Here is a 57,671-nt window from a genome sequence, read left to right on the forward strand (position 1 = left end):
TCACCCGGATCTCGCTGAACGCTCGCTCCGACCTCTCCCCCAACTTCGTCGGGGGAGAGGTAACAGGCAAGAAACTGTCCACGAAAACGCTCCACAAAACCAAACTTGTCGCGGTCCAGGCTAACGCCAAAACGGCTCACATGGTTGTGCTCGATCGTTCTTGGCGAGCTGCTTTGTCGGGTCGGCAGTAGCCATTCGGTATTGGATCTGTTTTGGCAAACGCCACTGTCCTGACGGACAACCGGGGCTAACGCCCAAACGGCTCACAGGGTTGTGATTGATCGTTTCTGCCGAGTTGCTTGGGCCGAATCACGCGAGCAATTCTGGGAAGTTGCCGGTGGCTCCTGCGAAGCGATCGGTTTCCATTCCCAGTTGCTGCAACATCGTGACAAAGACGCGTGTTAGCGGTTGGTCTTCTTGCTTGATTTCTTTCGTGTACGGCTCGGGGCCGCCTCGCCAAGCACCGCTGATCGGATCGGCTCCGGCATAGTTCAGATACCGCCCGTGTTGGAACCCCAGGTTGCGACCTCCGGCGAGGACCAGCGGGTAATTGCGTGACAGGTGAAAGGCGCTCGACGCGGACCCGAACAAGAGCAACGAGTTGTCAAGCATGGATCCGGTGCCGGCTGGTTCGGGAGTTTCTTTCAGTCGGGTTGTGAACCGGGCAAACTCTTCATTGAGGAATCGGCAGTACTTCCCCAGGTTTTTCCAGCCACCGGGGTTCTTCGTGTCGTGTGTCAACTTGTGTGCGAGATTGAACCCAACCGCCCGCGCCAATCGATCGCTGACCCCCGCGCCGTTCTCACGTCCGATCTGATAGGTCGCGACGCGAGTCGAATCGGTTTTGAAGGCGAGATAGATCATGTCCAACATGGTCTGCACGTACATTCTCGGCGAATCAGGCGAGATATCCGCTTCGATTTTTGCGCGGTCAACGGTGGGCAGTGGTCGATTGACCCACTCCTTTGCTTTCCGAACGCGAATCTCTGCTTCACGTACCGAGTCCAGGTACTCGTCAAAGCGAAGCTTGTCATTGGACGACAGCATTCCACGCAGATCGCTTGCGTCTTCCAGCATTTCATCCAAAGCACTTTCATTCTTCGCCAACCGGCGAGCCGCGTCAGCGTTGCTTTTGACGAATAGCATGTCAAAGATGCGTTTCGGGCTTTGCTCCGCGGGAATCGCTCGACCAGTCCGACTGAATGAAAGAGTCTGAGCAGCTCGCGGCGTTCCGATTCCACCATCGGTCGACATCACAAGGGATGAAAAACGCGTTTGGTCTCCGATGTACTCGGCGTAAACCTGATCCAGAGAAATGGAGTTCTGGTACGCTCCCTCGCGGCGAATCTTCGCGGCAGTGAGGAATTGATCGGCATTGCGATGACCATGAACCTTGCGGGCTTCCGGGTGTGAAAACCCTGAGAGCACGGTCAGGTCGTCACGCAGCGGCTCGAAGACGTCGGTGCACTTGGTGAAAGTGAACTCCGTTCCTCCGCCATGCGGAAACCACGACCAGTCTTGGTAAGCGGGGTCTTCCCGCAGCGGCATCGGGACACCGTCGGGGAAATAGATGCAGGCGAGGCGTTTGGGATTCGTCTTGCCGTCTGAGTTCGCTGCCAAACGAGGCATGCTGGAACTCAACAGCGGGAGTGCCAACGCGGTCCCGGATCCTCGAAGGAACCGGCGACGATCAAGTTGATTGAGATTCAATGTCATCTGTCGTACTCCCTCGACGAATCGAAACGGAACGCAGTGAACCCTTCGCAGGATCCAATGCCCATCATCATTGTAACGCTTGACTATTTGGTTTGGAAAAGCTCGCTCGTCACCAAACACATCACCATCGTTTTGAGCCCATCACCGGATTCACGCACTCGCCCGGCAATTTGCCTGATTTCAGCCCGGTCGCCAAAATCCAGTTGTCGGCCCAAAGCGAACGACGCCATTTTCTCAACCGTTGCCTTAACAAATTGATCTTGGCGTTTCTGAAGGAGGTGTTGTTTAAGCCCCTGCATCCCATCGAGGCGATCCTCGTTGGGTAGGTCGCTTGTGGCATCAACGACCTTCCCGTTGATTTGATCACGCCAGCGTCCCAGGGCGTCGTAGTTCTCAAAGGCGATTCCCCACGGATCAATTTTTTGATGACACGACATGCACGCGGCTTGATTGCGATGGTCTTCAATCCGTTCTTTCAGAGTCATCTTTGCGATTTTGGGATCGGTGAGATCGATCTCCGGAACGGCTGGCGGAGGAGGCGGTGGCGGGTCATTGAGAAGATTCGTCAACAGCCAAACGCCACGCTTCACGGGGTGGGAATCTTCGCCATCGGAATTCATCGTGAGCAAACCGGCCTGGGTCAGCAGGCCGCCGCGATTTCGTCCAGCGGGCAAGTTCACGCGACAGAAATGATTGCCTTCGATTCCGGGGATTCCATAGTGCTTGCCAAGACGCTCGTTGACGACCAGGTAATCCGAGTCGATCAAATCCAGCACGCTTGAGTCTCGACGGAGCATGTCAGCAAACAGCTCGATGGGTTCCCGCTTCATCGATTCCAACAGTGCCAGATCCAGACCATCGTCACCTCGGGTGGGGTTCAGGTATTCCAGCGGCTGCATTCTCAGCCACTGCCCGACGAAGTGCTTGGCAAAACGTGCGGCTCGTGGATCGGCCAACATTCGTTCGGCCTGCCGACGCAGAACGTCGTGATCAGTGAGCTGGCCTGCCGAAGCGAGTTGCAGCAACGTTTCGTCGGGCAGGCTACACCAAAAAAAGAGCGATAGGCGAGTCGCCACTTCGTTTTGAGACAGTTGATCCGTCTGCGGATCTTGCGATGCATCCTGTTCACCAGGTAGCACATACAGGAACTTTGGCGAGGTGAGGATCGTTGCGAGAACCTCCACGATTGCTTCCTGAAAATCGTCGCTGCTGGACCGCAAGCGTTGGAACAAGTGCAGCTTGCGATCGATGTCACGCGTGGTGGGTGTTCGCCGCCAGGCACGCGACATGAAATCTGAAATGATCTCTCGCGCGTAGGTGGATTCGTCGTGCGAATTCTCGCTTTCAATGAACACGCTGCGATGGGACCGAGGTGGCCACTCATCGTAAACGGGTGCGACAATTTCCACGTGGTCGATCAGAATCGCGTCGCTCCCTGTCTCCCGTCCGTCCTGCCTGACGGTGCTGTTCGTGAACCGAATGTATTCCGACGGGTTCGGTTGAGCCCCGAGTTTAAACTCGCCGCGATAGGTGTTGCGGTGCTCAATCTCACTGAGGGGAATATCCCATTGGTAGATTTCCGGTTCCCCGAAGGGAGCTTTGATTGAAACATCCTGTTGACTCAACCGCTTGATCGATCGCCCTTGGTCGGTCGCTTGAAAGCCGAAGTGGAGCTGTAAGCTTGGAACTCGCTGGCCTGCATCCTCGGCGCGCGACGCTCGAATACGAACACGCATCGTCCCTTCGTCGGGCAACCGGTCACCAAGTTCAACGGTGAGTGCTTGGCGGCTCCCTGGCTGCACAACCGCGAAATGGGAACCAGGCTCTGGCATCGGCCTGTAGGTGTCGCTGTGCTTGAACGCATAAATTGCTTTGCGGTAGCTCCATTTGACCTCGGCTCTCAGTCCTGTCGAAAGATCCAGGTAATGTGACCTGTCCGCAGGAGACTGGAACTTCTCATTCAGACGTTCGATCTGCTCGGCCAATTTGTCTGGCATGTCCTCGAACTTCTTCTTGATCGATTCGACATCGCGGTCCAGTCGCTTCGTTTCTCTTTCAAAGGCTTCCTTCATCGGGATCGCCCAATGGATCTCTGGCGGTCGATCCCCTCGGACCGTGACTCGACGCAAGGCCTCCAGAGCAAGCTGGTGATAGGTCTCCACCTGCTTGACAGACATGTGCAGCGACTCGGCATTGTTTTCAAAGGCGTCGTCCTCACTGGCTTCCGCCGGGAGATCGCCCGCGAATGTCCAGGGCACACCCAGCAAGTCTTGAAGTGCGTGGTTGTACTCGTAACGTGTCAGCCGTCGAAACGAAGAGTGGTTGCCGCTGGCCCGACGCAGTTGTTCGGCCGTTTGAATCTCAGTGGAAAGCCAATCCACCATTAGCGTTCGCTGCGAGTCGGTGAGTTCACTGGATTCCGGTGGCGGCATCTCCCCCTTGCTGAGCGCGGAGTACACCTCCAGCCACCAAGCGATGTCTTCGCCGTCGACCAAGTCGGGGTCAAGTTGGTCCGCTCGAAAGTTGCCTTCGACGCTGTCCCCACTGTGGCAATCAAAACACGCCTGCTCCATAAGAGGCTTGATCGATTTCTCATAGCGTTGCAGGCTCGGTCGAGGGTTGGTGTTGCCTGCATCCGAAGTTCGTTCGATGGCACCGACTTCGTTTTCACCGCGTGCTTTTTCGTTCAACAGAACCTGCGAGCAGGCAGGCCGCTGCGCAACAAGGTTCAGCGTCAAAAGCACAATCACGCCAAGACACCAGGATCCTGGCCAGTGCTCTGCGAAGGATGGAGCGGCAAATCGATGTGGGAGCATGGTCGCTAGGGGAGGGAGCAGCGGCTACTTCGGGGGATCCCTCACTGTACCAAACCCAACTGACTCACGCCAAACAGATTCGCTTCTAGGGGTTCGGCCCCCTTTCAAATGCTTCCGGTCGTCGGCATGAACACAAAGGATGTTCGGCAGCTCGGCGAACGCTCCTGGTCCACCATTTCACCGTTGAATCAACGCCCCTTTGAATCAACCTCCCAAGTGCGCCGGAACCTGTTTGTGATCACAACGGGAATCCCATGCCGCATCCCGCCGTGGCCGAGTGCCACGGCGGGATGCGGAGTGTTTGGGGGTGTGCTCGTTTTCCGGTGGTGCGCTGCGTTGCAGCGACCACCGGCTACCGTCTGACATCCCACCCGGGATAAAAAAAGACAGAAGCCGGAAGAAAACTTGCATCCCTAATGGCAGCGCCAACACCAACCATTTCGCAGTCCAGGCGAACGCCCAAACGGCTCGCATGGTTCTGCCGGATCAATCCTGACGACCTACTCAGTCGACATGCTTGACGACCACGTAGTAGGCCCCCAGCTCACCTTCTTCGATCTCGAAAATCGGGGCGAGTCGGTACGAACCCTGCTTGAGTTCCGTGACAAAGCTGACTTCTTCGGCGTCTTCCGCCACTGGTTGACGATCAAGATCTTGATCGTCGATCCGGAGGACCGCGTGGGTCGCGCCGATCGCGTTGCCAGGCACATTGCGAAAGGCTCGCGCTGGGCCGGGCACATTTTCGCCAGCCGGAAGAGCGGCGTTGATCGCGACTCCAGATTCAGCCGGCCAGCGACGAAGCGACACCTGATATTTCCCGTCTTGGACGACTTTCACGGCCCAGTGCCCCAAGTGTTTCAGCTTGTCTCCTTGGGGCGTTTTGCGATCGGCCTCGCGGATCGATCCCTGATGCCAGGGAGGGTAGACCTCCTGGATCCAGTCGTGGGCAGTCAAGCTCACGACCGGGTGTTCAGGGTGCCCGAGAAAGATCTCGGTTGTTTGTGCGAAGGTCGGTTTCAGTTCGGCCCACCATTGTTCGTAGAACTCTCGCATCTCAGCGACGATCTCTGGATGCTTGTCGGCAATGTTGTGCTTCTGTCCGGGGTCGGAAGCAACGTTGTACAGTTCCTTCCGATTGACCAGACGATACTTGCCCGTCATCACCGACGAACCACGCCACTTGATCGGGTCGCGGACGCGCTGCGAATCGCTGATCACAAAGCGTTTGGGCCATTCCACTTGCTTGGTTGGGTCAAGCAAAGCGGCAAGCGAAACACCATCGAACTTCACTCCCTCTGGCTTCTTCACTCCCGTCATCTCAAGCAGCGTCGGGACAACATCCACCGCGTGCGTCAATTCAGCGACGTCATGTTGTTTCGTCAGGCCCCCATCCGGCCAATGCACAAAGAACGGGACGCGGTGCCCGCCTTCGTAAGGACTTCCTTTGCCAGCTTTCATGCCAGCGTTGTAGACTTTCGCGCCGCTGGCGGTTCCGTTGTCGGTGGTGAAAATAAAAATGGTGTTGTCTTCCACCCCGAGGTCTTTGAGCAATTGCCGAGTCTTGCCAACGTTGTCATCGATGTTGGTAATCATCCCATAGAAAGCAGCGATGTTCTCGGATTGCCCGTCGTACATCTCCAGATACTTTGGCGGGCAGTGCAGCGGTTTGTGCGGTGCGTTGGTCGAGATGTAGGCAAGAAACGGCAGCTCTTGTTTCGCACACTTGCTGATAAACCCATTGGCTTGCTCGAAAAAGACGTCCGTGCAGAAGCCTTTCGCGGGAACGATTTCACCGTTGTGAAAATAGGAACCGTCAAAGTAGGCGTTGTCCCAAAGGTCGGGTGTTTGGCCGATCCCGCCTCCACCGTGTCGATAGACCTCGGTGAAGCCACGATCTTCGGGACGATACGGGTAGTTGTCACCCAGGTGCCACTTGCCAAACATCCCCGTTTCGTAACCAGAGTCGGCGAACATTTGCCCCACGGTGACTTCGTTCTCACGCAGCATCGATCGGCCCATGATCGTGTGCCAGACACCAGTGCGATTGGTCCAGTGTCCGGTCAGAAACGAACATCGGGTGGGCGAACAAGTCGGCGCGACATGGTAGTCGCTCAGTCCGGAGCTTTCTGACGCCAGACGATCGATGTTGGGAGTCTTGATGATCGGATTTCCTGTGCAGCCAAGGTCGCCGTAGCCCTGATCGTCGGAAATGACAATGACCACATTGGGAGATTCAGCGGCGGCGGAGAGGGCGTTCGCTGCGATCACCATCGCGAGGAAGGCGAGGCAGGCGGAATGGATCTTTCTCATGAGTTGCTCGGTTTGGCTGGGGATTGCGTGTCAAACAGTGGGAGCAAGTTTATCCGAAGCAGGCCGGCAGGAGTCTTTCGGCATGGAACTGTTTTGCTAAGACGCTGTCGCTCCCACGTACAACCGGGGCGAACGCCCACCCAAGCCGAACACGACCACCGGAATCGTTCTCTACCTTGCAAGACGCCGGAATCGCGATGGGGCAACGCTGTCGGTGGAGAGGGGCGGGGTGCACGGCGGGTCCAGCTCAGGATCCATGAGTTTCAATCGGACAACGGTGGTGGTTGGCAGAGACGATCAAACAGGTTGCATGCCGAAAAAAACCGGAACCCCCGTCATCCGCGAATGACATGATTTATCGCATTCCTACGACCGTCAAAGATGTGCGAGTTCAAAGTAGGCGACCCTGGAACTTGGATCAACAATCAACAGGATTGGCTCAGCACCACCGCGGCCAAACCGCAGTGCATCAGCGGGTATTCCAGACGAATCGTACCAAGAAGGGATTCCTTCCAAACGCATTGGCTCGTCACGTTGTGTCAGTGAAAGTCCGTGAGACTTGACAATGGGTGTTAGGTCTTCAAAGTCTGAAAAACGAAATCGAAAGAAGTGAGAAAAATCGATGCCCTGCTGCGTGTAGTGCTGGATGCCCGTGAATGGTGAAGGATCGCTATCAACGACGGTTTTGAACCACCGCTCCGCCTCATCCGGTGCAGATTCGCCGGACTCCATCGCAAGCATGACCCAAAGGCCCCCGCAGGCAAGCAGACCGACGGCCGCACCGCCGAAAATCGCGGCGATGCAGTACCCGACCCACTGGCGTTCGCGGTCAATTCGGTCTCGGTTGAACAACCTCATGTCACCAAGTCGTTGATCACTCGGATTCACTTCGCGTTGCGGTGCCACTCACAAACGTGACCCACGTTCCGTCTTCGGCGAGCATTCGAGATTGGATAGAGAGTTCCTTTTCGGATTTGAACTCATAGATGTCTTCAAACTTGGTTGCCGTTCCATCCGACATGAAATTGGGCCCCTCCGCTTCCAACGTCAAGATCTTGCCCGTGGAGTCGACTTGACCTTCATAGTGCCACATCATGGAGGTGACCGAGTCGATCCAAGTGCCCACGTACTTCTGTTTGGTTTCATCGAAGCCGATTGTTTGGATGCCATGCATTGGCGTTCCCGCGTAGTCGCCTTCCATGGTGTTGGTCAGCCAAAAACCGCCGAGCATGCGGGATGTCATTTTGCCTTCGGATTGAACTGGCGGTTGGTCGGGTCCCATGCTTGATTCCGACTTGGTCGTCCAGACGCCTGAAAATTGCTGCAGCCATTGGTGCTCTTGCGTCGGTTTGGGCATCGCCGGTTGCTCTTGCGCAGCCGCGTCTCCAATGAACCACCAAGCGAATGCCAGCGTCAGCAGCGGAAGTGATTTTTGCATGTTTCGGTTCCTGGTCCGTGAAAGGTTTCGATGGCTGCGTTTCATTCTGATCGAAAGCGATGGTCAGAATCGACAAAACGCAGGGAATTCTGAATGTGGCTGGCACCTTGCGGTAGTGCCGTTGGTCGGTTCCGTTCCAACCAAGCGTACAGCTCCTTCCGCTTTTTCGCGATCGGCGTGACGCGTTTGGGAAGGCGTTACAGCCCGATCGATGGATCGCATTCCCGGTCATCGAGATCTGGCACGGACGACTTTCGTCGGGTCCACCTCAGCTGGAAGACAGCAACTTCCTCGGCCAGGAATGTCGCAACAGACTTTCGAGCGGAACCGTGGCGACCCCCGATCGATTCGGACGCGCACGAATCAGGGGGCCAGCCGAATCGGTTGGGTTCCAGTGCGGTTCTGGGCGATCAGGTGCCAGGCATCCGTTTTGTGGGTATGTTTCTATGGATCTGAAAATCGTTTCCCCATCTGATTCGCCTGACTTCATGACCATTCAGCTGATAGTGACTCACGCGGGCGGAGCCCACAAAGACGATTTCCTTGCCTGCAGCCTGCTGGCGCATTTGCATGGGGTTCCGATTCAGCGACGCGATCCAACCGAGGAAGACTTGGCCAATCCAGCGGTCTGTGTCGTTGATGTCGGTGGGGTGCATGATCCGCAACAGAAGAACTTTGACCATCACCAGTTCCCCCGCGATGCCCCGCCACTTTGTGCCCTGTCGCTGGTGCTCCAGGACATCGGGCTCTACGAAGACGCCCTGTCCTTTTGTGCTTGGCTTCGTCCAGCGGAATGGCTGGACACGTTGGGGCCCAACGAAACAGCCAAGTTGATGGAGATTCCGCGTGCGGCGTTGGGATCGCTCAATTCGCCGCTCGACATGACGCTGCTGAATCGATTTGCGAGCCACACGGAACTTGATTCAGAAAGTCCTGTCTACCAAGTCATGTGCATGGTGGGGGAGGACATTGTCAACTACTTGCGGACATTGCGTGAACGGCTGGACTACTTGAAGGAGCACGTTCAGTACTGGACGATTGAAACCGATGAGGAGCCGATCCAAGCCTTGTTCTTGGAACAAAGGGACGCGATTTCAGAGGACCCTTCGTTTGGAATATACGCGTTCATCGAGAGCGAAGGAAAGGAAAATGAGATCCAGGCAACGGTCTCCCCGGATCGGCGAGGCGATGGGTACGGACTGTCGCGTTACAACGACAGTCAACGCTTGGATTTTTCGCAAATTGAATCGCACGAAGACGTTCGCTTTGCGCACAAGCGAGGCTTTGTCGCCAAGGTCTCCACGAAGGACCCGGCGCAGCTCAAGGAACTGTTGAAACTCGCCGTGGTCAGAGTGGTCAGCTGAAAGTGTGATGCCCCCTCACCCTAACCCTCTCCCCCATGAAGCATGTGGGAGAGGGGACAAGAGCAACGCCTCCTGTCACCCTTTCAGGGCTTTGGTGCTGCTCGCGATTTCGAATCCACGGGCTCGCGCCCGTGGCGACAACCTGCCGTCCCGTTGGGACTGAGATAGCCACGAAGTGGCGACAGGTTGTAGCCGTCGGCGTGAGCCGAAGGAAATCGTTGTGATGCCCCCTGACCCTCGCCCTCTCCCCCATGAAGCATGTGGGAGAGGGGACAAGAGCGACGCCTCCTGTCACCCTTTCAGGGCTTTGGTGTTGCTCGCGATTTCGAATCCACGGGCTCGCGCCCGTGGCGACAACCTGCCGTCCCGTTGGGACTGAGATAGCCACGAAGTGGCGACAGGTTGTAGCCGTCGGCGTGAGCCGAAGGAAATCGTTGTGATGCCCCCTCACCCTCGCCCTCGCCCCAATGAAGCATGTGGGAGAGGGGACCTGCGCTTTCTCGGCTTCATTCCTTGTTCGCGTCGTCCTTGTTCGAGGGTGCGTCGTTGAGGCCCTCCGAATCAGCCGCTTCCTGTTTTCGGAACGCTTCGAACTCGTCTCGCATCTTTTCGGTCTCCTTGCGGAGTTCGGCGAGTGACTTTCGCAATTCGACGACCTCGGCCGGGGCGGCGGGCGCTGTCTCATTCAGGCTCTTGATCGCTCGATCGGCAGACTGTTTGATGCGGTCATTGGACGAACCAGCGTAGGAATCCAAGATCGCACTGGCACGTCGATCCCCTAGCGATCCCAACGCTCCGATCATGGCGGCTTGAACCGTGGTCTTGGGATGGTCCAGTTGCGACACGAGGTAGTCAAAGCACTCCGCTTCCATTTCAGTGCCCTTGCTGAGTTTCGCCAGGGTGCTGACGGCGCGAGACATCCCGCGTGAATTCATGTCGCCACCACGTGCCTGCATCATTTCCAGCAGCGGAGCCGCGTAATACGGATCGTTCTGGCGGCCCATTGCACTGATGGCGGCCAACGCCAATTCGTCTTGGAACGACTCGACGTTCAGTAGCTCGACCAACTTCGCTTGGGTCGTTTCGCCATGGAACTTTGCGAGGGCTGCGACCGCAGAGGCTTGGATCGCCGGGTTGGTTTCTGTTTCCAAAACCAACATCGCGGTTTCCAGCGTGCCGGGTTCAAAGGGCCGCAGCATGGCACCGACCACTTCCGAGCGAACGCGAGCATCGCTTTGATCTTTCCAGCTTGCTCGGAGAACCTCGTAGGCTTCGTCCGATTCATGGTCGGCCAACGCTTTCGCAGCCGCGATGCGAACTCCAAAGAACGCGTCTTCGTTCAGCCGCTTCGACAGCAGTTCGACCGAGGCCTTGGTCTTCCGCTTGGCCAGGGAAGCGACAGCCAGCAAACGTCCCATCATGTCGTCTTCGCGTTCGACCTGCGCGGCGATCAATTCATTGGATTTGTCGAACTCCACCTCCGCGAGCACGGTGTACTCCGGATCAAAGCGAACGATCGATGGCTGGGCAGGCAAGGCGACGTAGAAGTCTTCCTCCTCTTCCTGAACCAGAATTTCATGGTCGATGACTTGGTCGCCAACCACGAACCGCAGCTTGGTCGGGAATTGGTACAGCAACACATCGTCGCTGATCGGCTGGGTTTGACGAATCGTGACTTTCGCCAGTTTCTGCTGGGGCGTCCAGCGATAGGTGATTTTCAGGTCGGGGTGTCGAGGGTGATAGATCCACTGGTCGAAAAATCGATCCATCGGGCGACCGGATTGTTCCTCGATGACTTGCCGAAGATCATCCGACACGACGCTGGTCAGCCCATGCTTTTCCAAGTAGGTGCGGATGCACTGACGATACAGGTCTTCGCCGAGCTGGCTCCGCAACATGTGCAGCACCCAAGCACCCTTGGGGTAGGCCCGGTAATCAAACTGCTGCATCGGGTCGGTGTATTCCTTGTAGACAATCGGCTTGGTGTCCTTGTCGTTCGTCAAGATCCGACCGGTCGCATCGTTGTGCAAGCGATACAACATCGCGTCACGACCGAACTTGTGGCCTTCGTAGAGGTGCGTGTAGTAGGTTGCGAAGCCTTCGTTCAACCACAGATGGCTCCAATCCTTGCACGTCACGTAATCGCCAAACCACTGGTGGGCCATTTCGTGTGCGTCGAGGGAACGTGTCGACCGGATGTTTTCCGTCGCCTTGGAAAAGATGGTGCCGTCGGTCAGCGTCGTCATCGTCGTGTTTTCCATGCCTCCCGCGGTGAAGTCCGCGATGGTCACTTGATCGTATTTGACCCAAGGGAAAGGCATGCCGATCTCTTCTTCAAAGAACGCCATGATGTCAGGGGTGTCCACGAAACTGTTCGGGGCGTGTTCGGCCAAAGTGGGTTGGGTGTAGAAACCCAAGGGGACATTGCGATGTTGTTTTTCAAACTTGGTCAGATGCCCGGCGACCAAGCACATGAGGTAGTTGACATGCGGTTTCTCTTGCAGCCATCGAACCGCCTTCAACCCCGACGCATCGATTTGTTCGCCCATCCGTTTGCCATTGCTGAGCACGGTCATGTCGGCTGGAACGTGGCAGATGATTTCCGTTGACGATCGCTCGTTGGGGTAATCAAAACACGGGAACCAATGCCGGGCTTCGTGGGCTTCCCCCTGGGTCCAAATGTGAGCGTCCGACTCCGGATAGCCCATGTCAGCGGTCCGGAAATAAAGCCCCGCATTGGGCTGGGCGGAGTAATCGATCTCAACGCGAAACTCTTTGCCAACCGGCAACGGCGTTTCAAAAGCGATCTGCAGGCTATCGCGTGTGGAAACAAAGTCAGCCACCGTGCCGCCGTCACATCGAACTTCTTTGATCTGCAGGTCGATCGCATCCAACCGCAACACGGAGACAGGTTTGGCGATCGGTTTCGCTGTGATCGAGCTGGTCCCCGAGACCGTTTTGGCTTCCCAATCCGGCGTCACATCCAGTTTGATATGCAGCACGTCGACTTGTCGGACCGGTGCGTATTGGTACCGCCCCGTCAGCGTGAGCCCCAGCGGCAAACGAGCTTGTGCGTGAGCCTCGGCACAGTATCGGCAGATCACTTCTTCGGCATGGATCTGGCCAGCCCCGATCAGCAGCCCCAGAATAGTCAGCAGCGTTTTCATATCGTGATTTCAGTGAGATCAAGAGAAAGAATGGCAGGTTGTGCTTCTAGAGTAACCAACGGCGAGCAGGGCTTCATCACTCACTCGCGTCAATCGGATGAGGCGAATCATCGCGATCGAGTCAGCACTAGGCACCGGATTCCCCCACGGTGGTGTCGCAAGAGGATTGATGACGTGATGCAGCCGAAGCTCGGGAAAACTCTTTCCAACCGGCGGAGGTAAACGGCGGTCCGATTCGGATGCTCCTCGTACCGGTATAGAAAAGAACCGCCAGTGCGGATGCAAGGCCTGGGGGTCTGTCAGGACTTGTTTTTAGGGTAGTGGACGAGGCCACGAGTCCTGAACTGGCGTCGAATCCAAGGACTCGTGGCCTCGTCCACTACGATCAACCCTAACTTTTAGCTGTGACAGACCACGAGGGGGACTTGACAGGGTGGTTGAAGCAGATGCCCTTCCGAAGCGGGTAGTGCGGCTTTCAAACACCTTGCTTGTCACTTCTTGCGAATCCTGCCCGCCCAGGAGGTCGTGCAGTTTTATTTCACTTTCCTTTGGGAGGGTGAAATGCTGTCCATGCAACGCATAAGCCCCCCGCCTAAAAGCGGGCTCAAAGAACGGCGCGACCTCAACAGAGGAATGGATTCGTTGCCTCATCCACTACGAAATGCTGGCAACAGGCACACGTGATCTACTCCGACACCAACCAGGTTTCAATTGCCTGAAGAGCCGCTTCGGGTGTTCGGTGGGTCAGTGGGAAGCCACCGTAGAAGGCTTGCAGGTTGGCACCCGCTGCGAACAGTTCTTCCAGCTCACGGCGGCATTGATCGGCGTCGTCAAAGTAGATGCGATCACCAAGACGAAAGTAAGACTCGACCACGCCGAATCGGACGGGTTCCGTTTGGCTGGCTTGGCGGATTTGTTGGATGAGTTTTTGCAGGTTGAATTTGGCTCCGCCTTGGTTGTCCATCGTGAACCCAGGGGTTGAGTAGGGATTCACGGCGGTCCAGATTGGCGGACGCGTTGTGCTGGCGGGTTTGACGGTCGCCAACGCGACGATGTGCGTGTAGACACGATCGGAAGGCAGGCCTCGTTCATGGCATGTCCGAGCCAATGTTTCCATGTAATCGTGAATCGCCAGGTAACACAGTTGACGAAATTTCTCGTCCCTCGAAATCCCTTCTTGCTTCGCAGCCTTCACCAAGCGTTCTTCGTCCCAGCCGCGCCAGTGCAAGGACGCGTTCCCAAGCTGCTTGCCGAGGAACGAGCGGTCCATTTCAATGCCCTTGGCAGAACGCGGGGCCTCCGCTCGCACCACGCCGTTTTCGCGATCGATCAGATGCTGCAAGAGTGGATCGCTGAAGTCAGGGAGATGGGCTTCCCAAGCAACATTGATGCCGGCGAAAAGATGCTCTCGGTTCTCGCTTCGCCATCGTTTCAACCGAGCGACCAACGGCGAAAGCACGCCTTCGTCCAGTTGCGATGAAGCGAAGTCTGCCAACGCTGGTGAACCGAAAGCGGGAATCGCCGGAGCGGGTGAGCACCATGGCCCCCAGTTGAACCAAGGACGCGGGATGCGATCGGGTAGCTCGTCGCCCACCGGAAAACGATCCCACTCGCGCATCTCAGGATGTTGCCAAAAGAGAGCGGCGGGCTGGTCCCCTGCTGGCAACGTGTCGTCTGCTCCCCATCCATAACAGGAATCGAGATGCAAGAAGACGGGGATGCCGGTGCGTTCCGCAAGATCCAGTGCCTGTTCAACGTCTTTTCGAATCACATCGGAGGAGCGTGAAAGGATGCGAAGTTGCTGGACACCATAAGCCACCATCCGTTTCGAGGAGGCTGGCATCGGGTCGAATCGACGTGCCATCGAGCGAACATTGGCCTCGACATCTCGACCGGGGCCTTGGTCCGGCCCACCGCCTTCCAGAACGATGTACTGGATGTCAGCGGCCGACGATTCCGCCGCGTTCGAAACGGCACACGCTAGCAGCAACACCCCAAGCGTTCGCGCCGCCAACCAGCTGGCGTTCCCAATCCAATTCGTTATTTCATGCATGCCCCAATGCTAGTCAGAGGCGATCACCCGTGGTAGTCAGCCACAGGCAGTCCCTGGACTGATGAAGATGAAATCAACCAGGCGGTTTGGGCGGTTTCCGACGAATGGTATTGATACGGCGTTTGTCGCTATTGAAAAAGTTAAAGTGCAAATTGACAATTGTAAAATGCCGGAATGCCGGAATGCCGGAATGCGAGGATGAAATCGCATCAATTTGCATTTTTCAATTGTCAATTTAACTTTTTCAATGAGTTGCATTCGGTTCGCACACTTACCATCCTGCCAACATTTTTATCAGCCCAGGCAGTCCCCCTGAGGTCAAAGATGATCGTCACTTCGTCTTCGTGTCTGTTTTTTCGACCAGCCAGATGTTTCGGAATTTCACTTTGGAACCATGTTCCTGCAGCACGATCGGCGAGGTTGGTTCCTCGGGGAAAGCGGCGTACTTGTTGCGACGCAGCGACAATTTGAAGTCATCGTGAATCAACTTTCCATTGAGCCGCACGGTGACACGCGCGGCACCGTTTTCCGTCATGAAGCCGTTCTTGCCGATCTCGGCGGCTTGGTATTCCAGGTCCACCGTTTGCCACTCGCCGGGGCCGAGTGCAGCGTTCACGTCAGGGGCCCGGATTTGATAGATCGCGCCGCAGTCACCCAGGCCGGGGCGTTCTTTGTCGGCGCTGTGGAGGACTTGCAGCTCGTACAACGGGCCGAAGAAGATTCCGCTGTTCCCGCTGCCTTTCTCGGGCAATTGAAACTCCAGGTGCAATCGATAGTCGCCGAACGTTTGCTTCGTGCAAAGAAACTGCTTGCGTCGCTTGCCATCCAATTCAAACGCGATTTCCATCGCATCGCTGTCCACCATTTTCCATTGCACTTCCTGTTGATCGTCTTTGGGATTGATCCATTGCCAAGAGAACGGTTTCCAGGCATCAAACCCCGAACCGTCGAACAGCACGACGGCGCCCGCAGGTGGTTCTTGTCCCAGTGTTGATGTGGAGGTGCTGTCCGAGGAAACCGCCGATCCAGTTGCGGCCATGAGGATACCGCTCAACAGAAACAAACGAACAAACATGCTTCTTGAAATCATCTTCATGTCCTTGAGAGGTGTGATCTCTACGGTCAACGTTTCATTGGCAAACCTCACTCATTTGAGGATGGGGCCGGCGATTTTTTCCCCGTTGGTGGTGAGAAGCTGGAAGTGGTGGACGCCGACCTTTTGGCCGTCGCGGTAGGTCCACACGACTTGTTTGTCTCGTGTCACTTCCATGAGTTTGGGTGCGTCCACGTCGGCTCGGCCGCCCGCGTAGCTGGTGATGACGACGTTCCCATTGGGTAAGACTTGGGCCCCGCAGGGGTCCTGCAACCATGCACCGGGAAGGTCTTCGTTGGTCAACGTCCAGATGACTTTGCCACTGGCGTCGAAGTCAACGACTCGGTTCCCGTTCGTGCAGCAGACCAGGGTTTTGCCGTCACCGTGACGGATCGCGGTGAAAGGCCACGAGTGAATCTTGTGCTCGGAATCGCCAGGCACGGTCGTGTCCAGTTTGCCGAGAAGCTTGCCCTTGTCGTCGTAGTGAAAGACGGCGAAGTCCAAGAGGTGAGGCACCAGGTAGGTTCCATCGGAAAGCTTGCGAGCCATCCGAGTCTGCATGTGATGGTTCTTCTTCTGGCAGGCCAGCGGGAACTCCAAAATCACTTCGCCGGTGGAGCTGAGTTCCAGCAACCGGGGCTGGTCGCCTGCTTCCGTGATCACAAACGTGCCATCCTCGGTTGGATGAGCGCTGTTGACCTCGCTCTGGGTGCCTTTCCAGATCAGGGTTTCTTTCCCGTCAGGAGCGATGCGGACGACTGCCCCACCTCGGTGACGTTTGGATTTGTTCAACGTCAAAATGATCGTGCCATCGTCGAGCACATAACCATCGCGTGAAGCGGATGGGTACGTCCAACTTGCCTTGCCGTCGGCGCCCATCAGGTAGGTCTTTTGACCGCAAGCAAGGAAGCTGTGGGTGATGTCCTGAGCCTTGGCAGCGTTGCCAGCGACGGAGCAACCGAGCACGCAGCACAGGAGTGCGATCAATCGATGGGGATGGTTCATGTGGGTTCAATCGAGGGAGAGGGTTTGGCGGGAGGACGCTTCCGAGAACAGCGGCAGGCGAAGGAACAGGTCGCGATCGTCCCCTGCAGGCCAGTCAAACGCCAAGCATCGAAAGCCCACCAGTCTATCCCAGACAAACGCCCCAAGTGGCTCTCAAACCAAATTCTCGCGGAGGAGCGTTTCATCGTGTTGTCCCGTTGGGACTGGGCGTGCAAGCACCAGCCACGAAGTGGCGACCGGTTGCCCGAGCGCGCACCAGCCACGAAGTGGTGACAGGATGTAGCCATTGGCGTGAGCCAATGGATATCGCGACAAGCGATATGGCGAAGTCCCGAAGGGACGGCAGGTCGTACCATCCTGTCGTCCCGTTGGGACTTGGCGCGGTGCGTGGGGGCCTTGGGTCCACGAGCTGACGCTCGTGGCTACATCCTGTCGTCCCGTTGGGACTGGACGTGCGAGCACCAGCCACGAAGTGGCGACAGGATGTAGCCATTGGCGTGAGCCAATGGATATCGCGACAAGCGATATGGCGAAGTCCCGAAGGGACGGCAGGTCGTGCCATCCTGTCGTCCCGTTGGGACTTGGCGCGGTGCGTGGGGGCCTTGGGTCCACGAGCTGACGCTCGTGGCTACAACCTGTCGTCCCGTTGGGACTGAGGAAGGACGCGCCGTGGCGACGTGTTGCACGAGCGAGCGCGCACCAGCCACGACGTGGCGATAGGATGGAGGCATCGGCCTCAGCCCGTGGATCCCCCTGTCAGACAAGAAGGTTGGTCATGTCGACGTTCACGAATCTGTTGTTCCATCTGATCTACAGCACGAAGTATCGCAAGCCTGCGATTCGGTCCGAATGGCAGGATGAACTGCATGGGTACATGGGCGGGATTGTCCGGGACCAGAAAGGGACGTTGCTGAGGATTGGCGGCGTCGACGATCACATTCACATGCTCGCGAAATTGAGCCCCACCATCGCCATCTCGGACGTGTTGCGCACGATCAAATCGAATTCGTCGAAATGGATCAACGAGCGATCGGACGTCCACCGAAAATTTGAATGGCAATCCGGGTACGCCGCGTTTTCCGTCAGTGAATCTCAAGCCCCAGCCGTCGCCGACTACATCGCGAATCAGGCGGACCATCATCGCAAGAAAACGTTCGAAGACGAGTTCCTCTCGATCTTGAAGCGGCACCGCATCGAATACGACCCACGGTATGTTTTCGAACGCGAAATCATCGCGTGATCTGTTCGCCGGCCCAGCCACGACGTGGCGACAGGTTGTCGCCATTGGCGCGAGCCAATGGATATTGGGCGAAGCGAGATGGCAGAGTCCCGAAGGGACGGCAGGTCGTACCATCCTGTCGCCCCGTTGGGGCTTGGCGCGGTGGGTGGGGGTCCTTGGGTCCACGAGCTGACGCTCGTGGCTACAGCCTGTCGTCCCGTTGGGACTGAGGGAGGACGCGACGTGGCGACGTGTTGCCCGAGCGGGCACCAGCCACGACGTGGCCGCGGATTGTGGCATTGGCGTGGTTGCGGTGGGTGTGGCACACTGGGCATTGTGCACACCACCCTCGGATGATCGGAGAACCACGCGTCATGATGAATCCCGTCGACCTCATTGGTGACATTCACGGGCATGCCACGGAGTTGAAGCGACTGTTGATTTCGATGGGATACGAACGGGCTGGGCTTGGGTTTCGACATCCGGATCGAAAGGTTGTTTTTCTGGGGGACTTCGTCGATCGAGGACCGGAGATCGCTGAGGTAATCACGATCGCCCGGGCAATGGTGGACGCGGGCGATGCGTTCGCCGTGATGGGCAATCATGAGTACAACGCGATCGCGTTTCATACCTCGTTGCCCAACAAACCCAACCAGTGGTTTCGCGAACACTCCGACCAAAACCGGAAGCAACATCAGGCGACGTTGGACCAGTTATCGCCCGGCGAATTGAAGGATGCGATCGCTTGGTTTCAAACGCTTCCCGTGACATTGGAACGGGATGGGTTCCGAGTGGTCCATGCGGCTTGGCGGGACCAGCCAATCTCGGTGATCGACCGGGCTCTGCAATCACGGGGGCGTTTCACCCCAGAGTTCCTGGCCGAATCAGAGCGGCCGGGCAGCGAACTGCATGCGGCGATCGAGGAGGTGTTGAAGGGACCGGAACTGAAACTGCCGGCCGGGCACAAGATCGTGGACAAGGCTGGTCACTCGCGGGACACGGTGCGGGTGAAGTGGTACGAACCGCCGAACGGGAGAACTTACCGGGACTATCACTTTGGGTCCGATGACGTGCCGGATCTGGCGATTGACCCTGTGCTGCTAACAGGCATGACGGGCTACCCAGCGGAAGCCCCACCCGTGTTTGTGGGACACTACTGGCTGACGGGCACGCCATTGCCACTGGCCGGGAATGTGGCCTGCACGGATTACAGCGTCGCCAAAGGAGGCAAACTGGTCGCGTATCAGTGGGATGGCGAACCAACACTGTCAGCGGATAAGTTTCAGTGGACTGAAAATGGTTGTGATGCCCCCTCACCTTAACTCTCTCCCACTCTCCACTCGGGAGAGGAAACCAAAGGCTTGCAGACGCTGATGCTGGACTGGATCAAGGTGGCCGGGAAGCTGGCATATGACCGACCGACTCGCGAACGATTGCTGGGCTATCGGCCGGTTGTGATTTGCTTGATCCAATCGCTCGAGCGGGAGGCGTTCTTGTTCGTCCAGCCGGCCGCCAGTCGCGAGGCTTGGATGCCACCGCAAGAAGGGATTGAACCCAATGGTTCGGTGGAACGAGCCACGTCGCAGTGCTTGGACGTTGAACTGGGGATCAGCCGGAAACAAATGCATTTTCGTCGCTCCGTTTGGCTGGGGCGAAAGGCGATCCCGGAACGACAAGGCAGCCGCGATGTGGAGTTTTCGATTCGGCCGATGCAGGGCAAGGCTTACTACGGATCGCTCTGCAAGGTCGCCGAAGACACGCCGATCACCTGCAACCCGGCGGAGGTGTCGGCGTTTGAATGGATGACGTTGGACCAAGTTCGCAATCGGTTGTCATCCAATTCGGATCGCAAAGCGGAACTGTTGCGTGTGCTCTTTGACAAGCTCGCTCGAATAGAGCTGTGAAGAGGTGGACCGTCCGGAAATCCGCTGACACACAGCATCGATCAACGGCACGACCTCAACAACCGAAGGAGAGTGAGGGCGATTGAAAACGGTGATTGGACCATGGCAAGTTGACAAAGCTTAATTCATCCGCCGACGAAACAGCCATCCGGCGGAGGTCAGCGTGACGGCCGCGATCAGGGCCATCGGCCAGAACTGATCGATCAACAAATGGAATGGAGTGCCTTCGAGGAACGTGCCCCGCACCACCACCATGAAGTAACGCAGCGGGTCGAGGTAGGTCAACGTTTGCACCAACGGTGGCATGTTCGCAATCGGGGTTGAGAATCCCGAGAGGATGATCGCAGGAACAAGAAACAAGAACGCGCCCAGCAAGGCTTGTTGTTGGGTCACAGCCAGCGAGGAGATCATCAGGCCGATGCCGATCACGGCCAGCACAAACAGCACGACGCCGCAGTAGAGCGTCAACAGGCTGCCGTGAAAGGGAACTTCGAACCACAGGATGGTTGCCACGATGATCACGGTGGCTTCGGCGATGCCGATGATGAATCCCGGTGTCGCTTTGCCAACCAGAATTTCCCAGGGGCGATAGGGCGTGACCAACAACTGGTCGAACGTGCCTTGCTCTCGCTCGCGTGCCACCGAGAGGGCGGTGACCAGCAACGTGACAACCAGCGTCAACAACCCCACGATGCCCGGCACAATGAACCAGCGACTTTGTAGATTCGGGTTGTACCACGAGCGCACTTCCAGTTTGGCGGGTGCGCCGCTGAATCCGTGCTCAGTCGCCCAAGCCGCGTTGAACCGCTGGACGATCTGCCGAGCGTACCCCAGCGTGATCAGGGCCGTGTTGGAATCACGCCCGTCGAGAATGATTTGGATGGTGCCCTGGCCATCTCGGTGAATGTCGCGACTGAAGGTGCGTCCGATGTGCAACACCACCAACGCTTGGCGGCTATCGACCAACGGAGCGATCTGGCGATCTTCCGTGATCGTGGCCACTCGCCGAAAGTTGCCGGAACCTTCAAATCGGGCCACCAATTCGCGTGATGCCTCCCCGGAACTCTCGTTGTAAACCGCCAGTGGCACGTCGGTCACATCGAACGTTGCCGCATACCCGAACACCAACAACTGAATGATCGGTGGGGCGATGATCACGAACCGACTGCGGGGATCCTTCAGCAGAGCCAGGAACTCCTTTTGAATCAATGCGATCAGGTGGAACATGGGCAAGCCTGCTAGTGGAGTCGCTTGGGAGAGAGCTTGACCGTCAGACCGAGAAAGACGATTGCCATGATTGCCAGCGCGGCCGAATTGGGCAGGATGACGCTCCAAACGTCGCCAGCCAGAAAGGTCGTCTTCAAAAGAGTGACGTAGTAGCGGGCTGGGATCAGGTGCGTCAGCCACTGGATCGGCCAAGGCATGCTGCCAATGTCAAAGATGAACCCCGACAAAATGAAGGCGGGCAAAAACGTGGTCAGGATCGCGACTTGCCCCGCCACAAACTGGACTCGCGTCACCGTCGAAATGAACAGTCCCATACCGAGAGCGGTCAACAAGAACAGCGTGGAAGTCATCAGCAAAACCCACAGGGAACCACGCAGCGGCACGTCGAACAGCCACACTCCCATCGCGACCGAGAGCGTCAGCCCGCCCATCCCGAGCACGAAGTACGGCAGAATCTTTCCGAGCAGCACTTCCAGCATGGAGACCGGCGTCACCATCATGGCTTCCATCGTGCCGCGTTCCCATTCTCTGGCCATCAACATCGCGGTCAGCAAGGAACCGATCAGCGTCATCACCAGAGCGATGACACCGGGGACGAGGTAGTTTCGGCTGCGGACATTGGCGTTGAACCAAATCCGTTGCTGCAACGCGACCGGTTCCACCAACGTTGCCCCTTGCGACGTCACGCGGTGTTCCAGCCATTTGCCGTGCACGGCGGTGACATACCCCTCAACGATTCGAGCGGTGTTCGCATCGACACCGTTGACCGCCAGTTGCATGGTGGCCCCGCCAGGCCGTCGCAACTTCGAAGAAAAGTCTTCACGCAGATGCAAGATCGCGTCGACACGGCGTTCCATCATCGCTTGCCGCGCCGCGGGCATCCCATGGAGATAAACCGGGCTGAAGTACAGAGAGTGCTCCAACTCGGCGCAGAAGCTGGTCGTGTCCGGCGTCGTTCGCTCAATCACCAACGCGATCGGCACATGTTCTGCATCCAGCGAAACGCCGTAGCCAAACATCAGCAACAAGATCACCGGCAGCACAAACGCGATCGCCAGGGAACTGGGATCTCGCCAGACCTGCAAAAACTCTTTCCGAACGAGCCCCCGCAGTCGCATCCACGATCCGCCACGTCGAGTTGCCATGGTCAAGCCTCACCGTGGGGAATGTGGGATGACGTGGCGAACCACACATCTTCACCCTCCTGGCAGGAGGGTCCGGCGGTTTTGAAGTGCTGTGCCAGGAACGTCTTGAGAACCCCACCCGCGGCGCGGGAGGGGTCGGAAAGCGAGCGTTCAGCGAGATTTCCGGGGGAGGGCAATCCACACCGCTTCCCATGCTCGGCCCCCTCCCTCGCGTACGCCTGAACGGCGTCGCTCGACCTCCCCCAAAACTTCGTTTCGGGAGAGGTTCTCAAATGCTGAAACCCGCTAAAACGCGGCCTCGATGAACGGCACGACCTGCATGCGACAGCGTCTGGCCGCTTCGGGCTGAGGAGTGCAAATTCGCGAGACGCTAAAAATGGCTGAGCGAGAACGCAGCACGTCCTCGTTGCACGAAGGGTTTCAGTCATGATTTGCCCGCTCTGAATAGAGGCGTGCCTTCCAGGGCGTGATGACCGATGACGGCACCCGCGGCACTCCAGCCCTGGTGACGCGTTCCTCCAGCGGTGAACCGTTGACCGTGCACATATTCGGGAAAACTCCACGGATCGCCATCCATTTCCAAGGCATTGGCTCGATGGATTCCCAGCAGATACCTCCGTGCCTCGTCCTGCTTGCCTCGGGCCGCCAGGTCGGCCACATAAAACCCCGTGACCATGGGCCAGAGACCACCGTTGTGATACTCGTGCGGTTGATTCTTGAACGTGTATGAGAAACTCATCTGCAAATCACGCCAGTCCTCATCCACCGGCTGGATCACGGGATAAAAAGCGGGCATCACTGACATGTCATCGGGAACGACGCCTTCATCGATGAGGAACGCATCCACGCGGGCACGCTGCTGATCGTCGGCCACGTCCAGCAACGAAACGAGCACGTTGGCCAAGGAGTCAAACCGGTAACCGTATCCCTGCGGTGAAAAAAACGACATCCAGTGGTGATTAGCACAGTGATCGCAGGCTGCGGCCTTGCCTTTGCGGTAGAGCACTTCGTGGTACACATCATCGGGAAGCTCGTTCCCATCGTCGAACCAATAGTTGTCACGAATCACATGTTTGAGGTGAGTCGTTTTTTCTTCCAAGACGTGATCCGACGATTCATGCAAATGACGATGGACCGCACACAGGTCTTGCTGGGCTTGCAAGTAAAGCAGTTGATCGTAGAGCACATAGCCGTGGTGAATGTACTCGTCCGCCCAATCGCCGGTCTGAGGCACGTACAACAGCCCACGGTTATTGAATTCCCAGGCACCGAGGAGGAATCGCACGCGTTCCATGACCGGCAGCATGTCGTTGAGGAAGTCGTCATCGCCAGTGGCGTGCCAGTATTGGCAACAACCGATGAGGAACCACAGGTCCGCATCCACCCGCCCCGTTGTACCGCCATAGCTGACACGACCTGCCGCGGTGTCCACGTTGCTCGGAATCTCACCTTGCGGCCCCTGGTGGTGAGCCAAGGTCACCAACGTGTGGCGCAAAGTGCCCACCAACTCACGGTCCCCCGTCATCAAGGCGGCAAGCCCCATGATCACTCCGTCCCGCGCCCACACTCGACGGTAATTGTCACGCAGCGAGGGACTGGCCAGAAACCCATCTTCGCTGCTGCACTCGCGCAACAACGCGATCGCGCGGTCGTAACCGTCACTGAGAAGTGCTTCGTTCGTCTGTTGCTCGTTCATGATCGTGATCCTGCTGCGGCGGTTCCAAGTGAAATCTCGCTCATTGGAGATTCAATCAACTGAATGAAGGCCTCTTCCATGGTCGGATTGGGATTGGACTGGTTCGCTGATTGATGTTTGATTTCGGCGGGAGTGCCCAGTGCTAGGATTTCGCCCGACATCATGATGGCCATGCGGTCGCAGTACTCGGCTTCTTCCATGAAGTGCGTCGTGACCAACACCGTGACACCGGATGCGGCCAGCGAATTGATGCGATGCCAAAACTCTCGCCGGGTCAGCGGATCAACGCCGGACGTTGGCTCATCCAGAAACAGAATCTCGGGTTCATGCATCAACGCACAAGCCAACGACAAGCGTTGCTTGTAGCCCAGTGGCAGGCCGCCGCTGTTGTCGTCCGCGATCGCCTGCAGCTCAAACTCATGCGTGGCCCATTCCATTCGTTCCCGTCGACGACTGCCACGCAATCCGTAAGCACTGCTGAAGAATCGCAGGTTGTCAGCGACACTGAGCGTGCCATACAGCGAAAACTTTTGAGACATGTAGCCGATCTTGGCACGAGCGGTCGCGGCGGCTTTGCGAACGTCGACCCCTGCGACTTGCAAGGTTCCGCCCGTGGCAGGGAGCAAGCCACAAAGCATCCGGAACAACGTCGTCTTGCCGGCACCATTGGCGCCCAGCAAGCCAAAGACTTCGCCGGGCGCGACATCAAACGTCACTCGCTTGACCGCATAGAAATCGCCGAACTGACGCTCGACTTCCTGAACCTTGATCAGCGGCTCAGGGACATTCGCCTTCGACTTCTCTCCGGATGGGTCGAGTAAAATGAGGGGAGGCCTCTTTGATGGAACCTCGACTGCCGAGGAACGTTCGCGGCGTTCATGAAGCATCGCGATGAAACCGTCTTCAAATCGTGGCGGCACCGCGGTGATGGATGCATTGGGATCATTGGGAAACCACTTTTCGACGGACGCATCCACGTTGCCTTCCACAATCAAGCGGACGGAGTCACCTTGGATCACCGCGTCGGTCACGCCTGCTTGGCCAGCCAACTGCTCTTGGACGTCACGGTTTTTGCGACCTGGGATTTGCACTTGAAAGGCACGCCCGGTCAAAGGCTCGCTGAACTGAGTGGGCGGTCCCTGTCCCAGCAGTTGCCCTTCGTCCAGCATGATCACTTCGTCACAACGTTCGGCTTCATCCAAGTAGGCCGTGCTGAGCAGCACCGTGGTGCCCTCTTCACGCACGAAGCGTTCGACGATCGTCCAAAGTTCTCGCCGTGAGACAGGATCGACGCCGACGGTGGGTTCATCCAACAAGAGCAGTTGCGGTGGATGAATCAACGTGCAGGCCAAACCGAGTTTTTGCTTCATGCCGCCGGACAATTTCCCCGCCAGTCGGTTGGTGAACGGGGCCAGACCGGTCATGTGCATCAACTCGGTGAATCGCGTCGGTCGAACGTCGAGCGGAACCCCTTGAAGATCGGCGTACAGATCCAAGTTTTCCTGGACCGTTAAATCCTCGTACAGACCGAACCGCTGTGGCATGTAGCCCACCGTGGCTTGGACCTGCAATGATTGCCGGGCAGCATCGAGTCCCAGCACGGTGACCGTTCCACGATCCGCCTGCAGAATCCCGGTGGCCAGTCGCATCACTGTGGTTTTGCCGGCACCATCGGGCCCAATCAGTCCGGTGATCTTTCCTGTGGCGACACTGAACTGCAAATCACGCAGCGCTGTGACGGTCCGCTTTCCCGCCTGGAAGTTCTTTGTCACATCGTTCAAATGCAAGGCGACTTCGCCGCGGTTGGGCGACGAAACAACGAGTCCTTCGCTGCTCATGGTCGCGTCACAATGCTCGTGCCATCGGGCTCCACTTCGTTGGCTTCGTCGACCGTTTGGTTGAGCGGGATCTTGACCGTCGCAGGCATCCCCAGCCGCAATTCATTGTCGGGATTTTTGACGAAGACACGAACTTGATAGACCAACTTGGTCCGCAGTTCACTCGTTTCGACGGGCTTGGGGGTGAACTCGGCTGACGGTGAGATGAACCCGATCCATCCCGGGTAACCTTTGTCTGGAAAGCTGTCCGTGACAACGGTGGCGGTCATGCCTTCGGCAATCTTGCCCAGGTCGGACTCCGATACATAGGCTCGCACCCAAAGGGGATCGTTGAGTGCCATCGTGAAGACCGGTTTCAGCGGTGATGCCATGTCGCCCACTTCCAGGATTCGGGTCTGGATAACACCGACAGACGGCGCGTATAGCGACGCATCATCCAAATCATGTTCTGCCTGTGCCAGTTCCGCTTCATAGCGTTTGAGCGTCGCCTTGGCTTCGGCGATGTCCTCCTCTCGAGGACCAGCGAGGACCAAGTCCGCCACCGCTTGCAGCGATCGGATGCTGGCTTGGATCGAATTGTATTCCGCCAGGGCATCGTCGACTTCTTGTTGCGAGGCCGCGTTGGATTTCAGAAGTTTGCGAAGCCGTGCGATGGTGCGTTCTTTGTCGACCGCGGTTGCCTGGGCTTCCTCGACATCCGCAAGCGCCTTGGCAATTTCTTCCTTTCGCGACCCCGCTTCGAGTCGGGCGACGACCTGCTTCTGCGCGTCGACGATGGCCTGGGCGCGAGCAACGACATGCTCCAGTCGCTCGGTGTTCAACTTGGCCAGCAACTGACCGGTGGTGACACGGTCGCCCTCTTCGACCTTCAGTTCCGCGATTCGCTCGCTCCCGTTGATTGCCAACTCCACTTGGCGAACTTCAACGTTGCCGTACAGAACGAGTTCGCTGGTCCCCTGATGATCCTGCCCAGAACGCCAGTACCAATAGCCTGCTGCAATGCCACTGAGCACACCGGCGAAGAGGATGGAACGAATGAGTTTTGGCATGTTCTTGGGTCCCAGATTACGAGTCGTCATCGGAACCATGAAGCTCGATGGAAAGGCACTCGAGGTCGGATTGGCGTTTGCCCCACCTCTTTTCGAGTTCCGCAATCTTTATACCGGGACCTGGGCTCAGCGGCCAAACAAGCGGCGATGAACCTCTCATCCGCTCCCATCCCCCGTAAAACGTGTGCCCAATCGCGCACCAAGCTTGGTTGCCAATCGCGGACGCCGTGTCGGTCAAAAAGTCGATGAGCGCGCGGTCAGTGTGTCCATTCCGCACACAGACGGTTCGCGTTTGTCTTCCATGCTCCCGTCCTGGTCTCGCGAATCGCTCCCGTCCTGCGTCCGCTATCGGAGCATCCCTTGACTCAGCGAAATCTTTCGCTTTCAGACGACGCGTTTGGATTTCAGATGGCCCGCTCTTCCAGTGCTACCCCTACCGCTGTTGAACTGCAAATTTTGCGGGTGCTGTGGGAACACGGTGCCTGCGGTGTGGGTGTGATTCACGAGCACCTGTCTCGTGAACGAGGCACCAACTACTCGACCACCATGAAAATGTTGTCGGTCATGTTGGGCAAAGGCCTGGTCAAGCGAGACGAAACGCAACGTCCCCATTTGTATCGAGCGGCTTGGAGCCGCGAGCGAATGGGCAAGGGCTTGCTAAAAGATTTGGCGACCAAGGTGTTTGAAGGATCCGTGTCGAGCTTGGTTCTCAACGCACTTTCGAACAGCAAGGCAAGGCAAAGCGACATCGAAGAGATCCGTCAGATCCTCACTGAAATGGAGAATCGCAGCGATGAATAGTTGGATGGAATCCACTTGGGCAACACAACTGGGATGGGTGTTGCTCAACAGCGTTTGGCAATTTGCATTGATCGCGATCGGCATTGCCGCCATTCGTTCTTTACTGCCAGACTCAGCCAAGCGACGTCATCGTTTGGCGTGCTTGGGAAAGCTGGCGATGGGGCTGTGTCCGTTGGCAACATGGCACACCCTGTCGAGGTCCATCGACTCTGCGACCATGATGAGCAACCTGCCAGTCCGGTTGAGTTCGAGTCAAGCTGGCATCTGCGGGTGTTGGTGCCCGGTTGGCTCGCTGGGATGGCGATGTTTTCTATTCGACCGATCTTGGGTTGGTGGTCGCAGAGAAAACTATTGAGCGATGCAACGAGCGATATCCCAGATCATTTGGCTGAATCGATTGAGCGAGCATTGAACCGAGTCGGTCTTCAACGCGCCGTGCAGTTGCCGGATGGGCTGGCATGATGATTGATCCGGTTGGCGGCGTTGCCGACCTTTCACCACATGATGACACATCGTTCCGATTCAGCCTGTTGATTGAGTCAGCCGGAACGCGATCGCATCCGGTTCGTCTCCGGCAACCGTGGACCAATGCCCACCGGCTGAACGCTGCATCTGCGAAACGAATTCACTCAACCGGCTGGATGGCGACGGGTTACTGCGAGAGTGGAGCAAACTCGAGTTCGCCGTCGACGTCCGCATCGCTGGTCGGGCCGGCGTGATTGCCTTGGGCGTCTTGCGTGTTGAGGTAGTCGCTCAGGTTGGCGTCTTGGTCCGCCGGAATGTTGTCCGGCTCCACGAGACCTCCCACTTGTGACCTCTCGTTTGCCAATCGCATCCAGCCGACACTGCCGGGAGGAATCATGGCGTCGTGAACCATGGCCATGGGTTTGGCGGTGACGTACTCGGGGTTGCGGCAGGCACGGTTGCATCCGGAACAACGTTCGCACGGACGGCTGCCTCGCCAAAACATCAGCTCATCCAAACAGCTTCGCGACGCGACGAAAACGCGATCACCGGGTTGGATCTGATAGTTCGTCGCCGTGTTTCCCATTTGAACGATTTCGCGGTAACAAACCGGCAAGGTGACGCGGCATTCACAGGGATCGGTTGGCCGAGCCAACAGGATTTGGCACGGATTGGCGCTGGACGTCAAACCGCCCGCTGACACGATCGCATCGAGCACGGTTTCTGAGCCGGACAGCGGATACGCCCCCGGGGCGTTGACTTCACCCAGCACATAAAAGCGATCGACTGGTTCGAGAAGCCGAACGTTGACTGCGATGGCGTCGCAATCCTCGGGCATCGGTTCTGACCGGTTCGATTCCGAACCTTGTTCGCTGGCTGCTTGTTCGCTACGTAATTGTTGGCAGTCGGATTCCTGCTGACGAATCTGGTGAGCGATCTGTTGCTCGATGAGTGATTCCGCCTGCTCGAGATCGCGGCCGGCCACGATGACGCGTCCGTAAGGCCCCAAGTCCAAGGTTCCGTCCGCCAAGACGACTTGGTCGGCCGGCAATCGCAGGTCGCGTTCCAGATTGATGGGCTCGATCAACAGAGCATCCCCCGGCTGCAAGGCTCGCGGTGGCAAGACTTGCTTGGCATTCTCTCGAGCGATTCCGCCAGGGATTCGAGAGGCATTGAGCACCTCCTTTGCTTCGCTGGTGAGCGTCGCGCCGGACGGATACAGCGATAGCCCCAGCGTGCTGCAACCGGTGCTGGCCATTGCGAGCAAGCAACCAAGCGTGAACAGAATCTGATGACCAGAACAACTCATCCTATTACCTCTTGCCGTGGAATCCTTTCCCTACGAACAATCGGCTCAAAGAACAGAACTGGCGTGACTGATTCACGAAGACCGTGGTGATCATCACAACCCGCAAACCTCGCCGCGGTTCAACGTTCACGCGAATCAATCAGCGTTTTCGAACGCAAGCAGACTTAAGCAGGTCGGCAGGAATGATCGGGTAGAACCATGTGAGCCGTTTGGGCGTTAGCCCCGGTTGGACGTGGAAGCAACCACGCTTGCCAAGACATTTCAAATGCCGAAAGACTCCTGCCGACCTGCTTAAAATCCGCCGTCTACGCCATCGACGGCGCCGGCGGTGATTCCCGTCAGAATCAATCGTTGGCCTTCGCGAAGAAGGAATCGAGCCGTTTCTTCGCGGAATGTTTCGACAGGACGCAGTCGCACGATCGGATTTTGAGTGGATCCCATCACGGCCACGACCAGCGTCCGGTCGCGAAGCAATTCCGAGACGCTGAGGATCGCGGAAGTGGGAAGAAGCGAGCGAAGAGCGTACTCTTGTGCCAATTGGGTAAAGTTTGCTGCGATGTCGCGATAGTCACCCGTCGCAATCAACGCGTTCAAATCCAATCGCCCGCTCCGCAAGTAAACCTTGCCATCCGCTTGCACGAGCGCGTTGTCCGACCCCAGCCAGAACTCATCCAGCACGACGACTCCTTGGCCAAGGATGCCTTTGGCTTCGCCCACATCGAACGACTGGTTGGCCAGCGAGATCGGTCCAAGGAAACGCGAGGCAGCAAGCAACCCTGGCACCGCCGCACCGCGAGTGTCGCCCAGCTTGAAATCAAAGCGTCCGGACAAATCATCGATGGATTGAATGGATTTCCCACGCAGTGAAATCTCGCCAGAAATTTCACCGCTGGCCAGTGAACTGGATCGACCAAGCTGATCCGTCAACCGAACGATGTCCATTCGCCGGGTCTTCCAGTGGCTGGTCAGGTCGACACCGCCAGAGCGGCCCGACGAAAGTAGCAAACCGCCTTCCAATTGCCCTCCTCCAACGCGGGAACGCACCGAGGGAAAGTCGACGCTCCATTTGGATGATGGAAAATCCGCGGTCGCAACGATCGAACTGTGAGCGTTGCCAGCGGGAAGGCCGTAGATGTCCAGGTCTCGTCCATCGACGTTACCTCGCACCCGCATCGACTCGGTGTGTCCGGTGACGGTCGTCTTGCCAGACACTCGTCCAGCAAAGCTGTTCGCGGTCTCGCCAATGAACCACAGTCCGCGTTTCAAATCCACGCGGGATGCCACCAATCGCGTGTCGAATCGCGGGTGAATCCGTCCGTCGCCATCAACTAAATAAACCAGTCCATGCAGGCTGACGGAACCGTCCGCGTAGTCGCCTCTGAGAGACTGAATCCGGAGCACGTCGTTTTCAATTCGGCCAGCCAATCGAAGTTTTCTTGAAAGCGGCTGAGCACGATACTTGAGCTGCGACAGCTCGAGATCGATCGTGGTGTCCGGAATCGTTGTGTCTGGAATCACAGTGCCTGGTATCACTCTGCCAAGTCCGCTTGGTGATGCGAAGTTGACCGAGACATTGCCGGTTGCCTTTCCGGTCAGCCCCATCTTTCGACGTGCCAACAAATCAACCAACGCGTCCAACGACACTCCATCAAACTTCAGTTGTGACGCTTGGAGTCGTGCGGGCAAATCATTCCACTGATCCGAAGCAACCAGTTGTGCGGTGGAGTTGCCTTGGACGGTTCCGCCGAAGAGGTCGCCGTTCAAATCGAACTGGAATTCACCTTGGTTGGCGGAAACGTTCGCGGTCAAATCACCGATCGAAGCATCGCCCAGCATGATGGACGAAGCAATCAACTCCGCCGACCCGCGATGCGCAACCGGATCGGTGAGTTGCTTCAAAGGGACTTTCCAATCGATCACGCCGGACAGCGTCGATGCGATTTTGAGTTCAATGGAGTCTGAAACAGGAAGTCGTAGCTCAGGTCGAATGTCGCGAAAATTGAGATCCACGACGAGGTCTTCTTGGTCGCGGCGAGGCACGGTTGCTTGGCCGGAGACTTGACCGCCGAACAAGGTGGCGGTCAGCGATGTCAATTCAAAAGCGGTCTCAGTGAATTGATATTCGGACTCGACACGATGCACCTTGAAGCGTGCGGGGAGATCGGAACTTTGCCGCCGCGGAGTGAGAGCAAAGTTGGTTGGCGTGAAGCGAACATCGTGTTCGAATGAGCCGAGATCGACTCCTGCCACTTCGATCGATGGAGACGCCAGTGAACCAGCGATGTTCCATTGCAGTTGTTCCGCCCGGTCGCTCAGTTCGCCTGTCCCTTGGATTCGAAAATCAAGTTTGCCCTGAACGAGTCCTTCTTGTTCGGATGCTTCAGAGGCGGCGATCCATTCGGACACCTGCCCGATCGGAAGGTCGTCCGCGGCCACCTCAAAGGAGAACGGTCCATTGCCGGTCAGCGGAAGATCCGCTTGGCCGATCATCCGAACGGCGGAGGGATTGGACGTCGGTGTTGTTTGTAGATCGATCTTGTCGGCTCGCAGACGACCGTCTCGCATGACCACTTTGCCGACCTTCAAATCCGCCGGCGGCAATCCACCAAGTTCCAGGGCGTCGGCTTGAAGGGTTCCCTCCAAGTCGTAGCTGGCGATGTCGTCGATACGGTGGATGGGAGCTCGAAACTGCACGACTCCGGAGAGCTCACCATCCTTCGGGAGCATTGGCTCGTAGGACGGGAACAAAGAAGCGACAAGTTTTGTGATGGGGGCGAGCGAGATGTCGTCCACCTTCAACTTTGCGGACACGTCACCTTGGGGGACCAATTCAAGTGATCCGCTTCCTGTGAACTCGCCTTTCGTTGGATCGTTGGAAGTCTCGCTTGATTCGACGGTCGAGCCGGTCAATGAACTCAGCGTCGCAACGCCATCGCGATAGCTGACCGTGGTTCGCAGATCGAGAAATCCGAAACGGTCGACGACCAAGCGTGAACTGCTCAGTGTTCCATCGAAACGGTAGGCGGCCCCGTCGGTGAGGGAGGTCCATGGAACGCCGACATCAAACTGCACCGTCACGTTGCCTTCCAACGGGATGCCAAGATCGATCCCGATGGATTTCAGTCGCTCGGACAGTTTGGCGACATCGATCTCACGAAACTCCCATCGGCTTTCCCAATAGCGATCCGCGGGGGCCGCGTTTTCTTGACGTGCAGGTGGCTGACGTGCAGGTGGCTGGACTGCGGGGGGTTGCTGGGCTGAAAGTTGTGCGGCAAAGGCAAGCGACGAAAACACCGTGACGACGCCAATGACGATGCACGTGCGCAATCGTCCGGCCGAACTTAGGCGGCACATGGCGGGCGGCGGATCGAGGCGATTCCCGGACACTTTGGCTCCATCTTTCGTAGTTCATGCCATTTTGAACCGCAGCCTACAAAAAGTTCGCCGCCGGATGCCAACGGAATCTGGCGGATTCGAGCGGATCTGAGACGCCAGCATCTGCCGCGATTGGATGCCGTCCAGTCCGCCTGCCACGGGGCAAATCATGGGCCCAACGGTGCTTTCCGGACAGGCATTTCTCATGCATTGCTGTCCGAGAAGTGTAGAAACCTGGCCAATGTTGCGGGGTTCCACTCAATGTCCGAGCGGCATCGTTCGGCCCAAGTCGGGATCACCGACGGCTGATGGACGCCGTTTGGATGCGGCAAAGGGCAGTTTTGTATCGATCCAAACATCGCTTCACCAACCGGCCGCCGACTTCCCTAAACTTTCTGTCGTGGCCCGATGGGCTCGCGGTGCAACGAAGCCCCCGTGATTTCTTTTCGAACAGTCTTTTCCCAGGATTCCTACCGATGACCGGTTTTCAACGTTACTTGGTCGTTCTTTTGTCGCTCGTGTTGTGCGACTCCATTGTCGATGCCGAAGACTGGAGTCGCTTTCGCGGACCGAACGGATCGGGAGTCGCAACCAGCAGTGAACCGGTTCCGGTTCGCTGGAGCCCAACGCAGAACGTGCAGTGGAAGGTGGCTCTTCCCGGAGCAGGCGTCTCCAGCCCCATCGTGGTCGGCGATCGAGTCTTTGTGACCTGCTACTCCGGTTACGGGCTCGATCGAGCCAATCCTGGCGACATCACTGATCTGAAACGACATCTCGTTTGCATCGACGCCAAGTCAGGCGAAATGATTTGGGAGAAATCGATCGATGCGGTTCAGCCCGAGGATCCTTACACGGGTGCAGGCGTGCCTTCGCACGGTTACGCCTCTCACTCACCGGTGTCGGATGGTGAAAACGTGTACGTGTTCTTTGGAAAGACCGGTGCGTTCGCGTTTGATTTCGATGGCAACCAATTGTGGCACACCCCACTGGGAACCGAATCCGATCCGCACCGTTGGGGTTCTGCGTCCAGTCCTATTCTGCACGACGACAAAGTCATCGTGACCGCGTCTTCAGAAAGCCAAGCGCTCGTGGCCCTCGACAAAACGACAGGCAAACAACTTTGGCGTCAGGAAGCCAAGGGCTTGGATAATTTGTGGGGCACACCGGCGCTCGCGAAAACGGAAAGCGATGAGCTGGAACTGGTCGTGGGAGTCCCTGGCGAGATTTGGGGAATCAACCCTGACAACGGCAAACTTCGCTGGTTCGCTCAGGCGGGTGAATCGGACCAAGCCAACACCAGCGCGATCGTGGACAAGGGCGTTGTGATTGTCGTGGGCGGTCGAGGCAGCGGATCGATGGCGGTTCAACCGGGAGGCCAAGGGGACGTGACCGATTCCCATGTGGTGTGGACCGGTTCCGACGCAGGCCGATTCGCGACGCCGGTTGCATACAATGGCTATGTTTATTCGGTCGCGAGCGACGTGCTCTCCCGCACGAACACAGAGACCGGCGAAATGGAAGATCGAGTTCGCTTGTCAGGTGGAAGCCGCAGTTCAAGCGGTGGACGCGGAGGCTCGGACTACGCGTCGCCGATCGTGGCGGACGGGAAGTTCTATTACGTCAAAGGCAACGGCGACATGTTTGTGGTTGATGTGCAGGATGAACTGAAGCAACTCGCGGTCAATCGCACCACGACCGAGACAGAGTCATTCAGCGGGTCACCCGCGCTGAGCAACGGCAAGTTGTTCGTCCGATCGAACAAGCATCTGTACTGCGTCGTTGCCGGTCCCTTCGATGAATCGGCCGATCCGGCCCCCGCCACCGAAGCAGCCGACTCCAATGAGACCGCACAGCGCGGCGATCGAGGCCGTGGTGGCCCAGAAGGACGTGGCGGTCCCGGAGGTTTTGGACGCGGCGGATTCGGCAACCGAGGTGGTGGCGGTGATCGTGGCCGAGGCGGCGGACGCGGAGGCCCCGGCGGTCAACGCGAAGACAGCCGTCCCGATCGCCCTCAGCGACCGCCGTTGGAAGAAGCCACCAACCACTAAACCGTCCCTGGGCGGTGCCCAGGGCTATGATGTTCATGGCCTTGGGCCAATCAAACCAATCGACAAAACGCAACTCGGTCGGCCCAGCGGCATCACGGCGTGATCCCTCGCTGGGCACCCACCCAGTGATCGTGAAGTGGTGTGTTTTGAACTTGACTCGTAACCAGGAACCCAATCGATGAAACGCAAGACAGCCAACCAATTCGACCAACGTCTCCTCGATCTTTATGACGATTTCGCCCACGGGCGACTGACTCGGCGTGACTACATGAAGGGATTGGCCGCATTCGCGGTTGGCGGCGTCACGGTCGAAGCACTCGAAGAAAGCCTTTCGCCGAACTACGCCTGGGCCGAGCAAGTTCCCGCCACGGACCCGCGAATCAAAGCGGAAACGATCACGTATGACTCGCCTCAAGGCGGCGGGCAGATCAGTGGTCTGCTGGCCCGTCCGGCGACCGGCAACAAGTTCCCAAGTGTCTTGGTGATTCACGAGAACCGGGGACTCAATCCGTACATCGCCGATGTCACGCGTCGCTTGGCTGTTGCAGGTTTTCTGGCCTTTGCTCCGGATGCTCTGTCACCGCTGGGCGGCTACCCCGGCAACGACGACGATGGACGTGCGATGCAGGCTCGCCGCGACCGTGGCGAGATGACGGAAGACTTCATTGCCGCGGCCAAGCTGCTCGACACGCACAAGCTTTCGACAGGGAAAGTTGGTGCGGTTGGGTTCTGTTTTGGGGGAGGCGTGGTCAATCAACTGGCCGTCCGCTTGCCCGACGTGCTCGACGCTGGGGTGCCGTTCTACGGCAGCCAACCGGACGCCGCCGACGTGGCCAAGATCAAGACGCCGTTGTCGATTCAAAACGCGGAGCTTGACCGCCGCATCATGGCCGGCGCAGAAGCTTTCAACGAAGCCCTGGCAGCCAACGAGGTGCCTCACGAGTCACACGTTTACCCCGGCGTCAATCATGGTTTTCACAACGACACGACCCCACGCTACGACGAAGCCGCCGCCGAACTGGCTTGGAAACGAACGCTGGCATGGTTCAACCAACATCTGAAGGCGTGATGGCACAAGAAGTGAGTCGTTTGGGCGTCGGTCCGACGACAAGGCGTCAGCCACCTTCCGAATCCCCGTACGACGGTCTTCCAAGACCGTCGACCACCACGACATCACAATCCGAACGCGTCAGCGAGGGACCACACGGCATCCCCCCACGACGGCCCCGTCCGGGGCGACCATTTGTTTCTCGGCATTGGTCTCGGGGCTTCCGCCCCGAGCTAAGTGCGACGGCCCCTCCGGGGCGAGGGCGTGGAACCAAGCTCGCCTGTGTGGCTTGCTTGAAGCGTCGCCATCAGCGCACAAAAAAAACGACTCCGGAAAGCCTGGCTTTCCGAAGTCGTTTGGGGTGCTCGTCGTTCGCAGAATTGTTGTGCTCAGTGCGGTTCGTTCGAGGACGAATTATCGCGAGGCAACTGGTTGCGTGTAGATCGCGTGCTTGGCGTTGCCACCGGCTCGCAAGTAAGCCACCAAGTCAGCGATCTCTTCGGCCGTCAGGGTGTCCAACAAACCGTTGGGCATCATGCTGACCTGGGATTCTCGCGTTTGGATGACGCTTTCGCGGTCCACTTGAGCCAACGACGATGGGTCCAACATGTTGGTCATCACGTTCAAGACCTGGCCGTGCATGTTGATCACGCGGCCGGTGATGATGTCGCCGTCTTCGGTCAAGAACTGAGTGGAGCCATACTGATCGCTGATGACTTTGCTGGGTTCGATGATCGAAACCAACATGTCATGCGGGCTGTACTTGCCACCGGCACTGGTCAAATCAGGACCGAGGATGCCGCCCTGCAGCCCCATGCGGTGACACTTGTAGCAGGTCGCGGCTGCGAACATGGCTTTGCCGTTCGCAAAGTCAGGACGATGACTCTCATCGCTGACGACATCGACCAGATCCTCGACCTTCCATTCCTTGACGAATTCACGAGGTGGCCCGGCGGGAGCCTCGTCCGTTTGCTTTGGCTTCGCAAGCACTTCGACGAGTGATTTTTTGTCCGCATCGGACAAGCCATCGACCGTGACCTTTTTGATGTTGTCCAAGAAACCGCCGAACGACATGCCACCTCGAGCGGTTGCCATTTCATTGAACCACGCCAAGTACTGGCGACGCAGATCCATGTTCCAGCCTTCTTTGGCCGCTCGCAACGCCATCGCGTAGTGAATCTGGCTCTCTTGGCTGGGCGAATCTTCCAGAGCAGCCACAACGGCGGCGGTCGAACCGGGCACGTTGAGGTAAATCGCCATGATTGCCAATTCGCGGTCCAGCGAATCGACGCCCGAGGGGAACTGACCTTGGATCTTGCCGATCAACACGTCGCGTTGAGCCGCATCGAAGTCACCCAACCGCATCGCGACCAAACCAGCCGCACGCAGGAAGTCGATCTTTTGACTGGCGGTGAGCGTCTCGAGGTCAATCGAAGCCAACGCTTTGACCGCATCGGCTTGATCGGCTTTGTCACCGGTGCGAGCCAAAGCGACGACGCCGAGAATCTTGGCTTCACTGTCAGTCTGGCTCAGCACGGTTGCTTTCCAAGCCGCAGGCGAACGGTGTTCCAAAGCAATCCGAGCGGCGAAACGAATCGCACGGTCGTCGTGGCTCAGGTTTTCGATTGCCAACTGGATCGCGTCCTCTGCACTGACGGGAAGATCTTCGTCATCCACGTGCAGTGCTTCGATGCTTTGACGCAGTTCACGAAGCTGCTTGGCTTCGTCTGACAAAGCAATGACCTCTTCCGCTGCGTTGGCAGCGGCGATGTCACCGGTGTACTTGATCCGGTACAGACCACTTTGCGTGCCTCGTCCGCCAATCGCAAAGTACAACGCGCCGTCGGGGTGAATCACCAAATCGGTCACGGGCAGGGGAGCAGCGGTGGCGAAGGTTTCGTAGGTGCCGCTGTAGCTGGATCCGTCTTCGGTCAAATGAACCGCGTGGATGTTGCCGTAGCTCCAATCGGAAATGAACAGAGCGTTTTCGTACTTCTTTGGGAACTTGGCTCCGTAACCGAACACGATGCCGGTTGGCGAACCAGGGCCAATATCCACGGCGGATCCGAACGAGTCCGGGTAGTAGGCAGGCCATTTGCCGGTGCCGTTTCGCCATCCGAATTCGGAACCGCTGATCACGTGATTGATTCGTGTGGGACGGTACCAAGGTGTGCCGACGTCCCATTCCATGTCGGCGTCGTATGTGAACAGCTCGCCTTGACGGTTCAGGGCGATGTCATAGGGGTTTCGGAAACCGGTCGCGATCAATTCCACTTCGCTGCCATCCGGGTTCAGCGAGCAGATGAATCCACCGGGTGCCATCCGGTTGGCGTTGTGACCGCGAGCATCGGGCATGCGACCGAGCAGGTGATCCTCTTCCCAAACCTTGGGCACTCGCGAGTGAGCGATTTTTTCAGGCAGGTTGGTGTTGTTGCCTGCGACCATGACGATGCGTTTGCCATCGGGCGTCACGAGCAACGCGTGCGGGCCATGCTCACTGCCGCCATTGAGCGGAATGATGTGTTCCTTTTTGTCGTACTGATCGTCGCCATCGGTGTCGGTCAAACGCCACAGTCCACAGGGCTGGTCCCGAGCGTTGACGTTGGCGTAGAGCGAACCGAAAGCGCACAGCAACCCTTGGGCACCGACGAAATCGATCTCGAGTTTTTCGACCTTGGCTTCGCCCGAGCTCATGTCGATCCGGAACAGCCCGCCGGATTGGTCGCAGGCAATCAATCGGCCTTTGGGATCAACGGTCAGGCTGACCCACGAGCCTTCTGAGTCCGCGGCGACTTCGTGCAGCAATTCCACTTCGAAGCCTTCGGGGACTTTGAATTGCTCGGGGGGAGTGACGCCCAAACCGGCGGCCGAAACGGTTGAAAGTGAAAGTTGGCCCAATCCGAGCACGCCACACAGGGCGCCCAGCTGGACGATGGACGACGTGACCGAGCGAAGAAGCCGGGGCAACGAGTTTCCCGCGTGCGTGCTCGCAAAACCGCGGGCTGACGTGGAAGAACGGAGGGATTTCATGGGCGAAACATCTGCCGGGGGGAAGGGGGAGGGTGGGCGCGGTCACAGACCGCTTCCGCGAGCCGCCGCTCTCCAAGACCGCTCGCTGGGGAACGCTCGTTGGCAGGCTGCTCGCGAAAGTCCATATATTAACCGGCAGCCAACGGTATCGCCAACCAACACGCCAAAGATCTTCCCCGCCCCGGATGGGCCGGCGTGGAGGATGCGGTTTGTCCTCGCTTGCGTGTCGGGTTGTTGCTGGGGCGACGGTCTTGCAAGACCACCGTACGGGGGGATGCGGGATTGAGAGAGGAAATTGACAATTGGAAATTGGAAAATCTGAGCGGATCTGGAAGGTGGGTGGCACCTTACGGATGCACTGCAATCCTCGCCCCGGATGGGGCCGGCGCTCTTAGCTCGGGGTGGAAGCCCCGAGACTGGTGCCAGAAATCAAACGGTCGCCCCGGATGGGGCCGGCGTGGAGTTGGGGGCGTCCCTCGCTCACGCGTCGGGTTGTGATTGGCGGATGCAGAAGGATCTGGAAGGTGGGTGGCACCTTTACGGCTTTACGGCTTCGCTGCATCCTCGCCCCGGATGGGGCCGGCGTTCTTAGCTCGGGGTGGAAGCCCCGAGACTGGTGCCGGAATACAAACGGTCGCCCCGGATGGGGCCGGCGTGGAGTTGGGGGCGTCCCTCGCTCACGCGTCGGGTTGTGATTGGCGGATGCAGAAGGTGGGTGGCACCTTACGGCTTTACGGCTGCCTTACGGCTGCACCCGGGCAAGACGCCAGCACGTGTCCCAGCGAAGTGCCCCGAACAGGGGTTCACCTCCGGGTTTGGGCTCGACACGCCGACCGGTGGCTTGATACAGGCCATCTGGAGCGTGGTTTTTGCCACGCGTTCTCATTTGTTTGGTGTTGGTGTCTGCCATGAATACTTGGATCGGTATCCCATTTCTGTCCGCCTTTATGTTTGTCATGGGAGGCATTCTGGTTGGGCATTTGCTCTGGTATCGCGACCGCAGTCGCGACGTGAACGCCATCAAAGATGCAGAGAAAAAGTACGCGAAAGCCAAAGCGGTGGCTCGCAGTCGCAAGCATCACTTCCTGGGCCTGCAAGGCGACGTCGATTCGCTGCAATCCAGCCGTGACGAGCTGCAGGCCGAAAACGATCAACTGCGTCAATGGTTGAAAGACCAAAAGCAATTGACCCAGGGTGCCGAAACCGAACTGGGGCATCTGCGAGCCGAACACAGCCGCTTTGAGTTGGCCACCCAAGACGCCGAAAAAGCTCGCGATGCGGTCCACGAATCGCTGCAACAAGCCGAGCAAGAAATCGAGTCGCTGCGTTCTGCTCTGGCAGACAACGAAACTCGATTCGAAGAATCGGCTGCCAAGATGCGTGAGCTCGCCGAAACCGCCAATGCCACCGGCGACGAGTTGGCCAACCGTGAGAAGCAACAGGAATTCCTGAAGCAAGCCAACGAGCAACTGAAAACGCAAAACGAAGAACTGCAAAGTCAGATTGAAGTGACCCGCGGCGAAGTCTTTGCGGCCAACGAAGCACTCAGCTCGCTGCAGCAACAACAAACCACGTTGCAATCCGAACAACAGCACACCCACAGCCAGTTCCAGCAAATCCAAGCGGACCTGATCGCAGCCAATGAAGAAATCGATTCGCTGACCCAAGCCAACGAATCGCTGATTCAACGCATCGAAGAATCGATCACCCAACGCGACGCCGCGATTCTGCAACGCGATCAATTTGCAGCGGAACGCGAAAACGTTGCCAACGATTACGACGAAACCGGACTGCGATTCGCCGAACTGCAAACTGAATACGAACACCTTCGATCCCAACACGAAGCTGCGATCCAGGCGGCAACTCGTCACGAAGCAACCGTTCAAACGGTCCGCGAAGAATTGGAAGCTCGCACCGAAGAGGTCAGCGAACTCAAAACGGCTCGCACCCAACTGCAATCCACGCTTCAAGAACACGAACTGAAATTGCAAGCGTTGCAAGGCGAACGCGAAGAACTGGCGGAAGAACTCGACGAGCGAACGCTTCGCATTCAAGAGGCAATTGACGGCCGCGTGATCGCCGAAACGGCGTTGTCCGAGCTCGAAAAACGACTGGACCTGACCTTTGAAGACCTGAATTCCAAACTGGAAGACACGGCCTCGCAACTCGCCAGCACCGAAACCAGTCTGACCGAAACTCAGTCGCGGTTGACGTCCACCGAGGCCAAACTTTCCACCACCGAATCGGAACTGAAACAAACCCAAACGGAATTGGGTTCTGTTCAAGCCAATTGGAGCGACAGTCAATCTCTGCTGGCGGAATCGGAATCCAAGCTTTCGTCGGCCCATCAAAAGCTGACCGCTGCCGAATCGCAACTCGAGCAAACCCAAGCCGAATTGACGACGACGACATCGCGATTGGAAACCACCGAATCGTCACTGGCGGCTGCCATCGTTCAACGCGATCGACACGAGACAACGCTGCAGGAAATTCACGCTTCGACGGAACAACTGCGAAATGAAGCCAAGCAGCTCGAAGCTACCATCGAGTCCAAGGACAAAGCGATCGAGCAACTGCGAACGGACCTGCAAGAACAGCAAAGTGCTGTGACGCGTCACCGGGCGGAAATTGAACGTCTGGAATCCGTGCGTCCCGAGTTTGAAAAACTGAAGCAAACCGTAGCGGAACGCACCCACGAAACCACACGTTTGAATCAACAGTTCAAACAGCAGCAGCAACGCGAAACGCAGTTGCAAAAGGAAGTCGACGAACGCAACCAACAGGTGCAATCGCTGCGTCGTTCCCAAGAACAATTCGAAGCTCGGATCAATGAGCAAACCTCGCTGGTGCAACGCTTGACGCAAGAACTGAAGTCCACCAAGGACTCACTGCAAACCGCTCGCCAGCACGAACCCCGTGTGGCGACCATGCAGGCTCAGGTCACCGATTTGACCGCGGAACTCAAACGGGTTTCCGGCGAACTCGACCAAAGCCTCGATGCCAACGCCGAAATGCAAGAACGCATGCGAGTGCTCGAAGGCAAGTTGCACGAGAGTGCGGCGATCATGCGAGACCTCCGTCGCAAACGGGCTCACGTTCCTGTCTTGGATTCGAACGAAAACCAACGCCGCGCCGCCTAGCGTTGCAGGAATCCGTCTCGGGGCTTCCGCCCCGAGCGATGGAAGCCGGCCCCTTCCGGGGCGAAGATCATGAGCCGCACCTGTCGCATTTCGTTCCTCGCTCACCGGCCTGTTGATCGAATCCCAACCCGAAGCGTGAGCGAGGGATCGCGTGCCATTGCAACGAGCCTGTGGGTCCCTCGCTCACGCATCGGGTTGTGAACTCGAGCAAATCAACCAGCCGTCACGGTTGGTCGATTTGGCTGTAGGTTGGCCACTCTTGGCCGACATCCGCAACTCTGACGGGCAAGAGTGCTCATCCCACATGCGTTGAAACGTCGTTGACGACTCAATCGACAAGCCGGTCAGCGAGGCACCAACGCACCCTCCATGATCACATCAGCATTTCTTCGCGAATTTTGGTGAGGTAGGCCAGCATGGGACGTGGGCGGCCTTTGGCGTCGATCACGCCCGCGTGCGGGGTCAGGTGAGCGTGTTGGTCTGACCATCCATCCCACACCACCGCGTGAACGATTTGCTTGGATAGCAACGTTTGGATCAGTGGCTGCACAAATTCAAATTGAGCTTTGGCCCAGGCATCGGGGTCATCACTGATGTCTGGCGACAGCGGACGCGTTTGGATGGGCAATCGTGCTGACGCGTCTTTGCCGGGTGCACCGGCCACCGACAGCTGCACCATCAGGGGAGCATTCAGTGTCGCCCAGCGGTCAATGATTTGGCCGAACTCGACCGCCGATCGTGGATGCGTGTCACCTTCTTCGAAACCGAATCGGAAATTCAAGCCGATTCCGGCCAGCCCCAAGCCACTTCGTAGCAGAGCGTCGGCGAAATGCAGCGGGCTGATTCCCTGCTCATCCCGAGCCAGGTATTCGCCGCAGGGCTGATCCAACGACATCAACACGGGCGTGTTGGGATCGCAGCGGCGGATGGTTTGCAGGATCCCGATGGAGAACCGCATGACTTGTTCGTCATCGAACCCCAGCGGGCCGGCCACGTTCAACCCCGAGGCGGCGTTCCAAAGGTTCACGCGACCGCGAAAATGCTCGACCGTTTTTTCGACAAAGCTGATCGTCGTCGACATCAGTTTGTCAAAGTCATCGTCCAACAGCGTCAACCAATCCGGGAGCAACCCTTTGCGGTAATCAATCACGGGGCCACCGATCACACGCAGTCCCATTTGAGAACACGCCGTCAGGGCTTCGTCGACGGGTTCGTAATTGGGACGCCCGGAATCCGTTTCGATCTCGCCCCAATTGATCCGAACCGCGGCGGCATTGAACGCACGCGTGATCGTGGTTTGTTCATCGATCGAATTGCCCGCGCGACCCGACTGGATGTCGGGCGTGACTTCGGTGGCGGGCAGTGGCGGCAAGACTCCGACGGCCAACATCGTGCACAACCGGTTTTCACGACTGCGCCGATACGCGACGGACTGACTCGCGAACAAATCGCCGAGTTCATTCGACGCCAGCTCCAACGCCTCAATGGCCTCCATCGCCGCTTCGACGCACGAGGGGCTTTCGGGGGCACACTGGCTGGCATCCAAGAACCGCTTGGTGCCTCGTGTCAGCAAATCGTCGAAGCGATCGCTGAGCACCAACCCGCCGCGCTGCCACACATCGGCTTGCACTCGCACGCGGTAGCAGCTTCCTCGCGCCAATTCGACAAACAGTCGGTGGGGGTTGGCCAGGCAACGCAGGCTGCAGGTGCTGAGTTGGCGGTAGCCGATCGAGGGAATCGGGCAAGTCAGGAACAGTTTGGCGGACGTGTCGACACCACGGGTCAGGGTGAAGCGTCCGTTGGAATAAACGTTCCGAGACTGCCACGGCACACCTTCGATGCCGCACAGATACGCATCTTCCCAACGAGTCGATTCAAAGAACTCGTTCGCTGCGTCAGGGACATCAAAATGCATTTGCCCCATGGCAACCAGCGATTCAAAGACCGAACAAAATTTTATCGGGAAACGTCCGAAACGTCGCTCAGGACCATCCTGGCAACTGAGACGGTGTGACATTCCCGTGTCGCCACACCATCCTTCAGTCCCGACGCTCGTTCGAGTGATCAAAGACGCAAAATTTCAAGCGTCTGTGACAATCGAAGGACCGTCCGCGAATCCTTGCGAGCGAGAATCCAAACCAAGTGTCTGGCCCAAGTCTCGTTCTCAAGGAAATCCCGCACACACTGTGTGAACAACCACCTTTTTCCAACTCGACGGAAACAACCGAGTCGATCTCAAAAGGGGGCCGGGTGGGATGGATTGGCACGCGACCCGAGCCACTCCGCCGGCTTTCGCCTTGCGCAATCATGGTAGTCGGTTCGTCCGGCCGCTGCGAGATGGCTGGTTCCGAGCACAAGAGCGTCCGACGGGGGACGAATCACCCGTTGGGCCCCGCCAGGAAAGGTCCTCACTCTGCACCATCGCTTTCAATCGCTATCGCGTGTACCCTGTTTCGCTCGTTTTTTGAATTGCACCTTCTGAGAAGCAACACGCATGGACTGGATCGCGGAAGACCAACTCGGATCGCTCGGATTGCTGATGGGCGAGGCGGTGGAGCGTCTCGTCGATTCACACGATCAGGGTTTCGATTCCCGTGCAGCCATGCTGACGGTGAAGACTCCCACCCTGACCCAGGGCGACAACGGCGTTCGCTTTGATTTCCAGGTGGTAGGCAATCGAGAAAAGCAACAAACCGTTGCTCTCGAGATCGTTCCCCAAGTCGACGAGGACGATCCGGGAGGGGTCGGGGAATTGACCAGCGAGTGCCAATGCGGATGCGTGGCGTTCCTGCGAGACCAATCGTGCCCGCACACGTTGGCCGCGGCCTGGTGGTTGCAAGAACAAATCGCTCGGCGAAGCGGCAACGGCCAACTGATCGAATTCCTCGGTGGCCTGAAAGCCGATGCGGTCGCAGCCGGCAAGCAGTTCGTCGATGAACTGTTGCGACGAGCCAAAAATTCGCGGCCCCCATTGGCCGAAGACGCCGAGCCGACCCGATTGCAGTGGCGGGTTCGCGTCAACATGGCATCGCAAACGGCTCCGCTGACGATCACGCCGTTCGAACAGAAACAACGCAAAGGCGGCAAGGGTTGGACCAAGGGCCGCGAGGTCCGTAGCTTCGACCTGCTCGATCAGAACCTGCTGACCGATCCTCTGGACAGCAAAATCGCGTCGTTGACGTCGGTGCCCACCCACGGCGTTCACGATGACAACTACGCCATCTTCGAAGCCCTGCGGATGCTGGCAGGCCACGAGAACGTCGCGTGGGACGATCAAAACGCGTTGCCGGTGGAAATCTTCTGCAGCCAACTGCTGTTGACGCTGCAGCCGGTCGAAGTCGAAAAGTCCAACAAACCCAAAGCATCCAAGAGCCAATCGGACAGCGAAGCCCCGGCGAAGAAAACGCCTGCCAAAAAAGCAAAGAAGCGCTCGGGCAAATCGGCCAACGAACTGCTGGACAACGTGACCACCACGCTGACCATGCCAGAATCCGAACCGGAGCCCGTCCGCAGCGTTGCCCCGACTGACACCATGATCGTTGACGACCTGATCGCGGACGATGAAAAGGTCGAGGTTCAGTTTCAACCACGATTGTCGGTCGACGGAATCGACATCGATGTGCAGAAATGCGAAACCGTGGTCGGCGGATTGAGCCCGGTGGAACCGGCGATCATTTTGGCCGATGCCGAGGACGACCGAATCGTGCTGTGCACGCTGGCGGACCCGGCTGCGATTGGAATCATTCAGTTCTTGCTTCGCGGTGACTACCGCGACACGTTGCTCGATCACGCCACGGCATCGCGTTTGGCGCTGGCCGCAGGTTCGATCGATTCGCTGATCCGAGTGGAATTGCCTCCGCAACTGGCTGGCCCCATTGTGCCGGCACCGTGTGAGTTGGTGCTGCAAATGCGTCCTCGTCCCGGTGCGGGATTGAAGGTTTCACTGCGGGTGCACGAATCCCGACTGCGTGATTCGTTGGTGCCCGGGGACGCTCCCGAGTTGGTGCCGTGCTTGGCCGAAACCGGTCCGATCCGTCTGCAACGCGACTTGAAAGCCGAACTCGAAACCGCTGAAAAAACGATCCAACGTTTTGGGCTCAACCGACTGTCTCACGAGAGCACGATGGAGTGGGTCGCCCTGACCGATCACGCCGCCTTGGATTTGCTAGGTCGTTTGCACGATGCTGGCGATGAAGCCCCACGGATTGTTTGGCCCGAAGGCGAAACGTTCCGCGTGCGTGGCGAGATCACGCCGAAATCGTTGCGAATCAAAATCGATGACTCGCCGGATTGGTTCGGCATGACCGGCACCGTGACCGTCGACGGTGTCGACGTGCCGCTGCAAGATTTGTTGACTGCCGTCCGCGAAGATCGGCAACTCGTTCGAGTTGGCGATCGCCGATTTGCAAAAATCAGCGAAGCGTTCCGCAAGCGTCTGACGCAGTTGGGCGACACGCTGGTCAGCGAAAAGGGGCAACTGCGTTTGGCGGGTGCCGCCGTGCCGTTGGCTCGAGACGTGCTGGGCGACGACGTGACGCTGGAAACGACCGCAACCTGGCACCAAGCGATTGAACGACTTGATTCGCTTCAGGATTGGGCACCCGATCGCCCCGAAGGCTTGGACGCCACCCTGCGTGATTATCAGTTGGATGGTTACCGGTGGCTCGCTCGCCTGAGTCGCTGGGGAGTCGGCGGCGTCCTGGCCGACGACATGGGTCTGGGGAAAACGGTCCAGACGCTGGGCATCTTGGTGGAACGTGGCCCCACGGGTCCCGCGTTGGTCGTGGCACCGACCAGTGTCGGTGAAAACTGGGTGCGAGAAGCCGAGAAGTTCACGCCCGCGTTGACCGGCAAACTCTACCGTGATTGCGACCGCGACGAAGTCATCAAAACCTCAGGGCCCAACGACCTGTTGATCGTCAGCTATCAACTGCTGCAACGCGATGCAAAACGATTTGCTTCGCGTGCTTGGCACACGCTGGTGCTCGACGAAGCTCAGTTCATCAAGAATTCGCAGACCAAGACATCCCAAGCGATCCGAACGCTCCAAGCCGATTGGCGTCTGGGACTGTCCGGCACGCCGCTGGAAAATCACCTGGGCGAATTGTGGAGTCTGTTCCGGACACTGAGCCCCGGGTTGCTCGGTTCTTGGCAACGATTCCGAAGTCGTTTCGCGGAACCGATCGAGCGCCACAACGACGCGGATCGCCGCGAATCGCTCGCTCGCTTGGTGCGTCCGTTTGTGCTGCGTCGAACCAAAGACAAGGTGCTGAAAGAATTGCCACCGCGCACCGAGATCACGCTTCGTGCGGAATTGTCCGCTCCCGAACGCAAACTCTACGAAGACGCTCGCTTGGCTGCTCTGGCGGAACTCACCGCCGGTGGTGGTGCTCCATCGCACGAAGGTCGACGCCGTATTCAGACGCTGTCGTGGCTGACCCGACTGCGCCAACTCGCCTGTCACCCCTCCCTGGTTGAACCCAGCTGGAAGGGCACTTCGTCCAAGCTGCAACTGTTCTTGTCGCTGGTGGAAGAACTTCGTGAAGGCGATCACCGGGCACTCGTGTTCAGCCAATTCGTCAAACACCTCAGTGTCGTGCGAGCAGCCCTGGACGAACGTGGGATCTCCTACCAGTACCTCGACGGGGCCACGCCATCACACGAACGGCAACGCCGCGTCGATGCGTTCCAAAATGGCGAAGGCGATCTGTTCTTGATCTCGCTGAAAGCCGGTGGAACGGGCCTGAACTTGACCGCCGCGGATTACGTGTTGCACCTCGACCCATGGTGGAACCCTGCGGTGGAAGACCAAGCGACTGACCGGGCTCACCGCATCGGACAAGAACGCGCGGTCACCGTCTATCGCTTGGTCGCCGAGCGAACGATCGAGGAACAAATCCTTCAGCTCCACGCCGACAAACGCGAATTGGTGGCGGGCATTTTGGATGGCACCGATGCGGCTGCGAAATTGCAAACCCAGGATTTGATCGATCTGATCAAAGCCGAAATGAGCTGATCAAGGCGTGCTCGGGGCTTTCGCCCCGAGCGAACGGGGCGGCCCCATCCGGGACGATCGTGGACGGACACAATTCAAAGTCGGCCGGACCGAAGCGCCAAGCAGGTGTCATCGGGCATGTGAGCCGTTTGGGCGTTCGCCCCGGTTGGACGTGGGGGCAACAACGCTTCCCGAAACAGTCCCAATGACGAAAGACTCCTGCCGACCTGCTTAACGCTGGGCTGCGAAATGTTTGGTGTGATGGAACGCATTCGTGTGCGCAAGTTTTCATCCCGGTAGGGATTTCAGATGGTAGCCGTCGGTAAGCGATCGCGCCACCGACGGACCTGTAGCCCGCGCCGCCACTCTCCATCCCGCCGTGGCCGATGGCCACGGCGGGATGGAGAGTGTTTTTTGGGACGCTCGTTTTCCGGGGGTACGCTGCTACGCAGCAACTCCCGGCTACCATCTGACATCCCTACCGGGATGAAGAAAGACAGCAAGCCGGAAGAAAAATTGCATTCGCTATCCGAACGCCAACACCAAACATTTCGCAGTCCAGGCAAACACCCAAACAGCTCACAAGGTGACCCCCAATCATTCCTGCGTACCTGCTTAGCGGAGTTCCGGCAGCAATCGCCGTCTTTCTCAGCCGTCGGTCTTGGCGGGGATCAGATTCACGACCGTTTCGATGACTTCGCCGATCGTCATGACTCGCGCGTATCGGTCGCGAAGCGTGGCCAGCGTCGCGTTGTGCAGCTCCGGCGTCACGGTCGCACAGCAATCGTCGACCAGGGTCACGAGGTATCCCAAATCGCATGCGTCCCGAACGGTCGTTTCGACACATTCGTTGGTGTAGACACCGACCACAAACAGGGATTCGATGCCCATGTTCTTGAGCACGTAATGCAGGTTCGTGGAACTGAACACGCCACTGGCGGTTTTGTTGATGACGATTTCGTCGCGTTCGGGCAACGGCGCAACTTCCGTCAAGAACTCGGCCTCATGCGAACCGGGGGCCGCCAACAGATCCAAGCGTTTGTGACCTTTGCCACGATCTCGTCCGTCCTGAGTGAGCGACTGAATGCGAGTGTGGATGACCTCGAGGTTGCGACGCCGAAACGCTTCTTGCAGCCGCCGCACGTTGGGCAACACCGTTTCACTCAGCCGATCGAAGTAGTACTTCTGGCTCTCGTCTGAAACGCCGTGGTTGTTTCCTTCGGCAAAGACACCGCACCCCGGAGCCGCGTCGAGATACTGCAAGTCGATGCACAGCAACGCCGTGTGCCGCCCCACCAAAAACTCGCCGTGGGCAGGGTTGTCGACAAATGATTCGTGGTAGATTTCGCGAAGTGGATCGGGGTGTTCTTCGTGCGGTGCAAATTCGTTCATGGTGCGCTTTCAATGCGTTCAATCGGTGGTGCCGGACTACTCGGCAGATGGCCCAGCCATTTCAGCGAGCGAGTGGAGCAGCACATTGGCTCCGGCCTCGATGTCCTGCCAGGCGGTCCATTCCGCGGGCGAGTGACTTTGCCCAGACTTGCTGGGGACAAAGATCATCCCCACGGGAATCATTCTTCCCATGATTTGGGCGTCGTGGGCAGCCCCACTGGGCATGATTTCATACTCAAGTTGCAATTTCTCGGTCTGCTGCTGAATTGCCTTCACGATCGAAACGCCACACGTGACCGGACTGATCAAGCTCTTCTGTTCAAACTCGAACATCAAACTTCGCCGACGAGCGATTGCCGAGAGCGCCTTCCGAAATGCATCGGCCAGCTCCTCCAGCACCTCCATGGAGGTGTCACGCACGTCCAAGGCGAATTCCACCAAGCCGGGCACCGTGTTGGTGGCCCCAGGAAGAATCTGAGCTTTCCCGATCGTTGCCCGACTTCGGTCGCTGCCGTTCTCTTCCAAAATTCGTGGGATCTCATGCGCGAAATCGGCCAACCCCATGAACGCATCGTGCCGCATGTCCATTGGCGTGGTTCCTGCGTGGTTGGCTTCGCCTTTGAGCCGCACGGACCAGGTGAACAGTCCCGTGATTTGGTCGACGACCCCCACGGATTTCTGCAGCCGATCCAGCACGGGCCCTTGCTCGATGTGCATTTCCAAGTAGCAGTGCAGGGCCTCTGGATCTCTCGCCGCATCCAACGCCGCGACGGGGTCGTAACCATGGCGAGCCATTTCATCCTGCAACGGAACGCCATTCATGTCGGTCATCGTCGCGATCATTTCCGGGTTGATTTGGCCGCAGACAGATTGCGATCCGAACATCCCGCCGAAGCGACCTTCCTCGTCACTGAAAGCAATCAGTTCGATCGTGCGTTCGAGCTGGACACCGGATTCCTTCAAGCAACGCAGGCATTCCAAACCTGCGACCACGCCCAGCGTCCCATCCAATGCCCCGGCACAAGGAACGGTGTCGATATGAGACCCCACCAAGACTCGCGGCAAATCGGTTTTTCCAGCGAGGGTCGCCGAAATATTCGCGGCCCCATCCATCGCGTTTGGCAATCCCGCGGCCTGGATCCGGTCGATCAGCCAACGTTTGCCCTCGATGTCGGCGTCCGTGAACGCCATCCGGTAGATGCCATGGTCTTCTGAATTCCGGCCGATCTGCGAGAGTTCCAGGATATCGGCTTTGATCCGTTCCAGATTCACTTGCATGGCAATCAATCCACTGCCGGCAAAGGCAGACCCTCAACGTACTGGCCTTGAAGCATGTGCAATTGCAAGACGTGATTCATGACGATGTCATTGCGACGCGCGATCGTGCCATCGCTTTCTTTCCAGGCATCGTCGATGAACTGCATCAACTTGCCGTGCTCAAAGAAGCCCAACGAGGCGACGCGCGAAGGTGTCAGCCAATGATCAATCATCTCTTGCACGGCGGCGCGTTTCACCGGGTCGGTGTGAGCTGGCGGTGCCATGAAGGCAAACTTTTTGCGTTCGTACAGTTCCCGCGGCAACACATTGACCATCGCCTCGCGGAGCACCCATTTTTCAACCCCATTGCGGATGCGAATGTTCGGCGGAATCGTGGTGGCGTACTCCGCGACATGGTGATCCAGGAACGCCGGACGGGCTTCCATGCTGTTGGCCATGTCCATCCGGTCACCGCCCCAGGTCAGAATCTGACCTTCCAACATCGTCTTGCTCCACGTGTACTGTGACACGTCCAAACGATGGCGACCGCGAACTTGAGCGGGATCGATGGCACGGGCGACTTCGCCGACCGGGTCGTATTCCCGCAAGAGATCGGTGAGCGAGGACGACAGGATCGGCTCAAATCGTTTCAGCACCATCATCCAGGGTTGGATCCAAGACGGTGTGAACCCGCACAGGTCTTGCCAAGCACTGTGCTGCAGATCTTCTTCGGCCAAGATGGCACCGGCGAAGATGCCGCCTTCATCGTCGCGGCCCAGCCAATCTCGTTTGAAGAACGGGTAGCCACCGAACAGTTCATCGCTGCCTTCCCCGGTGATCACGGCTTTGTAATTGCAAGCTCGAACGCGGCGGCTCATGTGCCATTTTGCAACCGCCAACGTGTTGTAGAAAGTTCGCTCGGCATGCCACGTGGCTCGTTCGAAAGCCGGGCCATAGAGTTCCTTTTCCGTGAGTCGCAGCAACTCTTGTTCGGCACCGGTGCTTTCCGCCATCCGTTTGGCGATGTTCGATTCGTCGTACTCATCACTGTCGAAGGCGATTGTGAAGGCTTTGACAGGCGACTGCTGCAGCGTGTTGGCCAGCCCCAAAATGGAACAACTGTCGATCCCGCCCGACAAATAACATCCAACGGGCACGTCCGCTTCCAAACGCGTCGCGACGGCGTCGATCAAGCGATCCTGAACACCTTGGATGAACGGTTCGGGATCCGCGTTCTCGTCATGCGATTCGGGGAATTCAAAATCCCACCAACGCTTCGTTTGCACCTCCAGTGAGTCACCGTTTTTCTGGACCACCAGCATGTGCCCAGGCAGCAACGCTTCGACGCCTTCAAAGGCAGTGGATCCCGGCACCATGACCTGCATCATTTGGTGAACGGCGGCCTTGGGACACATCCGAGGTTCGATGTCAGGATGCTGCAGGATCGATTTGACCTCAGATCCCCAAACGATGCCGTTGTCATTGACCGCGTAATACAGCGGCTTCACACCAAATCGATCTCGAATCAGAACCAAACGTTCCTTGCGGTCATCGTAAAGCACCACAGCAAATTCGCCGCGAAGGTGATCGACCATGGCGAGATCGTGCTTCAGATACAGTGGCAGCGTGATCGCACTGTCGCTTTTTCCGTTGCACTTGTATTTCTCACAGGCCAGCGACGTTCGAATGCGTTTGTAATCGTACAGCTCGCCGTTGACCGTGACCGCGTAGTCACCATCGTCGGTTTCAATCGGCTGATGACCACACGCCAAACCAATGATCGACAATCGGGTGTGCCCCATCGCCAGCCCGCGTTCCTGAAACAAACGGCTGCCGCGCTCGTCAGGACCGCGGTGGTCCAAAACCTCGAGCATCGGGTCAAGCGCAAAACGCAATTCGCGTTCGTTGGTACGGGATGGATTCCAAAATCCGGTGATGCCACACATAAATGGTGTTGGTGATTCGTAGAGATGGATGAATAGAAAGAAGTGAACGACCGCGAATTCAGATGCCGCTGATCCGATCGGTTCGATCCAAAACGGCCGCCAACAAAGCCTGCCGAACAAATACCGCGCCAGCCGCCTGGGCGAAGTAAAGATTGTGGTCGGTCTCGTCCAAGTCCTCGCTCAACTCAGCGTTGCGAGCGAGCGGGTGCATGATCACGGCACCGGGCTTGAAAGGACTGCTCGCATCCAAGCTGTATCGTGAGTCGAGATTGCGATAGCTGTCGCCCAAAAACGCGATCGAGTTCACATAGACGACATCCAATTCGGGCAGGACCTCTTGGACATCGTTGGTGATTTCAATGGGAATGGGTGATTGCTCGATCGGTTCCGTCAAATCCAAACCGACCGGGTCGGCCATCTCGCTGATCAACGTGATCTTGCTGACCGCGCCCGCGAACATCAGCGACAATCGCAAGAAACTCTTCACCGCTCGCATCGATCCCGGCGTGCCGATGATTCCCAGGTGCACTCGTTTTTCCGGTGGGCAATGTTCGGAATGCAGTTCGGGTCGCCACTTCAGCAACGCATACCAATCGATCAACGCTTGAGTGGGATGGTGCCCCGAACCGTTGCCCGCGTTGATCAACGGCCTTTTCAAGTTCTTGCGAATCTCATCCAGGCTGTCCGTGTCCGGGTGACGCATGATGACCACGTCCCCGTAGGTGTTGAACATCTCCCCGATGTCCGCCAGGGATTCTCCCTTGGCAATGCCAGTGACCTGACCATCGGGCACGGATAGAACTTTTCCATCCAGTCGCTGCACCGCGCTTTCAAACGACAACCGTGTTCGGGTGCTGGGTTCAAAGAACGCCGTGATGGCGATCTTGCCGTCCAGCGGTTTGTCCATTTCAACGTTGCGGGACTCCAAGAGAGCCGCCAACTGAGCAATCGCCAAAATGGTGCGTCGGTCAAACTGACGCGGGTTCAGAATCGATTGCCCCGCGAGCGACTTGAGCGTCTCGCGGTCAATAACCCCGTCGAACGCGTCCAGCAACGACAGCGGCGACAATTTCTGTCCCTTGGAGTTGGTCGCCGTTGCACTCAGTGCTTCGGACACTTGTTGGTTAGAAAGTGAATTCATTGGATTACCAGATTTGCTTGTCTCGCAGGTCGATCCACAAAAATCCGATCAGCACCGCCACGCCGAGCACACAAAGCACCAGACTGCCAATCACTAGAAACTGAAAGAAGAAAACCGAAAACATCAGCTCAGTCATCCGCCAGAGTATCGAATTCGAAGTTGTCTGGCCAAAAGAAGCAGCAGACGGCAAACGTGATCCCTGAAACCGCCGCCCCAATCAACGATGCCGTGAACCAACCGATTTGGAAATACGCCACCAAACCCAATGCACTCCCCAGGACCATCGAGGCACACGCCGCGATGGGACTGGCCGAACGAAAATACAACCCACACAACACCGGCCAAATGCAACTGCCAACCAACGGCCCGGCAAAGAACAGGACCGTCGCCAGCGACCCCACGTTCGGATACGCGGCCACCCAGGCGATCGCCCCCAACCCAATGATAGCAACGGCTGACCACCTGCGTTTGGAGGGATCGGAGGCATGTTTGTTTGTGACGCGTCGCTGAATCGGTTCGGCGATGTCATTGACGATCAAATCTGATGTCGCGGCCAGCAAACTATCGATGCTGGAAGCCAGCGAGCAAAAAACGACGACAAAAACGAGCAACGCACCGCCGGTCCCCAGCAAGGTTGCAGCAACCAATGGTCCCGCGGTGTCCGGTTCGCTGATTCCAATCCCCAGTGCGGGCGCGGCAAGACCCAGGAACCCTGCCACGATGGGGACGGGCAACCAGAGCACGCCGCCCAGTGCATAGGCCTTTGGACCGACACCTTCACGCATCGCAAACGCGCGACTCCACCACACGTTGCTGTGAAAAATTTCACCCAATCCAAACAGCAAGTTATTGAAAAGTGCCATCAACGCCGCCGGAAAGAACGCCGACAACAGCATCGGACGCTCGTTGCTGAGCTGTTCATGCACCTCTTGGATTTCGACCTGGGTCAAGACCGCAACCGCAACCACGACCAATCCAGCCAAGATGATCAGACTCTGAATGAAGTCGGTTCCGATCACCGCGTACATGCCACCGAACAAGGTGTACGCCACGCACACCAGCACAACGACGGACATCCCAACCTCGTAGGGAATGCCTGACAATACATTCAGAAGTTTCCCCCCCGCCATCGACATGGAAACCAACCAAGTCACCGCGTAGAACAACGAGATGATCAAGAACGGGACCGTGCCCAACCACCCATAGCGACGACGCATGAATTCGACCGCCGTGTACCCCTTGGGCATCAATTTTCGAATGCGACCGCTCATCGGAGCGAAAGCGAACAACCCAAAGCTCGCGGTGGAATACGCCAACATCCCCCAAATCCCAAGCTGCAACGCGTACTGCGGCGCCAGCATCGTCGTGTTGGAAGTGATCCAGGTTGCGACCGCCGTCGCGGTTCCCATCGCCAGGCCCACGTTGCGACCGGCCACCGCGAAACCGTCGTACGACTTGGCTTGCCGGCCCCACCACCAACCCAGTGCAATCCACAACACGCCGAACATTGCCAGCAGGATGTATCCCGCTTCGGCACTGAGAATCGCTCCGCTTGCTGCCAACATCAGGCTATTCATGATCGGGTTCCTTGCACGATCACAACGACCACGGCCAAGAAAACAAGAGCGCCGATGACGAGCAGCACCATCGCCTGCCAAACCGGCCAGTGCAGAACCTGCACCGTTGCAGGCATTTCCGAGCGTGCAATCAATTCGCCTTCTGCATCCAACGCCTCGACGTGATAGCGATACATTCCATCGGGCAGCCCCGAGACAAACGCGATCGGCAGTGTCCCCTCATAGACGACACGCTGAGCGGAATCCGCCATCCCAACCGACGGCTCAAGCGTTCCCGAATCCTGGCCATCCAGTGAACCGGAACGGACCGTTGCGCCGTCGCTTGGATCCAGCTCATAGACTCGAAAGGAACCCAGCGATTCGCTGGCATTCGTCACATCCCAAGTCAACTGGAAGTAACCTTCGCGAGCGACCAGGGGCTGTTCAAGAAGACTTGGTTGAAATGCGACCGAGATGGTGGAATCAAAACCATCCGACGGTTCTTGACCGGCAACAGGCGAGGCCTGAACCAGAAAAATCCACCCGATGACCGACAGAAAAGCGGTGAAAAACGGGCGGAAAAACGATCTGCCTCCAGGGCAACAGATAATTCATTTCCGTCGGTGTGATGCGAGCAGTCCCAAATGCCTTGGCCGGTTCGCGTTGAGAACATTTCAAACGCAAAGCGTATCAGATGGCCTGTTTCGAAGAAACCGCCACCGTCCTCAAGGATCGCATCCACCCCAAAAAATTCATCTGTGTCCAACGCGAAATCGCACCCCAACGTCGAGCAAGAAAAGGCGTCTCGGACAAACTTGGTTGCTAGCTTCAGGGCGACTGAAACATGCTGGCTTCCCAGATGAAGTTCCCATTCTTCAAACGCACTCTCGGTGGGATCACCGCCAAGACTTCCGCACCACCCACCGTGTCGCCTGCGGAGACAAACTGCGTTTCTTCGCCGAAACGAATGATGGCACGTGTTTTTCCCACGTCGGCGAATCCGAGCACGACGTATTCGGACGCCTTGGTCGGCTTCACAACCGTGGACGGTGCCGATTGGTCGATGTGAAAGGGGTCCTTGCGATCAGGGAACGGCGGAACAAACCGAATCGCCTGGTTCCCCGGAACAGTCTTCAAGCCCTGGTCGCGAATCCCCAGATCCGACTTCGTTTTCTGGTCTTGCATCGCGACACGCCGAATCGTGTCGATCGACTCGGGATCGACTCCACACCCCGGCAGCACCACGATCTTCACGAACAACAACACGAATGCGATTGCCCATTTCAAACGAGTCGAACGCGGCTTGACCGACTTTTTCGACATGGTTTTCTTGTTGGTCTGGCTTTCCTGGGAGATCGACTCCCGTGTCAAACGTTGCTCCGCCATCACGGTTGCTCCAACGGATGAATGTGCACCGGTGGGTACATCGATGGTGTTCCCAGCATGTGGGTGGCCGAATCACCGGCTCGCAATGGTTCATTGACGGTCGACTCTTCCAACATCATTCCATTGGAATGAAACATGACCGAATCGGAGGGCACGGCCTCGGAGGTCGCCGCCCCCGAAGGCACGGAGTCAAATTCGTACAGAGGCATCATTTGCCCAGGCACCACCGGAGCGGGATTCATCAATCCGGGATAGGCGAACTCCATCGGTGCAATGCCTTCCCCACCCAACATTTGAAGTTCGTTTGTGCCACCATTCAGACGCACTCGGGGATGGTGGTTGGGACAATTCAAATCGTAACATTCGGGAGACTGCGGGCACACAGAAGCGTACGGGATCGAATCCAACTGACGAGTGGCGACGCACTGGGCTTGTCGTGACCGTTCGTTCCCATGGTCGTAGGGTGAAATGATTTCGGGTTTCAAAAAGACGATCAGTTCGCTTTCTCGCACCTGGGTGTCGTGGCTGCGAAATAGTTTGCCGATGTATTTGAGATCCCTCAGGTAGGGCACGCCGCTGACGTCTTCGATGATTCGTTTTTGCCGCAAACCACCCAACGTGAACATGTGGCCGTTGGCGACCCGCACGGTGGTTTCTGCGGTGCGACTGTCGATCACCGGGTTGTTTTCAATCTCGCCCACTTGGACGCTGTATTCGGGCTGAACCTTCAATTCGATCGTGT

At 57.7% G+C, this 57,671-nt stretch carries 38 protein-coding genes (1 of these 38 running past the window's edge); 11 read left to right on the forward strand and 27 right to left on the reverse strand.

From position 1 onward, the window contains the following. Positions 1-191: hypothetical protein (locus RISK_RS32905; RefSeq protein WP_047813073.1), on the forward strand; the 191-nt coding region annotated here is incomplete at its 5' end. Between the two features lie 118 nt (positions 192-309). Here RISK_RS32905 and RISK_RS04455 read toward each other — a convergent pair. The 5 genes from RISK_RS04455 to RISK_RS04480 form a co-directional block, all read right to left on the reverse strand. Then, positions 310-1,716, reverse strand: coding sequence for a DUF1552 domain-containing protein (locus RISK_RS04455; RefSeq protein ID WP_047813074.1), 1,407 nt, complete (start codon positions 1,714-1,716; stop codon positions 310-312). Positions 1,717-1,799: 83 nt separating this feature from the next. After that, positions 1,800-4,406, reverse strand: coding sequence for a DUF1592 domain-containing protein (locus RISK_RS04460; protein WP_236696016.1), 2,607 nt, complete (start codon positions 4,404-4,406; stop codon positions 1,800-1,802). A 630-nt stretch (positions 4,407-5,036) separates the two neighbouring features. After that, a complete protein-coding gene (locus RISK_RS04470) occupies positions 5,037-6,842 on the reverse strand; it encodes an arylsulfatase (RefSeq protein WP_083434774.1) in 1,806 nt (601 codons plus the stop codon). 375 nt (positions 6,843-7,217) lie between these two features. Next, positions 7,218-7,730 (reverse strand): hypothetical protein, encoded by a 513-nt coding sequence (locus RISK_RS04475; RefSeq protein WP_053061060.1) that lies wholly within the window; start codon positions 7,728-7,730, stop codon positions 7,218-7,220. Continuing rightward, positions 7,717-8,280, reverse strand: a complete 564-nt coding sequence (locus tag RISK_RS04480) for a DUF1579 domain-containing protein (protein WP_047813077.1) — start codon at positions 8,278-8,280, stop codon at positions 7,717-7,719. The genes RISK_RS04475 and RISK_RS04480 overlap by 14 nt, the downstream gene beginning before the upstream one ends. 446 nt (positions 8,281-8,726) lie before the next feature. Here RISK_RS04480 and RISK_RS04490 point away from each other — a divergent pair, with 446 nt between their 5' ends. Next, positions 8,727-9,644 (forward strand): MYG1 family protein, encoded by a 918-nt coding sequence (locus RISK_RS04490; RefSeq protein ID WP_047813079.1) that lies wholly within the window; start codon positions 8,727-8,729, stop codon positions 9,642-9,644. 506 nt (positions 9,645-10,150) lie between these two features. Here RISK_RS04490 and RISK_RS04495 read toward each other — a convergent pair. The 4 genes from RISK_RS04495 to RISK_RS04510 form a co-directional block, all read right to left on the reverse strand. After that, a complete protein-coding gene (locus RISK_RS04495) occupies positions 10,151-12,811 on the reverse strand; it encodes a M1 family aminopeptidase (protein ID WP_047813080.1) in 2,661 nt (886 codons plus the stop codon). A 685-nt stretch (positions 12,812-13,496) separates the two neighbouring features. Further along, positions 13,497-14,864, reverse strand: a complete 1,368-nt coding sequence (locus tag RISK_RS04500) for a hypothetical protein (protein ID WP_236696017.1) — start codon at positions 14,862-14,864, stop codon at positions 13,497-13,499. Positions 14,865-15,195: 331 nt separating this feature from the next. Beyond that, a complete protein-coding gene (locus tag RISK_RS04505) occupies positions 15,196-15,960 on the reverse strand; it encodes a 3-keto-disaccharide hydrolase (protein WP_047813146.1) in 765 nt (254 codons plus the stop codon). 51 nt (positions 15,961-16,011) lie between these two features. Beyond that, complete coding sequence (locus RISK_RS04510; protein ID WP_173442612.1) at positions 16,012-16,962, reverse strand: beta-propeller domain-containing protein; 951 nt, start codon at positions 16,960-16,962, stop codon at positions 16,012-16,014. 775 nt (positions 16,963-17,737) lie between these two features. On the opposite strand from RISK_RS04510, the gene tnpA reads away from it, so the two are divergent. The 3 genes from tnpA (at position 17,738) to RISK_RS04530 (ending at position 20,085) form a co-directional block, all read left to right on the forward strand. Beyond that, complete coding sequence (gene tnpA / locus RISK_RS04520; RefSeq protein WP_047813082.1) at positions 17,738-18,202, forward strand: IS200/IS605 family transposase; 465 nt, start codon at positions 17,738-17,740, stop codon at positions 18,200-18,202. 353 nt (positions 18,203-18,555) lie between these two features. Further along, positions 18,556-19,503 (forward strand): metallophosphoesterase, encoded by a 948-nt coding sequence (locus RISK_RS04525; RefSeq protein ID WP_047813148.1) that lies wholly within the window; start codon positions 18,556-18,558, stop codon positions 19,501-19,503. 51 nt (positions 19,504-19,554) lie between these two features. After that, the gene (locus RISK_RS04530; protein WP_047813083.1) at positions 19,555-20,085 is read left to right on the forward strand and encodes an NUDIX domain-containing protein; all 531 of its coding nucleotides are present in this window, start codon (positions 19,555-19,557) and stop codon (positions 20,083-20,085) included. A 120-nt stretch (positions 20,086-20,205) separates the two neighbouring features. Here the strand turns inward: RISK_RS04530 and RISK_RS04535 are convergent, their stop codons facing one another. From RISK_RS04535 to RISK_RS04560, 5 genes are all read right to left on the reverse strand, one after another. Next, positions 20,206-21,312, reverse strand: coding sequence for an ABC transporter permease (locus tag RISK_RS04535; RefSeq protein ID WP_047813084.1), 1,107 nt, complete (start codon positions 21,310-21,312; stop codon positions 20,206-20,208). 11 nt (positions 21,313-21,323) lie between these two features. Next, positions 21,324-22,457 carry an ABC transporter permease gene (locus tag RISK_RS04540; protein ID WP_047813085.1) on the reverse strand — a complete coding sequence of 378 codons (1,134 nt, stop codon included), beginning with the start codon at positions 22,455-22,457 and terminating at the stop codon, positions 21,324-21,326. 424 nt (positions 22,458-22,881) lie between these two features. After that, positions 22,882-24,153, reverse strand: a complete 1,272-nt coding sequence (locus tag RISK_RS04550) for an amylo-alpha-1,6-glucosidase (protein WP_047813087.1) — start codon at positions 24,151-24,153, stop codon at positions 22,882-22,884. After that, positions 24,150-25,991, reverse strand: a complete 1,842-nt coding sequence (locus RISK_RS04555; protein ID WP_083434776.1) for an ATP-binding cassette domain-containing protein — start codon at positions 25,989-25,991, stop codon at positions 24,150-24,152. Before RISK_RS04555 ends, RISK_RS04550 begins: the two co-directional genes overlap by 4 nt. Continuing rightward, entirely contained in the window at positions 25,988-27,040 is a 1,053-nt protein-coding gene (locus RISK_RS04560) for an efflux RND transporter periplasmic adaptor subunit (RefSeq protein WP_047813150.1), read from the reverse strand. The genes RISK_RS04555 and RISK_RS04560 overlap by 4 nt, the downstream gene beginning before the upstream one ends. A 408-nt stretch (positions 27,041-27,448) precedes the next feature. Here RISK_RS04560 and RISK_RS04565 point away from each other — a divergent pair, with 408 nt between their 5' ends. Then, on the forward strand, positions 27,449-27,841 hold the full coding sequence (locus RISK_RS04565) for a BlaI/MecI/CopY family transcriptional regulator (RefSeq protein ID WP_047813088.1): 393 nt from the start codon (positions 27,449-27,451) through the stop codon (positions 27,839-27,841). Beyond that, positions 27,834-28,196, forward strand: a complete 363-nt coding sequence (locus RISK_RS04570) for a hypothetical protein (RefSeq protein WP_236696019.1) — start codon at positions 27,834-27,836, stop codon at positions 28,194-28,196. The genes RISK_RS04565 and RISK_RS04570 overlap by 8 nt, the downstream gene beginning before the upstream one ends. 297 nt (positions 28,197-28,493) lie before the next feature. Here RISK_RS04570 and RISK_RS04575 read toward each other — a convergent pair whose 3' ends face one another. Both RISK_RS04575 and RISK_RS04580 read right to left on the reverse strand, forming a co-directional pair. After that, positions 28,494-29,615 carry a polysaccharide biosynthesis/export family protein gene (locus RISK_RS04575; protein ID WP_047813090.1) on the reverse strand — a complete coding sequence of 374 codons (1,122 nt, stop codon included), beginning with the start codon at positions 29,613-29,615 and terminating at the stop codon, positions 28,494-28,496. Positions 29,616-29,906: 291 nt separating this feature from the next. After that, complete coding sequence (locus RISK_RS04580; protein WP_047813151.1) at positions 29,907-32,942, reverse strand: AsmA family protein; 3,036 nt, start codon at positions 32,940-32,942, stop codon at positions 29,907-29,909. Positions 32,943-33,466: 524 nt separating this feature from the next. Between RISK_RS04580 and RISK_RS04585 the strand changes: the two genes are divergently transcribed. Beyond that, entirely contained in the window at positions 33,467-35,038 is a 1,572-nt protein-coding gene (locus RISK_RS04585) for an outer membrane protein assembly factor BamB family protein (RefSeq protein ID WP_047813091.1), read from the forward strand. Positions 35,039-35,216: 178 nt separating this feature from the next. Then, positions 35,217-36,107 (forward strand): dienelactone hydrolase family protein, encoded by an 891-nt coding sequence (locus tag RISK_RS04590; protein ID WP_047813092.1) that lies wholly within the window; start codon positions 35,217-35,219, stop codon positions 36,105-36,107. Positions 36,108-36,500: 393 nt separating this feature from the next. On the opposite strand, the gene RISK_RS04595 is transcribed toward RISK_RS04590, so the two are convergent. Further along, the gene (locus tag RISK_RS04595) at positions 36,501-39,053 is read right to left on the reverse strand and encodes a c-type cytochrome (RefSeq protein WP_047813152.1); all 2,553 of its coding nucleotides are present in this window, start codon (positions 39,051-39,053) and stop codon (positions 36,501-36,503) included. A gap of 971 nt (positions 39,054-40,024) precedes the next feature. Between RISK_RS04595 and RISK_RS04600 the strand changes: the two genes are divergently transcribed. Continuing rightward, positions 40,025-42,256, forward strand: coding sequence for a coiled-coil domain-containing protein (locus RISK_RS04600; RefSeq protein WP_047813093.1), 2,232 nt, complete (start codon positions 40,025-40,027; stop codon positions 42,254-42,256). Positions 42,257-42,629: 373 nt separating this feature from the next. On the opposite strand, the gene RISK_RS04605 is transcribed toward RISK_RS04600, so the two are convergent. Continuing rightward, a complete protein-coding gene (locus tag RISK_RS04605; RefSeq protein ID WP_047813094.1) occupies positions 42,630-44,180 on the reverse strand; it encodes a glycoside hydrolase family 10 in 1,551 nt (516 codons plus the stop codon). A gap of 570 nt (positions 44,181-44,750) precedes the next feature. Here RISK_RS04605 and RISK_RS04610 point away from each other — a divergent pair. Then, the gene (locus tag RISK_RS04610; RefSeq protein ID WP_047813095.1) at positions 44,751-48,272 is read left to right on the forward strand and encodes a DEAD/DEAH box helicase; all 3,522 of its coding nucleotides are present in this window, start codon (positions 44,751-44,753) and stop codon (positions 48,270-48,272) included. 627 nt (positions 48,273-48,899) lie between these two features. Here the strand turns inward: RISK_RS04610 and RISK_RS04615 are convergent. The 9 genes from RISK_RS04615 to RISK_RS04650 form a co-directional block, all read right to left on the reverse strand. After that, a complete protein-coding gene (locus tag RISK_RS04615; protein ID WP_047813096.1) occupies positions 48,900-49,643 on the reverse strand; it encodes a cysteine hydrolase family protein in 744 nt (247 codons plus the stop codon). 36 nt (positions 49,644-49,679) lie between these two features. Further along, complete coding sequence (locus RISK_RS04620; protein ID WP_047813097.1) at positions 49,680-50,921, reverse strand: Zn-dependent hydrolase; 1,242 nt, start codon at positions 50,919-50,921, stop codon at positions 49,680-49,682. A gap of 5 nt (positions 50,922-50,926) precedes the next feature. After that, on the reverse strand, positions 50,927-52,846 hold the full coding sequence (gene asnB / locus RISK_RS04625; RefSeq protein WP_047813098.1) for an asparagine synthase (glutamine-hydrolyzing): 1,920 nt from the start codon (positions 52,844-52,846) through the stop codon (positions 50,927-50,929). 58 nt (positions 52,847-52,904) lie between these two features. Beyond that, entirely contained in the window at positions 52,905-53,987 is a 1,083-nt protein-coding gene (locus RISK_RS04630; RefSeq protein WP_047813099.1) for an aspartate/ornithine carbamoyltransferase family protein, read from the reverse strand. Between the two features lie 4 nt (positions 53,988-53,991). Beyond that, complete coding sequence (locus RISK_RS33340; RefSeq protein WP_261340210.1) at positions 53,992-54,123, reverse strand: hypothetical protein; 132 nt, start codon at positions 54,121-54,123, stop codon at positions 53,992-53,994. Continuing rightward, entirely contained in the window at positions 54,116-55,564 is a 1,449-nt protein-coding gene (locus RISK_RS04635) for a sodium:solute symporter family protein (protein WP_083434777.1), read from the reverse strand. The genes RISK_RS33340 and RISK_RS04635 overlap by 8 nt, the downstream gene beginning before the upstream one ends. Continuing rightward, positions 55,561-55,941, reverse strand: coding sequence for a hypothetical protein (locus RISK_RS04640; RefSeq protein WP_236696022.1), 381 nt, complete (start codon positions 55,939-55,941; stop codon positions 55,561-55,563). Before RISK_RS04640 ends, RISK_RS04635 begins: the two co-directional genes overlap by 4 nt. A 430-nt stretch (positions 55,942-56,371) precedes the next feature. Then, positions 56,372-56,866 carry a hypothetical protein gene (locus tag RISK_RS04645; protein WP_236696023.1) on the reverse strand — a complete coding sequence of 165 codons (495 nt, stop codon included), beginning with the start codon at positions 56,864-56,866 and terminating at the stop codon, positions 56,372-56,374. Between the two features lie 62 nt (positions 56,867-56,928). Next, positions 56,929-57,671, reverse strand: partial view of a secretin N-terminal domain-containing protein gene (locus RISK_RS04650; protein WP_083434778.1) — the end only. Its footprint extends 1,564 nt past the window's final position; only the last 743 of its 2,307 coding nucleotides appear in the window; its start codon lies off the right edge, out of view; the stop codon is at positions 56,929-56,931.

The organism is Rhodopirellula islandica (assembly GCF_001027925.1).
Classification (GTDB): Bacteria; Planctomycetota; Planctomycetia; order Pirellulales; family Pirellulaceae; genus Rhodopirellula; species Rhodopirellula islandica.

Coding starts and splice junctions, on each gene's coding strand:
- RISK_RS04570 (WP_236696019.1), top strand. CDS start 27,834: ATGAATAGTTGGATGGAATCCACTTGGGCAACACAACTGGGATGGGTG.
- RISK_RS04600 (WP_047813093.1), top strand. CDS start 40,025: ATGAATACTTGGATCGGTATCCCATTTCTGTCCGCCTTTATGTTTGTC.
- RISK_RS04565 (WP_047813088.1), top strand. CDS start 27,449: ATGGCCCGCTCTTCCAGTGCTACCCCTACCGCTGTTGAACTGCAAATT.
- RISK_RS04555 (WP_083434776.1), bottom strand. CDS start 25,991: ATGAGCAGCGAAGGACTCGTTGTTTCGTCGCCCAACCGCGGCGAAGTC.
- RISK_RS33340 (WP_261340210.1), bottom strand. CDS start 54,123: ATGACTGAGCTGATGTTTTCGGTTTTCTTCTTTCAGTTTCTAGTGATT.
- RISK_RS04470 (WP_083434774.1), bottom strand. CDS start 6,842: ATGAGAAAGATCCATTCCGCCTGCCTCGCCTTCCTCGCGATGGTGATC.
- RISK_RS04505 (WP_047813146.1), bottom strand. CDS start 15,960: ATGAAGATGATTTCAAGAAGCATGTTTGTTCGTTTGTTTCTGTTGAGC.
- RISK_RS04535 (WP_047813084.1), bottom strand. CDS start 21,312: ATGTTCCACCTGATCGCATTGATTCAAAAGGAGTTCCTGGCTCTGCTG.
- RISK_RS04455 (WP_047813074.1), bottom strand. CDS start 1,716: ATGACATTGAATCTCAATCAACTTGATCGTCGCCGGTTCCTTCGAGGA.
- RISK_RS04540 (WP_047813085.1), bottom strand. CDS start 22,457: ATGGCAACTCGACGTGGCGGATCGTGGATGCGACTGCGGGGGCTCGTT.
- RISK_RS04635 (WP_083434777.1), bottom strand. CDS start 55,564: ATGAATAGCCTGATGTTGGCAGCAAGCGGAGCGATTCTCAGTGCCGAA.
- RISK_RS04490 (WP_047813079.1), top strand. CDS start 8,727: ATGGATCTGAAAATCGTTTCCCCATCTGATTCGCCTGACTTCATGACC.
- RISK_RS04530 (WP_047813083.1), top strand. CDS start 19,555: ATGCTGGACTGGATCAAGGTGGCCGGGAAGCTGGCATATGACCGACCG.
- RISK_RS04585 (WP_047813091.1), top strand. CDS start 33,467: ATGACCGGTTTTCAACGTTACTTGGTCGTTCTTTTGTCGCTCGTGTTG.
- RISK_RS04525 (WP_047813148.1), top strand. CDS start 18,556: ATGATGAATCCCGTCGACCTCATTGGTGACATTCACGGGCATGCCACG.
- RISK_RS04645 (WP_236696023.1), bottom strand. CDS start 56,866: ATGTCGAAAAAGTCGGTCAAGCCGCGTTCGACTCGTTTGAAATGGGCA.
- RISK_RS04550 (WP_047813087.1), bottom strand. CDS start 24,153: ATGAACGAGCAACAGACGAACGAAGCACTTCTCAGTGACGGTTACGAC.
- RISK_RS04495 (WP_047813080.1), bottom strand. CDS start 12,811: ATGAAAACGCTGCTGACTATTCTGGGGCTGCTGATCGGGGCTGGCCAG.
- asnB (WP_047813098.1), bottom strand. CDS start 52,846: ATGTGTGGCATCACCGGATTTTGGAATCCATCCCGTACCAACGAACGC.
- RISK_RS04500 (WP_236696017.1), bottom strand. CDS start 14,864: ATGCATGAAATAACGAATTGGATTGGGAACGCCAGCTGGTTGGCGGCG.
- RISK_RS04590 (WP_047813092.1), top strand. CDS start 35,217: ATGAAACGCAAGACAGCCAACCAATTCGACCAACGTCTCCTCGATCTT.
- RISK_RS04605 (WP_047813094.1), bottom strand. CDS start 44,180: ATGGGGCAAATGCATTTTGATGTCCCTGACGCAGCGAACGAGTTCTTT.
- RISK_RS04610 (WP_047813095.1), top strand. CDS start 44,751: ATGGACTGGATCGCGGAAGACCAACTCGGATCGCTCGGATTGCTGATG.
- RISK_RS04630 (WP_047813099.1), bottom strand. CDS start 53,987: ATGAATTCACTTTCTAACCAACAAGTGTCCGAAGCACTGAGTGCAACG.
- RISK_RS04510 (WP_173442612.1), bottom strand. CDS start 16,962: ATGAACCATCCCCATCGATTGATCGCACTCCTGTGCTGCGTGCTCGGT.
- RISK_RS04615 (WP_047813096.1), bottom strand. CDS start 49,643: ATGAACGAATTTGCACCGCACGAAGAACACCCCGATCCACTTCGCGAA.
- tnpA (WP_047813082.1), top strand. CDS start 17,738: ATGTCGACGTTCACGAATCTGTTGTTCCATCTGATCTACAGCACGAAG.
- RISK_RS04560 (WP_047813150.1), bottom strand. CDS start 27,040: ATGCCAAAACTCATTCGTTCCATCCTCTTCGCCGGTGTGCTCAGTGGC.
- RISK_RS04575 (WP_047813090.1), bottom strand. CDS start 29,615: ATGAGTTGTTCTGGTCATCAGATTCTGTTCACGCTTGGTTGCTTGCTC.
- RISK_RS04480 (WP_047813077.1), bottom strand. CDS start 8,280: ATGCAAAAATCACTTCCGCTGCTGACGCTGGCATTCGCTTGGTGGTTC.
- RISK_RS04620 (WP_047813097.1), bottom strand. CDS start 50,921: ATGCAAGTGAATCTGGAACGGATCAAAGCCGATATCCTGGAACTCTCG.